The 54,658-nt window shown below is 72.6% G+C and carries 59 protein-coding genes and 4 pseudogenes (1 of these 63 cut by a window edge); 44 read left to right on the forward strand and 19 right to left on the reverse strand.

The annotated features are described in order from the left end of the window. Positions 1-145, forward strand: a pseudogene (locus IF88_RS0128275) (MerR family transcriptional regulator); the annotation flags it as partial. 524 nt (positions 146-669) lie between these two features. After that, positions 670-1,029: a PRC-barrel domain-containing protein gene (locus IF88_RS0128280; protein WP_030718512.1), complete on the forward strand. Its 360-nt coding sequence runs from the start codon at positions 670-672 to the stop codon at positions 1,027-1,029. Positions 1,030-1,106: 77 nt separating this feature from the next. Here the strand turns inward: IF88_RS0128280 and trhA are convergent, their stop codons facing one another. Then, positions 1,107-1,892: a PAQR family membrane homeostasis protein TrhA gene (gene trhA / locus IF88_RS0128285; protein ID WP_078893196.1), complete on the reverse strand. Its 786-nt coding sequence runs from the start codon at positions 1,890-1,892 to the stop codon at positions 1,107-1,109. Positions 1,893-2,152: 260 nt separating this feature from the next. Here trhA and IF88_RS48350 point away from each other — a divergent pair. The 16 genes and pseudogenes from IF88_RS48350 to IF88_RS42390 all read left to right on the forward strand — a co-directional run bounded on the left by IF88_RS48350 (position 2,153) and on the right by IF88_RS42390 (position 16,603). Continuing rightward, positions 2,153-2,360, forward strand: a pseudogene (locus IF88_RS48350) (hypothetical protein). 216 nt (positions 2,361-2,576) lie between these two features. After that, positions 2,577-2,936, forward strand: a complete 360-nt coding sequence (locus tag IF88_RS0128290) for a hypothetical protein (RefSeq protein ID WP_030718515.1) — start codon at positions 2,577-2,579, stop codon at positions 2,934-2,936. 13 nt (positions 2,937-2,949) lie between these two features. Continuing rightward, entirely contained in the window at positions 2,950-4,056 is a 1,107-nt protein-coding gene (gene lxmK / locus IF88_RS0128295) for a class V lanthionine synthetase subunit LxmK (RefSeq protein WP_030718516.1), read from the forward strand. After that, complete coding sequence (locus IF88_RS0128300) at positions 4,053-5,114, forward strand: T3SS effector HopA1 family protein (RefSeq protein ID WP_051837683.1); 1,062 nt, start codon at positions 4,053-4,055, stop codon at positions 5,112-5,114. Before lxmK ends, IF88_RS0128300 begins: the two co-directional genes overlap by 4 nt. 126 nt (positions 5,115-5,240) lie before the next feature. Further along, positions 5,241-5,447 carry an LxmA leader domain family RiPP gene (locus tag IF88_RS0128305; RefSeq protein WP_030718520.1) on the forward strand — a complete coding sequence of 69 codons (207 nt, stop codon included), beginning with the start codon at positions 5,241-5,243 and terminating at the stop codon, positions 5,445-5,447. A gap of 67 nt (positions 5,448-5,514) precedes the next feature. Then, positions 5,515-5,685, forward strand: a complete 171-nt coding sequence (locus tag IF88_RS0128310; protein WP_158717266.1) for an LxmA leader domain family RiPP — start codon at positions 5,515-5,517, stop codon at positions 5,683-5,685. Positions 5,686-5,743: 58 nt separating this feature from the next. Next, a complete protein-coding gene (locus tag IF88_RS46760; RefSeq protein ID WP_158754607.1) occupies positions 5,744-5,914 on the forward strand; it encodes an LxmA leader domain family RiPP in 171 nt (56 codons plus the stop codon). A gap of 168 nt (positions 5,915-6,082) precedes the next feature. After that, on the forward strand, positions 6,083-7,132 hold the full coding sequence (locus IF88_RS0128320; RefSeq protein ID WP_030718526.1) for a methyltransferase: 1,050 nt from the start codon (positions 6,083-6,085) through the stop codon (positions 7,130-7,132). After that, positions 7,125-8,012 carry an ABC transporter ATP-binding protein gene (locus IF88_RS0128325; protein ID WP_030718529.1) on the forward strand — a complete coding sequence of 296 codons (888 nt, stop codon included), beginning with the start codon at positions 7,125-7,127 and terminating at the stop codon, positions 8,010-8,012. The genes IF88_RS0128320 and IF88_RS0128325 overlap by 8 nt, the downstream gene beginning before the upstream one ends. Next, positions 8,009-9,232 (forward strand): ABC transporter permease, encoded by a 1,224-nt coding sequence (locus tag IF88_RS0128330; protein ID WP_030718532.1) that lies wholly within the window; start codon positions 8,009-8,011, stop codon positions 9,230-9,232. The genes IF88_RS0128325 and IF88_RS0128330 overlap by 4 nt, the downstream gene beginning before the upstream one ends. Further along, complete coding sequence (locus tag IF88_RS0128335; protein WP_078893197.1) at positions 9,229-11,097, forward strand: ABC transporter ATP-binding protein; 1,869 nt, start codon at positions 9,229-9,231, stop codon at positions 11,095-11,097. Before IF88_RS0128330 ends, IF88_RS0128335 begins: the two co-directional genes overlap by 4 nt. Further along, positions 11,094-12,056: an LLM class flavin-dependent oxidoreductase gene (locus IF88_RS0128340; protein WP_030718537.1), complete on the forward strand. Its 963-nt coding sequence runs from the start codon at positions 11,094-11,096 to the stop codon at positions 12,054-12,056. The genes IF88_RS0128335 and IF88_RS0128340 overlap by 4 nt, the downstream gene beginning before the upstream one ends. Beyond that, entirely contained in the window at positions 12,053-12,763 is a 711-nt protein-coding gene (locus IF88_RS0128345) for a flavoprotein (protein ID WP_234323730.1), read from the forward strand. Before IF88_RS0128340 ends, IF88_RS0128345 begins: the two co-directional genes overlap by 4 nt. Then, the gene (locus IF88_RS42385; RefSeq protein ID WP_030718544.1) at positions 12,760-13,734 is read left to right on the forward strand and encodes a hypothetical protein; all 975 of its coding nucleotides are present in this window, start codon (positions 12,760-12,762) and stop codon (positions 13,732-13,734) included. Before IF88_RS0128345 ends, IF88_RS42385 begins: the two co-directional genes overlap by 4 nt. After that, on the forward strand, positions 13,734-16,274 hold the full coding sequence (locus IF88_RS47410) for a M16 family metallopeptidase (protein WP_063754851.1): 2,541 nt from the start codon (positions 13,734-13,736) through the stop codon (positions 16,272-16,274). Before IF88_RS42385 ends, IF88_RS47410 begins: the two co-directional genes overlap by 1 nt. Further along, positions 16,271-16,603: a hypothetical protein gene (locus tag IF88_RS42390; RefSeq protein ID WP_051837684.1), complete on the forward strand. Its 333-nt coding sequence runs from the start codon at positions 16,271-16,273 to the stop codon at positions 16,601-16,603. The genes IF88_RS47410 and IF88_RS42390 overlap by 4 nt, the downstream gene beginning before the upstream one ends. Before the next feature lie 42 nt (positions 16,604-16,645). Here IF88_RS42390 and IF88_RS0128370 read toward each other — a convergent pair whose 3' ends face one another. Then, positions 16,646-17,608, reverse strand: a complete 963-nt coding sequence (locus IF88_RS0128370; protein WP_051837686.1) for a response regulator transcription factor — start codon at positions 17,606-17,608, stop codon at positions 16,646-16,648. Positions 17,609-17,982: 374 nt separating this feature from the next. Between IF88_RS0128370 and IF88_RS0128375 the strand changes: the two genes are divergently transcribed. Together IF88_RS0128375 and IF88_RS46765 are read left to right on the forward strand one after the other, a co-directional pair. Beyond that, on the forward strand, positions 17,983-18,183 hold the full coding sequence (locus tag IF88_RS0128375) for a hypothetical protein (RefSeq protein ID WP_051837688.1): 201 nt from the start codon (positions 17,983-17,985) through the stop codon (positions 18,181-18,183). Positions 18,184-18,331: 148 nt separating this feature from the next. After that, complete coding sequence (locus IF88_RS46765; protein WP_158754610.1) at positions 18,332-18,478, forward strand: hypothetical protein; 147 nt, start codon at positions 18,332-18,334, stop codon at positions 18,476-18,478. Here the strand turns inward: IF88_RS46765 and IF88_RS0128385 are convergent. Together IF88_RS0128385 and IF88_RS0128390 are read right to left on the reverse strand one after the other, a co-directional pair. After that, complete coding sequence (locus IF88_RS0128385) at positions 18,475-19,683, reverse strand: NAD(P)/FAD-dependent oxidoreductase (RefSeq protein ID WP_030718556.1); 1,209 nt, start codon at positions 19,681-19,683, stop codon at positions 18,475-18,477. The two genes, IF88_RS46765 and IF88_RS0128385, sit on opposite strands and share 4 nt — an antisense overlap. A 108-nt stretch (positions 19,684-19,791) precedes the next feature. After that, complete coding sequence (locus IF88_RS0128390) at positions 19,792-20,415, reverse strand: TetR/AcrR family transcriptional regulator (protein WP_030718558.1); 624 nt, start codon at positions 20,413-20,415, stop codon at positions 19,792-19,794. A gap of 124 nt (positions 20,416-20,539) precedes the next feature. Here IF88_RS0128390 and IF88_RS0128395 point away from each other — a divergent pair, with 124 nt between their 5' ends. The 3 genes and pseudogenes from IF88_RS0128395 to IF88_RS49675 all read left to right on the forward strand — a co-directional run. Further along, a complete protein-coding gene (locus IF88_RS0128395; RefSeq protein WP_030718560.1) occupies positions 20,540-21,493 on the forward strand; it encodes an alpha/beta fold hydrolase in 954 nt (317 codons plus the stop codon). A 37-nt stretch (positions 21,494-21,530) separates the two neighbouring features. Next, positions 21,531-22,844 (forward strand): serine hydrolase domain-containing protein, encoded by a 1,314-nt coding sequence (locus IF88_RS0128400; protein ID WP_078893198.1) that lies wholly within the window; start codon positions 21,531-21,533, stop codon positions 22,842-22,844. 685 nt (positions 22,845-23,529) lie between these two features. Beyond that, positions 23,530-23,829, forward strand: a pseudogene (locus tag IF88_RS49675) (VOC family protein); the annotation flags it as partial. 44 nt (positions 23,830-23,873) lie between these two features. Here IF88_RS49675 and IF88_RS49155 read toward each other — a convergent pair. From IF88_RS49155 to IF88_RS0128415, 3 genes and pseudogenes are all read right to left on the reverse strand, one after another. Then, positions 23,874-23,999 carry a hypothetical protein gene (locus IF88_RS49155; protein WP_267884535.1) on the reverse strand — a complete coding sequence of 42 codons (126 nt, stop codon included), beginning with the start codon at positions 23,997-23,999 and terminating at the stop codon, positions 23,874-23,876. 80 nt (positions 24,000-24,079) lie between these two features. Next, a pseudogene (locus IF88_RS48360) lies at positions 24,080-24,379 on the reverse strand (hypothetical protein); the annotation flags it as partial. Next, positions 24,303-25,163, reverse strand: a complete 861-nt coding sequence (locus IF88_RS0128415) for a YhjD/YihY/BrkB family envelope integrity protein (protein ID WP_234323731.1) — start codon at positions 25,161-25,163, stop codon at positions 24,303-24,305. The gene IF88_RS0128415 and the pseudogene IF88_RS48360, both read right to left, overlap by 77 nt. Before the next feature lie 197 nt (positions 25,164-25,360). Between IF88_RS0128415 and IF88_RS0128420 the strand changes: the two genes are divergently transcribed. Next, complete coding sequence (locus IF88_RS0128420; protein ID WP_051837690.1) at positions 25,361-26,557, forward strand: DUF2254 family protein; 1,197 nt, start codon at positions 25,361-25,363, stop codon at positions 26,555-26,557. 97 nt (positions 26,558-26,654) lie between these two features. After that, a complete protein-coding gene (locus IF88_RS0128425; RefSeq protein ID WP_051837692.1) occupies positions 26,655-27,212 on the forward strand; it encodes a potassium channel family protein in 558 nt (185 codons plus the stop codon). A 57-nt stretch (positions 27,213-27,269) separates the two neighbouring features. Here the strand turns inward: IF88_RS0128425 and IF88_RS0128430 are convergent, their stop codons facing one another. The 3 genes from IF88_RS0128430 to IF88_RS0128440 all read right to left on the reverse strand — a co-directional run bounded on the left by IF88_RS0128430 (position 27,270) and on the right by IF88_RS0128440 (position 29,561). Continuing rightward, the gene (locus IF88_RS0128430) at positions 27,270-27,695 is read right to left on the reverse strand and encodes a hypothetical protein (RefSeq protein ID WP_051837694.1); all 426 of its coding nucleotides are present in this window, start codon (positions 27,693-27,695) and stop codon (positions 27,270-27,272) included. A gap of 116 nt (positions 27,696-27,811) precedes the next feature. Next, positions 27,812-29,182, reverse strand: a complete 1,371-nt coding sequence (locus tag IF88_RS0128435; protein ID WP_030718583.1) for an FAD-binding oxidoreductase — start codon at positions 29,180-29,182, stop codon at positions 27,812-27,814. Positions 29,183-29,261: 79 nt separating this feature from the next. After that, positions 29,262-29,561, reverse strand: a complete 300-nt coding sequence (locus IF88_RS0128440; RefSeq protein WP_030718585.1) for a hypothetical protein — start codon at positions 29,559-29,561, stop codon at positions 29,262-29,264. A 152-nt stretch (positions 29,562-29,713) separates the two neighbouring features. Between IF88_RS0128440 and IF88_RS0128445 the strand changes: the two genes are divergently transcribed. Then, complete coding sequence (locus IF88_RS0128445) at positions 29,714-30,454, forward strand: PP2C family protein-serine/threonine phosphatase (RefSeq protein WP_030718587.1); 741 nt, start codon at positions 29,714-29,716, stop codon at positions 30,452-30,454. Between the two features lie 21 nt (positions 30,455-30,475). Here the strand turns inward: IF88_RS0128445 and IF88_RS0128450 are convergent, their stop codons facing one another. Together IF88_RS0128450 and IF88_RS0128455 are read right to left on the reverse strand one after the other, a co-directional pair. After that, a complete protein-coding gene (locus tag IF88_RS0128450) occupies positions 30,476-30,964 on the reverse strand; it encodes an SRPBCC family protein (protein WP_063754852.1) in 489 nt (162 codons plus the stop codon). Continuing rightward, positions 30,952-31,482: an RNA polymerase sigma factor gene (locus tag IF88_RS0128455; protein WP_234323732.1), complete on the reverse strand. Its 531-nt coding sequence runs from the start codon at positions 31,480-31,482 to the stop codon at positions 30,952-30,954. Before IF88_RS0128455 ends, IF88_RS0128450 begins: the two co-directional genes overlap by 13 nt. Before the next feature lie 407 nt (positions 31,483-31,889). Here IF88_RS0128455 and IF88_RS0128460 point away from each other — a divergent pair, with 407 nt between their 5' ends. The 4 genes from IF88_RS0128460 to IF88_RS0128475 all read left to right on the forward strand — a co-directional run bounded on the left by IF88_RS0128460 (position 31,890) and on the right by IF88_RS0128475 (position 34,600). Beyond that, positions 31,890-32,093, forward strand: coding sequence for a cold-shock protein (locus tag IF88_RS0128460; protein ID WP_030011983.1), 204 nt, complete (start codon positions 31,890-31,892; stop codon positions 32,091-32,093). A 362-nt stretch (positions 32,094-32,455) separates the two neighbouring features. Next, positions 32,456-33,814 (forward strand): DEAD/DEAH box helicase, encoded by a 1,359-nt coding sequence (locus tag IF88_RS0128465; RefSeq protein ID WP_030718593.1) that lies wholly within the window; start codon positions 32,456-32,458, stop codon positions 33,812-33,814. A gap of 81 nt (positions 33,815-33,895) precedes the next feature. Beyond that, complete coding sequence (locus IF88_RS0128470) at positions 33,896-34,204, forward strand: SCO5918 family protein (RefSeq protein WP_030718596.1); 309 nt, start codon at positions 33,896-33,898, stop codon at positions 34,202-34,204. A gap of 24 nt (positions 34,205-34,228) precedes the next feature. Then, a complete protein-coding gene (locus tag IF88_RS0128475) occupies positions 34,229-34,600 on the forward strand; it encodes a hypothetical protein (RefSeq protein ID WP_030718599.1) in 372 nt (123 codons plus the stop codon). A gap of 69 nt (positions 34,601-34,669) precedes the next feature. Here IF88_RS0128475 and IF88_RS0128480 read toward each other — a convergent pair whose 3' ends face one another. Next, positions 34,670-35,179 (reverse strand): hypothetical protein, encoded by a 510-nt coding sequence (locus IF88_RS0128480; protein WP_107050653.1) that lies wholly within the window; start codon positions 35,177-35,179, stop codon positions 34,670-34,672. Between the two features lie 471 nt (positions 35,180-35,650). On the opposite strand from IF88_RS0128480, the gene IF88_RS0128485 reads away from it, so the two are divergent. Both IF88_RS0128485 and pucL read left to right on the forward strand, forming a co-directional pair. Beyond that, positions 35,651-37,000 (forward strand): aspartate aminotransferase family protein, encoded by a 1,350-nt coding sequence (locus IF88_RS0128485; RefSeq protein ID WP_030718605.1) that lies wholly within the window; start codon positions 35,651-35,653, stop codon positions 36,998-37,000. A gap of 231 nt (positions 37,001-37,231) precedes the next feature. Next, positions 37,232-38,149, forward strand: a complete 918-nt coding sequence (gene pucL / locus IF88_RS0128490; protein WP_030718614.1) for a factor-independent urate hydroxylase — start codon at positions 37,232-37,234, stop codon at positions 38,147-38,149. A 63-nt stretch (positions 38,150-38,212) separates the two neighbouring features. Here pucL and IF88_RS41015 read toward each other — a convergent pair whose 3' ends face one another. Then, positions 38,213-38,674 (reverse strand): histidine phosphatase family protein, encoded by a 462-nt coding sequence (locus IF88_RS41015; RefSeq protein WP_051837696.1) that lies wholly within the window; start codon positions 38,672-38,674, stop codon positions 38,213-38,215. 188 nt (positions 38,675-38,862) lie between these two features. Between IF88_RS41015 and IF88_RS0128500 the strand changes: the two genes are divergently transcribed. The 6 genes from IF88_RS0128500 to IF88_RS0128525 all read left to right on the forward strand — a co-directional run bounded on the left by IF88_RS0128500 (position 38,863) and on the right by IF88_RS0128525 (position 41,782). Continuing rightward, a complete protein-coding gene (locus IF88_RS0128500; RefSeq protein WP_030718619.1) occupies positions 38,863-39,078 on the forward strand; it encodes a CbtB domain-containing protein in 216 nt (71 codons plus the stop codon). Between the two features lie 42 nt (positions 39,079-39,120). Then, the gene (locus IF88_RS0128505) at positions 39,121-39,870 is read left to right on the forward strand and encodes a CbtA family protein (RefSeq protein WP_030718621.1); all 750 of its coding nucleotides are present in this window, start codon (positions 39,121-39,123) and stop codon (positions 39,868-39,870) included. A gap of 21 nt (positions 39,871-39,891) precedes the next feature. Next, the gene (locus IF88_RS0128510) at positions 39,892-40,134 is read left to right on the forward strand and encodes a hypothetical protein (protein WP_030718623.1); all 243 of its coding nucleotides are present in this window, start codon (positions 39,892-39,894) and stop codon (positions 40,132-40,134) included. Between the two features lie 246 nt (positions 40,135-40,380). Continuing rightward, a complete protein-coding gene (locus tag IF88_RS42395; RefSeq protein WP_051837698.1) occupies positions 40,381-40,989 on the forward strand; it encodes a class F sortase in 609 nt (202 codons plus the stop codon). A 153-nt stretch (positions 40,990-41,142) separates the two neighbouring features. Continuing rightward, on the forward strand, positions 41,143-41,502 hold the full coding sequence (locus tag IF88_RS0128520; protein WP_158754612.1) for a hypothetical protein: 360 nt from the start codon (positions 41,143-41,145) through the stop codon (positions 41,500-41,502). A 100-nt stretch (positions 41,503-41,602) separates the two neighbouring features. Next, complete coding sequence (locus IF88_RS0128525) at positions 41,603-41,782, forward strand: hypothetical protein (protein ID WP_030718631.1); 180 nt, start codon at positions 41,603-41,605, stop codon at positions 41,780-41,782. A gap of 83 nt (positions 41,783-41,865) precedes the next feature. Here the strand turns inward: IF88_RS0128525 and IF88_RS0128530 are convergent, their stop codons facing one another. From IF88_RS0128530 to IF88_RS0128540, 3 genes are all read right to left on the reverse strand, one after another. Next, a complete protein-coding gene (locus IF88_RS0128530) occupies positions 41,866-42,273 on the reverse strand; it encodes a hypothetical protein (protein WP_030718633.1) in 408 nt (135 codons plus the stop codon). 66 nt (positions 42,274-42,339) lie between these two features. Beyond that, positions 42,340-42,738 (reverse strand): RidA family protein, encoded by a 399-nt coding sequence (locus IF88_RS0128535; RefSeq protein ID WP_030718636.1) that lies wholly within the window; start codon positions 42,736-42,738, stop codon positions 42,340-42,342. Between the two features lie 89 nt (positions 42,739-42,827). After that, a complete protein-coding gene (locus tag IF88_RS0128540; RefSeq protein ID WP_030718639.1) occupies positions 42,828-43,301 on the reverse strand; it encodes an RrF2 family transcriptional regulator in 474 nt (157 codons plus the stop codon). A gap of 124 nt (positions 43,302-43,425) precedes the next feature. Here IF88_RS0128540 and IF88_RS0128545 point away from each other — a divergent pair, with 124 nt between their 5' ends. From IF88_RS0128545 to IF88_RS0128560, 4 genes are all read left to right on the forward strand, one after another. Continuing rightward, entirely contained in the window at positions 43,426-44,253 is an 828-nt protein-coding gene (locus tag IF88_RS0128545) for a hypothetical protein (RefSeq protein WP_030718641.1), read from the forward strand. A gap of 80 nt (positions 44,254-44,333) precedes the next feature. Further along, positions 44,334-46,328, forward strand: coding sequence for an FUSC family protein (locus IF88_RS0128550; protein ID WP_078893200.1), 1,995 nt, complete (start codon positions 44,334-44,336; stop codon positions 46,326-46,328). Positions 46,329-46,392: 64 nt separating this feature from the next. Next, entirely contained in the window at positions 46,393-47,094 is a 702-nt protein-coding gene (locus IF88_RS0128555; protein ID WP_030718647.1) for a hypothetical protein, read from the forward strand. Then, positions 47,082-48,350 (forward strand): sensor histidine kinase, encoded by a 1,269-nt coding sequence (locus IF88_RS0128560; RefSeq protein WP_037807337.1) that lies wholly within the window; start codon positions 47,082-47,084, stop codon positions 48,348-48,350. Before IF88_RS0128555 ends, IF88_RS0128560 begins: the two co-directional genes overlap by 13 nt. Before the next feature lie 63 nt (positions 48,351-48,413). On the opposite strand, the gene IF88_RS0128565 is transcribed toward IF88_RS0128560, so the two are convergent. Further along, on the reverse strand, positions 48,414-50,501 hold the full coding sequence (locus IF88_RS0128565) for a PhoX family protein (protein WP_030718652.1): 2,088 nt from the start codon (positions 50,499-50,501) through the stop codon (positions 48,414-48,416). Positions 50,502-50,912: 411 nt separating this feature from the next. Between IF88_RS0128565 and IF88_RS42900 the strand changes: the two genes are divergently transcribed. Then, the gene (locus tag IF88_RS42900) at positions 50,913-52,517 is read left to right on the forward strand and encodes a VWA domain-containing protein (protein ID WP_078893201.1); all 1,605 of its coding nucleotides are present in this window, start codon (positions 50,913-50,915) and stop codon (positions 52,515-52,517) included. Between the two features lie 111 nt (positions 52,518-52,628). Here the strand turns inward: IF88_RS42900 and aspS are convergent, their stop codons facing one another. Continuing rightward, the gene (gene aspS / locus IF88_RS0128575; protein ID WP_030718658.1) at positions 52,629-54,452 is read right to left on the reverse strand and encodes an aspartate--tRNA ligase; all 1,824 of its coding nucleotides are present in this window, start codon (positions 54,450-54,452) and stop codon (positions 52,629-52,631) included. 158 nt (positions 54,453-54,610) lie between these two features. Here aspS and IF88_RS0128580 point away from each other — a divergent pair, with 158 nt between their 5' ends. After that, a protein-coding gene (locus IF88_RS0128580; protein WP_030718661.1) for a SpoIIE family protein phosphatase crosses the window boundary here: on the forward strand, positions 54,611-54,658 show its 5' portion. The gene runs 2,211 nt beyond the window's last position; only the first 48 of its 2,259 coding nucleotides appear in the window; it begins with the start codon at positions 54,611-54,613; its stop codon lies beyond the right edge, outside the window.

A 54,658-nucleotide genomic window follows, 5' to 3' on the forward strand; every position in this document is an offset into this window, starting at 1 on the left:
CGCCCGGGAACTCGTCGACCAGGGCACCCCCATCGAGGCCGCCTGCCGCATCATCATCCTCGAAGACCAGCTCGAAGAAGCCCAGCGCATCAACGCCGAGTACCGGCGCGCCGCCGAATCATCCGCGCCGCCGCCCTCGGCCTGACCCCGTGGGTGCCCGTCGGAACAGGCGGGCCTCGGTCGTCGAAAAGAGTGCTGTTCGGGCGCGGACGCCTGCGCCAGGTCCGCCCCCGCGTCAGCGCTGCGTGTGAGCTCGTGGGTACCGGGCCAGTCCAGGCACATGGCCCGTCGCGGCGTCCTGGAGACGGCCGCCGTGGGCGCGGCAGAATCGCGGCGACCAGAGCGGGGGAGGCCGCGCGGGGGGTGGAGATCGCCCGTGCGCCTATCGGGGAGGGCAGATCGACCTCCACGGCGCGGCGCTCAATCATGCCGTCGGGGAGCATCACGAGGCGGCCACCCGCTTGCCCGCCCAGCCGCCTGACTGGTTCACCCGAGCGGCAGGCATCGGCCCTACTCGGGGACGCCGCCCGGCCACCGGCATAGCGCGCACGCCCGGAATCCTCCGAGGAGCCGGTTGCGAGCCAAGCACCGGGGCATGGGGATGGACGAGTCAAGCCGGCGGTGTGGCTGTGGCCGCCGCCTCCGAGCCGAGAATGAGGAGACGGGGTTGTGAGCGGTGTGTGGGCGTACGCACAGGACAGTGGCTACACGTCCCGGCAGTCGCTGGTGGGCTTCACGGTTGAGGCGGCTGACGGAACCATCGGGCACGTGGACCGCCAGCAGGACCAGCCCGGCATGCAACACCTGGTCGTCGACACCGGCGTGTGGGTGTTCGGCAAGAGCATTCTGATCCCGGCCGGCGCCGTCGCCGGCATCGACACCGAAACACGGACGGTAAAGGTGACAGGGACCCGGGAACAGATCAAAGCCGCTCCCCGGTTCACCACCGACAGCGAAACGGCTGACCACCGCTACCTGTCCGCCGTCGGCAACTACTACCTCTCCCTCCGCCGCCCCCTCGCACCCTGACCCGAAGCCAGCCGGCCAGCCGGCCACTCTCGCCCGCCCCAGGGCGACAGCAGCCCCCGGGGAGAACATTGCCGTGCTCAGTAGACGGCGAAGGAGATGGCGATGTAGTGCGCGGTGAAGGCTGCCACGGTCAGGGCGTGGAAGACCTCGTGGAAGCCGAACCAGCGGGGCGAGGGGTCGGGGCGCTGAAGGGCGTAGACCACCGCGCCCGCACTGTAGAGAAGCCCGCCCGTCACGATCAAGGCGAGTACGGCCACCCCGCCACTGTCCAGGAAGTCGGGCAGGTAACGCACCGGTGCCCAGCCCAGGGCCAGGTAGCAGGGGGTGTACAGCCAGCGGGGAGCTCCGACCCACAGGACACGGAAGGCGATGCCGGCCAGAGCGCCCGTCCACACGATCCACAGCAGGACGGACCGCTGGTCAGGGGGGAGAAGGAGCACGGCAAGCGGGGTACAGGTACCGGCGATGATCAGGAAGATGTTGGCGTGGTCGAGGCGACGCAGAACGGCCTCACCGAGTGGTCCCCACGTGCCGAGGTGGTAGACGGCGCTCGTCCCGAACAGCATCCAGGCGGTGACGGAGTACACGGTGCAGGCCAGGGCGGCGTGCGGTGTCCCCGCCAGGCAGATGAGGACGATGCCCGCGGCCAGCGATGCGGGGACCATTCCGGCGTGAAGCCAGCCTCGTAGCTTCGGCTTGAGCGGCTCCACCAGATCGGCCGCTCGCTCGACCAGGTCGGCGACCGGGTGGGAGTCCTCGGCGGCCTTGTCACGGTGCGATCCGGAGGGAGGACCACTTGCCTCGCATCCTCCGACCGTCGGTGCGGAAGACCCACCGGCGGTTTCGACGTCGTCGCGGGACACTGCTTCCCTTCCTGGCTCGGACTGCTGGGCTGGGCGCCACTGGCAACCACGCGCTCATGTTAGGAGCCTGGCCGCAGGAGGATTGCCCGAGGCCTGCCTCGAACCACCGGGCCGGCACCACCGGACATGGTCTGTTCAGCCGCCCCGTGATCCCGGTCCTGGCGGCCTGCCGCCCACTGGGGCCGTGGAAGTCGTGTAAGGACCGCCGATGCTTCCCGAGTTCCGCTCCCAGACATGCGCCCCCCCTTTCCCAGGAGTTCCTGCACGTTCCGGCGCGACTCTCGATCGTCGCGCTCCTGTGCCCGGCCGCTGGGTGGAGTTCGGCTTCGTCCGGGACGCGGTGGGCACCAGCGACTCGGCCCTGTCCAAGCAGGTCTCCGCGTCACCCCGCACGGGCGTCGGGCGTTCCAGCGGCACGCCTCGGCGCTGGAGAGGATCGTGGCGGCCGCGCGCACACCTCTCGGATAGGGCGCCCCCGCGCGGTCGATCCCGCTCCCCCAAGAAGGCCCAGGTCAGCGACCTGGGCCTGTTTCGTTTCCCGGGCCTCGTCAGCGGTACCGGAGGGGGTGCAGGAAGCTGAACCGCTCATACAGGAAGCTGAACGGTTCTTTCCCTCTCAGGGGCCTTCCGGCGCGGCAGAGTTGTCCACGTCGAGAAGGAAACGACACCACGAGGGGAAACGAAATGACGAAGTCGGCCACCGCCAAGGAACGTTCGAAGAAGCGCTCGGTCTACGTATTCACCGTACTGGGACTGGTCGCCGGAATCGCCGTCGCGACCCTGACCAATTCGGGTGACTCGGAGGACCGTTCCGCCGCCCCGGCCGGCATTCACCAGGTCACCACGAGCGCCGCCACGGTGGCCGACGAGACGCCCACCGAGCCGACGCAGCCGCAGGTCACGGCCGTTTCCATCCCGGGCTGGCAGAACCCGGGCCAGAAGGGCCCGAACCAGAAGGGCCCCGGCCAGCAGGGCCCGAGCCAGCAGATCCCCGGCTGGCAGAGCCCGCCCGCGGGCACCGGTCCCGCGACGCAGAGCATCTGAGGCCGGCCACCCGATGTCGACCACATTCGCTCCCGTCGATCTCGACGGAGTTCCGGCGGTGGAAGCCTTTCTCGACCGCATGGGATTCGGCCACTTCGACAGGAATTCGGTCTCCGCACCGATAGGCCGCAACGAGATATGGGCCGGCAGCACGGAAAGCGGCCGGGAGGTCTTCGTCAAACGGCTCGTCGGAACCGGCGATGACGTCCGCGACCGGATGCGGCGCCTGCTCGCCTTCGAGCGGTTCGCCGTCACCCTCCCGCCCCACGCACTGCGCGGCCCGGTCTTCCTGGGCAACGACACCCCCGAACGGCTGGTCGCCTTCACCTACCTCGACGGGGCCCGCAGCGGTGCCGAGCTGATGGTGGACGAGAGCTTCGACGACGAGCTGGCCGGCCAGGTCGGCCGCGCCATCGGCCTCCTGCACAGTGCGCGGCACCCCGACCCCGAGGAACTGGACACCACCCCGCCGGCGCTGCCCTCCCTGGCCTTCCTCCAGGGCCTGCCCCCGGGCATGTTCGACAACCTGGGCTTCGCCGAACTCCAGGCCTGGCGCCTGATGCAGAGCGACGCACAACTGGTCGAGGCACTGACGCGGCTGCGCGCCGCCGAAGCCGCCGCACCCAAGGTCCCCTCCCACTGCGACTTCCGCGTCGACCAGCTCCTGCTCACCGACGAGGGCCTGTACGTGGCGGACTGGGAAGAGTTCCGGCTCGCCGACCCCGCCCGCGACGTGGGCAGCTTCGCCGGCGAGTGGCTCTACCGCTCCATCCTCGACGTGGTCACCACCCGTGGCGACGAAGAGGGCAGCGGGCCCGAGGAGTACGAGCTCACCCACGAGGCGATCCTCAGCCGCGGCGTGGCCAAGATCGAACGCCTGCGGCCCAAGATCCGGCACTTCTGGCGGGAGTACGCCGCCGTACGCCCCGACATGGACCCCGGACTGCCCGAGCGCGCCACCGGCTTCGCCGGCTGGCACATGCTCGACCGCCTGATCGCCGGCAGCACGCAGCGGATGCGCCTGTCCGGCATCGAGCGGGCGGCCGCCGGAATCGGCCGCAACATCCTTCTCCACCCCCAGAAGTTCGTCACCGCACTCGGATTGGAGGTCACCCCGTGAGCACGGACACGAGAACAAGAACAAGAACGAGAACGAGTACGGCCACCAGCACGACCCAAGCGCCGCCCGCCGCGCTGCTCCACGCCCTGGACGGCGTCCGCATCGCCGACGACCGCCTCTCCGCGACCGTCGCCGGCCGCGAACTGACCGCGGACAGCCCCGGCGAGCTCAAGACCCTGCTGGGCACCGCCCTGTACGAGACCCTGCACTCCGGCCAGGACGAGTCGGCCTCCAAGCTGCCGCGGATCCTGCGCGACACCGACTTCGAGCGCCGCCTCGGCGAGGCCGTCCCGCACCGCAGCGTCACCGCCGAGGCCGTGGTGCTGCCCCAGCCGCCCGGCACCCCCGCCGACGCCGCCGACGTGCTCGTCCTGCGGGACGGCATCCGGACCTGGGTCCCCCGGCGGACCATGAGCGTCACCGACCCGGCCCCCGGCACCCCCGTGGAACTCGGTGTACCGGCCGCGCGGCCCGCGCTCTCCCCCGGCTTCTTCGTCGTCACCAGCCCGGTCAACCGGGGCGCGCCCGCCGAACTGCTGCGCGTCTACCTGAACCTGACCGACTCCCAGGCCGCTCCGCAGGCCTGGCAGGCCGTCCTGACCCGGCTCAACGAGCTGGAGATCGCGTACCAGGCCAAGGTCCTCTCCTGCCTGCCGCTCTACCCGCGGCGCGACGCCCTCGTCGTCTACCTCCAGCCCGACGCCTGGCACGCCGTTCCAGTCCTCGCCGAACTGGCTCCGTCCCTGCCCGGACTGGGCTCCGAGACCTCGCACTTCGTCCACCGCGTCGCCCCCGGCGTCGGCGTGGCCTTCGAGCCCGCGGACCACCGGCCGGCCATGCGCGGCCTCAGCTTCGGACAGCACCGCGCCGGCGCCGCCGCCGAAGCCCTGCTCGACCGGGCCCGGCACGGCACCCCGCTGGCCGAGGCGCTCACCGCCCGCTTCACCCAGGCAGGCATCGACCCGCACCGCCCGGCGCGCAACCTCACCTCGCCGGAACTCCCCGCACCCGCCACACCGGGCGCGACCGGCACCGCCTCGACGGCTGCCGCGGCCTGAGGGGGCTGCAGGGCGTGAGTGCCCGCGCACCTGCTCCCTGCTTCCACCTCAGTACGTACCGCACGTGCACCACGTACGGCACACCTCTCGGTGCCCACCGGGCACCCATCCACAAGGAGAAGAACCATGGACAACGCTTCGATGATGGACCTGGTCGCCGGCTACAACACCTACGCCGAGGCCTCTGAGCTGGGCATCCAGGCCGTCGCCGACGCCCCGGCCACCACCCCGGTCTGCGCCGCGACCATCGCCGCGTCCGCCGTGTCCTCCGGCTGGTGCGCCTCGGCCGCCGCCTCCGCCGCCGGTGGCGCCACCTACAAGCTCGGCTGCTGATCCCCCGCGGGATTCCCGCAGTCGCCGTCCCCCGTACGCAACCAGGCGACGAAGGGAGGTGAACAACATGTCCCACGACCAGAACACCCTCGAGGAGCTGGTGACGGGCTACGAGTCCTACGCCGACGCCGACGAGATCGAGGTCGACGCGGTGACCGGCGCCCCGGCCACCACCCCGTTCTGCGGTGCCGCCGCGAGCTTCATGCTCAGCTACGTCACCACCAACGGACCCGGCTAAGCCGGAGCCTCACCCCAACCCACCGTCCACACACACCCTTTGAAGGGAGACGAACACCATGACCAACGACCAGAGCACGCTCGAAGACCTGGTGACCGGCTACGAGTCCTACGCCGACGCCGACGAGATCGAGGTCGACGCGGTGACCGGCGCCCCGGCCACCACCCCGTTCTGCGGCGCCGTCGCGAGCTTCGCGCTCAGCTACGTCACCACCAACGGGCCGGGCTAAAACGCCCGCGGCGGGTGCCCGACACCGGGCACCCGCCGCCCCCCGGGGCCTCACCGCCCCGTCCCCGGGCCCCGCGCCCGCACCTGACTTTCCGGGCACCGTGCCCGCCCCACTTCCGGGCCCCGTGCCCATAGACCCCCTCACCTCCACAACGGGAAGCCCAGGCGAATGACCGACAACAGCGCACACACCCAGACCCTCCTCGACATGTCCGACCTCCTCAAGCCCAACGCCGTCCGCGTGGCCGCCACCCTCGGCATCGCCGACCTGGTGGCCGAAGGAGGCGGCACCGCCGCGACGCTGGCCGAACGGGCCGGCGCGCACCCCGAGGTGTTCGCCAAACTCCTGCGCTACCTCGTGGAGCTGGGGCTGTTCACGGTCGACGCCGACGGCGTCCACGCCCTCACCGACCTGTCCCGCCCCCTGCTGCGCACCAATGAGCCGAGCCTGGCCCAGTACCTCAGCATGGAGGGCCTGTTCGGCCGGGTCTCCCTCGGACTGGTGGGCCTGCTACACACCGTGCGCACCGGCGAGGCCTCCCACGCCGCCGTGTTCGGCCGCGACTACTGGGACGAGATCAACACCGACCCGGTCTACGTCAGAGCCCTGGAGGCCGAGGGGCCGACGGAGGCCGGCTGGGACGCCGACGCCGTCATCCGGGCGTACGACTGGTCCGCGGTCCGCAGCGTCGCCGACGTCGGCGGCAACAACGGCACCCTGCTCATCGAGCTGCTGCGGGCCCACCCGCACCTGCGGGGCACCGTCATCGACCTGCCCAACGTCGCGGGGATCGCCGCCCGCCGCATCGAGGAGGCGGGCCTGGCCGACCGCGGCACCGCCGTCGCCGCCAGCTTCTTCGAGGAACTGCCCAAGGGCCACGACGTCTACCTGCTGTCGGGGATCCTCGCCGACTGGAGCGACGAGAAGTCCGTGGCCATCCTGCGCCGCGTCGCCGAGGCCGCCGGCCCCGACGGGCGGGTGCTCCTCGCCGAGATCAACCTGCCCGAGATGGGCACGGGCCTGGCCGCCGCCGACACCGCGCTGCGCGTCGCCGCCACCGTCCCGGTCCCCGCCCGCACCGTCGAGGCCGTCAAGGACCTGGCCGATCGGGCCGGTCTCACCCCGACCTGGCAGGGTCCGGTCACCCCGGTCCGGTCCGTCGTCGAGTTCGCCCCGGCCGTCGCCGGGGACCGCGTCCCGGAGGTGGCCGGTGCTTGAGTTCGACGCTCTCACCAAGGCGTTCGGCGACAAGAAGGTCCTGCGCGGACTGTCGTTCCAGGTCCGTCCCGGTGAGCTGTACGGGTTCTGCGGCGCCAACGGCGCAGGCAAGACCACCGCCATGCGCATCGCGCTCGGCATGCTGGCCGCCGACACCGGCGAGGTCCGCTTCGAGGGCCGCCCGGTCGACAGCGCCAGCCGCCGCCTCATCGGCTACATGCCCGAGGAGCGGGGCCTGTACGGCAAGATGCGCCCCCGCGACCAGCTGGTCTACTTCGCCCGTCTCAGCGGCATGGGGGCCCGCGAGGCCAAGGCCCACGCCGACGAGTGGATCGAGCGCCTCGGGGTCAAGATGGGCCCCAAGGACGTGCTGGACAAGCTGTCGCTGGGCAACCAGCAGAAGGTCCAGCTGATCGCCGCGCTGATCCACCGACCCGGTGTGCTGATCCTGGACGAGCCGTTCTCCGGCCTCGACCCGGTCGCCTCCGACGCGATGGCCCAGGCACTCACGGAGTTCACCCGCGACGGCGTCCCCGTCGTCTTCTCCAGCCACCAGCTCGACCTGGTGGAGCGGCTGTGCGACCGGGTGGGCATCGTCCGCGACGGCGCCCTGGTCGCCGAGGGGACGGTGGAGGAACTGCGCGGCAGCACCACCCGTCGCCTGGAGATCGCCTTGGAGGGCGCTCCGGCCGGGTGGGCGTCGGCCGTTGCGGGCGCCCGCGTCGTCGAGACGCGGCACGACCGCTACACGCTGGAGGTCGACGAGCAGGTCCCCGTGCGGGAGATCCTCTCGGCCGCCCAGGCCCACGGCGACATCGTCCACTTCGCCTGGCGCGAGTCGTCCCTGACCGAAATCTTCCGCGAGGCGGTGGCAGCATGAACCGGAACACCCCGCACGGGCCGCTCACCCTCGTCGGGCTCGTCGCCTGGCGCGAGATCGTCACGCAGTTCCAGCGCAAGGAACTGTGGGCCTCCCTGGTCATGATGATCCTGGTGTTCTGCGGTGCCCTCGGGCTGCAGAAGGTGTTCAGCGGCGCGGCGGACCGTCCGGTCCTCGCCGTCGTCGGCGAGCACCGGGACCTGACCGAAGCGCTGCGCGCGCAGACCGCCGGGGCATCCGGCGACGGTGGCGCGGGCGGCGTGGAGGTCGTCTCCTACGAGGACGAGGCGGCCGCGGAGGCCGCCGTACGGAAGGAGAAGGCCGACGCCGCACTGGTCGGCGACGGCCGGGTCCTGGTCCGCGAGAAGCTGCCGGAGCCGCTGGCCGGCCCGCTGTACGAGGCCCACCGCACGGCGCAGACCACCGACCGGCTGCGGGAGGGCGGACTGTCCGACCCGGCCATCGCGCGGGCCCTGGCCGTACAGCCGCTGACCGTGTCCGCGCTCGACCCGGACGCGGACCGCACGACCCAGCGGACCATGACCGCCGCGATCGGCGTGATGGCCCTGTTCTTCCTGACCTTCATGTTCGGCCAGGGCATCGCCCAGGGCGTCCTGGAGGAGAAGTCCAGCCGCATCGTGGAGGTGCTGCTGGCCAAGGTGCACGCCTGGCAGCTGCTGGCGGGCAAGGTGCTCGGCATCGGGCTCGTGGCGTTCGTGCAGATCAGTGCCATGGCGGCGGGCGGCGTCACCGTCGCCATCGCCGCCGACCTGGTGGACGCGCCGTCCGACGCGATCGCGACCAGCGTGTCCGTGGTGCTCTGGTTCATCCCCGGCTTCCTGGGCTTCGCCGCCCTGTGGGCCGTCGCGGGGGCCCTGGCCTCCCGGGCCGAGGACCTCCAGCACGCGGCCGGCCCGGTCAGCATGCTCCAGACCCTGAGCCTGATGGCCGCGCTGGCACCCTTCACCGGGATCAGCGACACCCTCACCCGGGTGTTCTCCCTGGTGCCGGGTCTGTCCTCGGCCGTGATGCCGGTCCGGATGGCGAGCGAGAACGTGCCGTGGTGGGAGATCGCCCTGGCCGCCGTCCTGTTGCTCGGTTCGATCGCCGCGCTGCTGCGCGTCGGCGGCCGGATCTACATCGGCGGCCTGCTCCAGCACGGCGGCATCGTCAAGGCGCGGGCCGCCCTGCGCAACGCCCGACTGGGGGGAATGTCATGACCGTCACCACCGAAACCAGGGCGGCCGAGGCGCAGGCCCAGGCCGCCGCCGACCGCGCGGCCGAACGCGCCGCCGACTCCTGGGACGGCGAACTGCGCATCCTGCGCGAGCTGTTCCGACCCGGCAACCGGCTCCAGATGGCCGTGATCGCCCTGCTCGCGGCGGTCTCCGCCGCCGCCACCCTCGCGCTGCCACTGGTCGTCGCCGAGCTGGTCCAGCAGGTGCAGCAGGGCCAGGGCCTCACCCGGGCCGCCCTGCTGATGATCGGCACGGGCCTGGGCTCCGCCCTGGCGGGTGCGCTCGCCGCGTTCCTGCTGTCCCGCCTCGGCGAGCAGCTCGTCCGCCGGCTGCGCATCACCACGATGCGGCGCGGCCTGGCCATGCGGCTGTCCGACGCCAAGGCGGTGGGCAGCGGCGACCTCGCCACCCGGCTGACCGCCGACGCCATGCAGCTCAAGGGCGCCATCAACATCGGGCCGATCCAGCTCCCGATGGCCGCGATCACCCTGCTCGGCACCATCGTCATCATGGGTGTCCTGGACTGGGTGCTGCTGCTGATCACCCTGGCCGGGTTCCTGTGCGCGCTGGCCATCGTCGCCGTCGTGATCCGCGGCCTGCGGCGCACGTACCAGAACATGCAGGACGACATCGGCACCCTGACCCACCAGTTCATCACCGCGCTCGACGCCCTCGTCATCATCAAGGCGTACCGGGCGGAGGAGCGGGTCGGCCGGACCCTGGACGGTCACGCACGACGGCTGGAGAAGCTCGGCGTCGACGCGGCGCGCATGGAGTCGCTGGTCGTCCCCGTGATCAACCTGGGCCAGCAGATCGCCCTGCTGACCGTACTGCTCGGCGGCGGCGCCCGGCTCGTCTCCGGTGACCTCGCCCTCCCCGACTTCGTCGCCTTCCTCCTCTACCTGCTCCAGCTGACCGCTCCCCTGATCATGGCGGCCTCCGGTGCCGCGCAGATCCAGGCCGGGCTCACCTCCCGGCAGCGGTTCAACGACGTCTTCGCCCTGCCGGTGGAGGACCTGGCGCCCGGCACGGCGGAGCCGACGCCGACGGCGGGCGGCCGGAACACCCCCGGTCCGGCCCCCGCCGTCCGCTTCGAGGACGTGACCTTCGGCTACGGCGACGAACCCGTCCTGCGTGGCGTGGACTTCGAGGTGCCCGCCCAGGGCCTGACGGCCGTCGTCGGTCTCTCCGGCGCCGGCAAGTCCACCGCGCTGGCCCTCATCGAACGTTTCATGGAGCCGCAGTCGGGCCGTGTGCACCTGTTCGGCGAGCAGGCCGCGAGCCTGCCGCTGAACGAGCTGCGCGGCCGGATCGCCTTCGTCGACCAGGCGTTCACCCTGCTCGGCGACACCGTACGGGCCAACCTGAGCCTGGGCCTGGCCGCCGTGCCGACCGACGAGGAGCTGTACGCGGCACTGGCCGCGGTCGGCCTCGACGCCCCCGTCCGGGCCCTGCCCGACGGCCTGGACACCGTCCTCGGCGGCGCCCACGACCTCTCCGGCGGTCAGCGCCAGCGGGTCGCCCTGGCCCGCGCGGTGCTGGCCGACAGCAACCTGGTCCTCCTCGACGAGCCGTCCTCGCAGCTCGACAGCGTCAACGAGCAGCGGCTGCGGCAGATCGTCGACACCCTCGCCGAGGACCGCGCCGTCCTGGTGGTCGCCCACCGACTGTCCACCGTCCGGCACGCCGCCAAGGTCGTCGTCATGGACCGCGGCCGGGTCATCGCCGAGGGCACGCACGACGAACTGCTCGACTCCAGCCCCGCCTACATCGAACTGGTCAGCGCCCAGTTGCTCAGCGGCGTCGCCGCCCCGGCTGCCCGGTCCACGAAGGAAGTCACGGCATGACCAAGTACTCGATCATGATGCCGTTCATGCCGACCCGGCACGAGCAGGCGCTCCCGCTGGCCGCGCTGGTCGCCTCCGGCGCCGCGGACCGGCTGTGGCAGGGCCAGGCTCTGATGTCCGAGCCGTACCAGACCTTCACGTACGCGGCGGCCTCCGGATTCCGGATCCCGGTGGGCACGGCGGTCACGCTGATGCCCTTCCGGCACCCGATCGAGGCCGCGCTCCAGGCCAAGTCCCTCGCGGTGACCACCGGTCACCCGGTGGTGGCCGGCATCGGACCGGGCGCGGCGATCCTCCAGAAGAACGTGCTGGGCGCGCCCTACCGCAGTCAGCTCGGCGCGGTCCGCGAGTACTTCACCATCATGGGCGGCCTGCTGGCCGACCGCGAGGTCGAGCTGCGGGGCGAGTACTTCGACTGCCGCATCGGGCTGCCGTCCCTGCCGGGGCCGCGCGTCGAGCTCGGCGCCGGGGTGCTGCGGCCGAAGATGGCCCGGCTGGCCGGCGAGGTCGCGGACGTGGCCATCACGTGGCTGACCCCGCCGAAGTACCTGCGGGACGTCATCGTCCCCGAGCTCCGGGCCGGGGCGGAGGCCGCGGGCCGGCCGATGCCGCGTCTGGTGGCGATGGTGCCGGTGGCGCTGACCGCGCCCGACCGGGACCCGGCGAAGCTGGTCCTGGCGGGCAACACCGGGCACCTGTCGATGCCGCACTACCAGGACATGCTGCGCCGCTCGGGCATCGACATCGACCAGCCCGACCCCCTGTCCGTCGCGAAGGCCGTGATCGAGGGCGGCGCGTTCGTCCACGGTGACATCAGCGAGGTGCGGGACCGGCTCGTGGAGTACGCGGCGGTGGGCGTCGACGAGATCGCGCTGAACCTGACCGGTGTGTGCCAGGTGGAGGGTCTGCCCTCCGCGCTGGCCGACCTGCGGGCGATGCTGCCGGAGCTGACCCGGTGAGCGCCGGTACGCAGGCCGTCGCGACCCCGGTCGCGCCGGCCCCGGCGGCCGTTGCGGCGGCGGTCGCCGCCCCCGGTTCCGTGGCCGCCGTACCGGCGCCCGCGCTGGGGGTCTCGCGGCTGCTGCTCGTGGTGACCGGGGCCGTCGCCGCCGCCGAACTGCCGTACTGGCTCGGCTGGCTGCGCAGCACCTATCCGGCCCTGGAGCTGCGGATCGGGGTGACCGCGAGCGCCGAACGGTTCGTCAGCCGGGTCACGCTCGCCGGGCACAGCGGCGCCGAGGTACTGCCGGACCGGTGGGCCGAGGACGAGGTGCACGCGCGGCACGTGCTGTGGACCGAGTGGGCCGAGGCCGTCGTCGTCGCCCCCGCGACCCTGCACTTCATGGCGCGCCTGGCCCTCGGGCTGGCCGACAGCCCCGCGCTGCTGGCCGCGCAGTGCACCACCGCCCCGGTGGTGCTGCTGCCCGCGCTGCCGCCGGGCGGCCTGCACAGCGCCGCCTACCGGGCCCACCACGCGGCGCTGGCCGCCCGGCCCAACGTGGCCGTGCTGCCGCCGCGTCCCGGGCTCTCCATGACCACGGGCCGTGAGGACGCCTGGGCGCCGGCGCCGCTGCCGGACGCGCTCGCGATGGTCGAGCAGCGCCGCGTGGAACTGGCGGCCGCGGCCCTGTCCGTGCCCCTCCCGCCGCCGGCGAGCACGCTGTGACCGCCGCCGCCGTCGAGGGCGCCGCCGCCGTCGAGGGCGCCGTCGACGGCGTCGCCGAGGACGTCGGCGCCGGTCCCGTCCGCTTCGGGACCGGGCTGCTGCGCACGACCGTCCACGGCGGCCTGTGGATCCGGGAGCCCGGACCGCTCGCACCCGCCGGCTTCCACCCGCTCCCGGCCGCCCTCCCCGAGACCCCCCGGACCCCGGGCGTGCGCCTGGTCTACGGGGAGGAGCTGCCCGGCGGCGCGCGCGCCTACCGGGGCCTGTCCGGGGACGAGTCCGTGGCGGGCCACCTGCTGCGGCACGGCCCGCACCCCGGGCTGCGCCCGGCCCTGCACGCCCTCGGCCGCGCCCTCGCCGCACTGCACACCGCCCCGGTCCCGAGCCCGGCCCCGGCCGGCGCGCCGGCCCCGCCCGCCGCCTCGCGCGGCTGGCACCGGCTCGACGCGTGGCTCGCCGGCCGCGCGCCGGAGGTCTGGGCCGCGCAGGCCGCGTCCGTACTGCGCGAGCGGCTCGGCACCCAGCGCTGGCACCGGCTGCGCGACTGGACCGCCGAACTCGCCGCCGACCAGGCCCTCGTCGTCTCCCACGGCGCGCCCGGCCTCGGCTCGCTCGTCGCGAACCCCGTATCCGACCCCGCCGACGGCCCCGTGGAGCTGCTGGCCGGCGAGGACCTGTGCCTCGCCCCCTGGTACTCCGACGTCGGCTGGGCCGTCGGCGAACTCACCGAGCTCGCCTGGCAGCTCGGCGGCGACAGCGCGGCCTGGCAGCGGCTCGTCGACGCCGTCGAGGAGGGGTACGGGCGCCCCCTCGGCCCGCTGCGGCCGCGGCTGGCGGCCCTGCGCATCGCCCTGCACCTGCACGACTACACCGCCTACGTCGGCTGGCAGCCGGAGACCGTCGAACGCTTCGCCGGCTTCCTCGGCTACCTCACCGGTTTCGGCGGTCCCACCGCACCAGGAGACCACTGATGCACCGGTTCACCCTGCCCAACGGGCTCCGGGTGCTGCTCGCCCCCTCCCACCGCCACCCCCGGGTGGCGGTGGCGGTGCACTACGGGGTCGGGTTCCGGTCCGAACCCCCCGGCCGCGAGGGCTTCGCGCACCTCTTCGAGCACCTCATGTTCCAGGGCAGCGAGCAGCTGACCGGCGGCGAGTTCTACGACCGGATCCACCGGCTCGGCGGCTCCGCGAACGGCACCACGCACCAGGACTACACGGACTACTACCAGGCCGTGCCCGCCTCCGCCCTCGACGGGGCGCTGTTCGCCGAAGCCGACCGGATGCGGGCGCCGCTGTTCACCGAGGAGGCTCTAGCGGAGCAGCTGGAGGGCGTCGCCCTGGAGATCCACGGGACGACGGTGGAGCGCCCGTACGGCGGCTTCCCCTGGCCGCTGCTGCCCGCCGTGCTCTACCGCTCGTACGCCAACGCGCACGACGGGTACGGGGACGCCGAGCGGCTGCGCGCGGCGACCGTGGCCGACTGCCGGGCCTTCTTCGCCGAGCACTACGCGCCCGGCAACGCCGTGCTGACGCTCGCCGGCGGGTTCGACGCGGCCGAGGCCCGCGCGCTGGTCGAGCGGCACTTCGGGGACATCCCGGGGCGGCCCGTGCCCGCCCGCCCGGACCTGCGCGAGGAGGCACCGGAGGCCGACCGGTGGGCGTACGGCACCGAACCGGGCGTGCCCGCGACCGCCGTGGCGCTCGGCTACCGGCTGCCGGACCCCGCCGACGACCTGGCCGGGTACCTCGCGCACACCGTGCTGGCCCGGCTGCTGCGCGCCACCGGCGCGCAGGGCGGCGGCGGTCCCGTCGAGACGAGCTGCGGCTTCTTCGGGCCGCTCGACGCCCTGGCCCCCGAGACCCTGGTGGTCACCGGGCTGCTGCCGCCGGACACCGCGCCCGAGCGGTTCGTGGAACGGGTCGACGCGGGGCTGGCCCACTGGGCGGAGCCGGGCGCGCCGGGCCACGGCGAGGCCGTCCGCACGGCCGTCCGCGACCTGGCGCTGGACCACGTGCGCCGGCACGACGACCTCCAGACCCGGGCCCGCGCGCTGGGCCGGCTGGAGCTGTTGTTCGGCCGCCCCGGACTCCTCGCCGAGCTGCCCGACCTGCTGGCCGGGGTCGGCGCCGCCGAAGTGGCCGCGGCCGCCCGGGCGTTGCGCGGGACCGCGCGGGCCGTGCTGGTGCTCACGCCGGGGCCGGAGCGTACGCGCCCGGCGCCGTACGAGGCCCCGGCCGCCCCGGTCCGGTCCGCCCGCGCCGCCGGCGAGCCGGTCGTGCCCGCGTGGGCCGAGACCCTCACCCCGGCCGGCACCCGCGTGGTCTGCTACCGGGACGAGCGGACCCCGCTGGCCGAGCTGCGGATCAAGGCGCCGCTCGGTCCGGGCGGCTGGCGGGCCCCCGGCCGGGTCCGGCGGCTGGCGTACGACGCCCAGCTGCGGGCGGGCGCGGCCTGGCGGGCCACGGGCCACTTCGGCACGGTCCAGGTGACCACGGACGACCAGTGGCTGGAAGTGAGCGGTCACGCGCCGGCCGAGCGGGCCGGGGACTGGCTGCGGACGGTCGTCGGGACGGTCCTGGCCGCCGGTACGGGCGGATCGGGCGCATCGGGTGTCCCGAACGGGTCCGCGCAGGCACCGGCCTTGCCCGCCCCGCCCGCGACCGCGCTCCAGCGGACCGCCGACGCCGCGCTGCGCCTGCGGCTGCTCCCGGCGGCCGGCGGCGCCGCCGCACTGCCCGGACCCGCGGGCGCCGTGGTCGTCGTGACCGGTCCCGGTGACCCGGACGCCACGGCCGCCCTGGTGACCCGTACCCTCGCCGGGTGGAGCGCCGCCGACGCCGCCACGCCCGAGAGGGCGGCGCCGGGGCCCGGAACCGCGTACGGGGAGGACACCGTGCTGACCCTGCACCGGCCGGGTGCCGCCGAGGCGCACGTGACCCTCTGCGCGCCCGCGTCGATGAGCACCGCGACCGAGGCCGCGGACTACCTGGCCACGGCCGCGCTGGGCGGCTGGTTCGGCTCCCGGCTGGCCGTCGACCGCACCCCCGGCCTGACCGTGATCACCGGCCGCGACACGGCCGCGGCGGGCCACCGCGCCTACCTGCGGGCCTGGTACGAGGGACCGCACCGGCCGCAGACGGTACGGGAGTTGCGCGAGCGGGTGCGCCGGATGGCGTGCGAGCCGTTCACTGCGGCCGAGGCGGACGCCACGCGGGTCTTCTGCGCGGGCCAGGTGCTGAGCGTGTTCGACACGCAGGAGGCCCTTGCGGACATGCTCTGTCAGACCGCCGCCTACGGGCACGACGCGACCTGGCTCATGCGCCTGCCCCGGGCGCTGCGCGAGGCGCCGCTCGCCGACGTCTCGCGTGCCGCCGTACGGATGTTCGCGGAGCGGCCGCTGACGGCCCTGGCCGTGCAGACGGACGCGGTGGACGCGGGCGCGGTACGGACGGACGCGGTGGACGCGGACAAGGCGGCGCGGGACCTGCCGGGCGGGCGGGCGGCATGACCGACGGCCCTCACGAGCCCGCACCGCGGGACACCGGCGCGCTGACGTTCCTGCGCGTCCTGGTGATGCCGTCCCCGGCGGCGGCGTCCGCGCCGGCCCACGAGCGGCCCTGGGCGCCGGAGACCACGGCGGTGCGGGTGTCGTCCCTGCTGCCGCCGGGATGGCGCGGAACAGTGCAGTTCTTCGCCGTGGGCTTCTCGCTGGCGGTCGTCCTGCCGGAGGCGACGGCCGCCGGGGCGGTCATCGAGGAGCTGCGGAGGCTCTGGCAGGACCCGGGGCTGGTGGGGTGGGAGTGGCTACTCGACCCCGAGGACACCCCGGGCCGCTGACGCGGCCCGGAGTGCCCCCGGTCTGACGGGATCCGGCCCTCGTCAGATCCAGCCGCGGTCGCGGGCCAGCAGCGCCGCCTGGAAGCGGTTGGCCGCCTCCAGTCGGCCCATGAGCGCGGCCACGTACTTGCGGTAGGTGCGGACGGAGACGCCGACCTCGCGCGCCCCGATCTCGTCCTTGTCGACCATCTGCATGGTGGCCAGGATCTGCCGTTCCAGCTCGGACAGTCCGCCCTCGGGGCCCTCGCCCTCCGCGGGGCTGCCGACGACCTCGTCCAGCTCGCGGCTCTCGGCCCAGATCCGGTCGAAGAGCGAGATCATGCCGCCGACGAGGCCCGGCTCGCGGACGGCCACCGCGCCCAGCGTCGAGTCGTTCGGGTCGATGGGTGCCAGCGCGGTCTGCCGGTCGAAGATCAGCAGCCGTTCGGCGGCCCGTTCCACGACCCGGATCCTTACCCCCTTGGTGGTGAGTTCCTGCAGGTAGGCGGCGGTGGCCAGATCGGCGACGGCGCCGCTCTCCACGATGGTGCGCATGGCGACCCCGCGCCGCAGCAGCTGCTCGGTGAGCGGCCGGGCGGCGGCGATGTTGTCCTTCGTCATCGGTCCGCCCGGCTGGGTGGAGAGCAGTTCCGTCCGGCAGAAGAACGACAACTCGTCGAGTTTCTCCCGGACTTTGACCAGACCTTCGAGCCGCTCGATGAGCGGCGCGTCGGTCTGGGACTCGGCGTACAAGCCCTCGTTCTCGAATTGCTGCTCACGCAGCAGGGATTCGAGCAGGTCCCGGGTCTCCGAGACATGCCGCATTTCCTCGTGGAGGGCCTTGAGCCGCCGCTCGACGAGCCGGGCCACGACCGTGCTCGGGGCGACCGGCCGGTAGACCTCCGTCCCGTCGGCGGTGGCCATGCCCATGGCCACGAGCGTGTTCAACACGGCTTCCACGGCCTCGGCGTCGTCACAGCCGAGGTGGACCGCCAGGGTGTGGGGCGTGGCCCGTGTACAGCGCAACAGGCCTCTGTATGCCTGCTCTTGCTTTTCTTCTACTCCGAGCCGACCCAAATGGTGATGCATGTGATTCCCCCGCATCGCTTTCACCTGGGCTTCTGGTCAAGCCCAAGCAAAATCGGATGATAGTGCGGTGATCGTTCCACGGCCATGCTTTCAACTTTCGGACAGCATTTTCGCGCCATGAGTCCGCCGGTCCGGTGTCCGCCCGTGGTCTGATGCCGGGCGCCGCCCCGGCGAAGGCCCGCGTTCCCCGATCCGGACGAACCGCCCTGTTCAAGGGTCACCGCGGGGGCGAAATGGTGCAGGCCGGCGCGGCGCGTGTCAGCGTGGTTCGAGAGCAAGCCGTACCCCGCGCAGCAAGAGGAGTCGCCGTCATGGGCGGTAGGCAGGACAAGCACCAGGAGCCGGGCAAGGACCACGAGGCGCAAGAGCACCGGCGTCCCGGCGACCCCGCGCAGCCCCAGCCGGGCAGGCAGTCCCGCGAGAAGGGACAGAAGTCCGGCCAGAAGGAGACCTCGCGCCGCCGCGAGGACGACCTGCTGCGCGAAGAGGACCTGCACGACGAGGGGCTCTGACCAGCCGACCACTCGCCCGCGCCCGCGGGCCTCGTCCCCCGGGCGGGCTCCAGGGCGCCGCGTGAACGCGACCCGCTCGCTCCCGTCCCGCCGTCAGCGCCAAAGGACCTGGTCAGAAGCGGGTTCCCGGACCTCGAACCGGAGTACCGTGAAGAGACCGGGCCTCACCGCGGACACCGCGACACCCGCCGGCCCCGTCCGCTCCTGGCCGGCCGCCGGCAGGACCCCCGCCGGGAGCGGCGCCCACTCCGACGAGATCCGAGAGGCCGGCCCCCACCGCAAGGTGCCCGGCTAGGCGGTCCGTTCGGGGGTGGGCGTCGGGGCTTCGGCGCGCTTGGCGGCCAGGCGCTGTTGGCGGCCGGGGCCGCCCGAGATGCGGTGCAGGCCGTAGCCGCCGGGCTTGTGCGCCTCTTCGGCCAGGTGCTTGACGATGCCCTTGCACACCGCCTCCTTGACCTTCGCGCCGAGGCGGCCGTCGACGTGGAGCCACACCGCGACGTCGGACCGGTTGGCGAACTGGAAGATGCCGCTCCGCCGGCCGAGGCTGATGCACTGGGCGCCGAAGGACTGGTTGAGGGTCTCGGGCCGCTCACCGGCGATCCGGCTGAGCACCGTGTCCGCGGCGCGCGCGCCCATCGGCATCGCGGCCTGGCAGCTCATCCGCAGCGGCAGGTCCGACGGCGCGGCCGAGTCGCCGGCCGCGATGATGCGTACGTCGTCCACGCTGGTCAGCGTCTCGTCCGTGAGCAGTCGCCCCTGGGCGTCGGTGCTCAGTCCGCTGCGCACGGCCAGGTCCGGCACCGCGAAGCCGGCGGTCCAGACGGTCACCTCGCTCGACAGGGTCCGGCCGTCGGCGAGCCGTACGGCGTCGCGCGTCACGGCCGTCACCTTCGTGCCGGGGCCGTCGAGCACGGTCACCCCGAGCCCGGCCAGCCGCGCGGCCACCGAGCGCCGGCCCCGGGCGTGCAGGTACGGCCCGAGGACCCCGCCGCAGACGAGGGTCACCGCCCGCCCCTGCTCGGCCAGTTCGGCAGCCGTCTCGATGCCGGTCGGACCCGCTCCGACCACCGTCACCGCGGCCGACAGGGGAGCGCGGTCGAGCACCGGCCGCAGCCGCTGCGCCTCCTCCAGCGTGCCGAGCGGGTAGGCGAACTCCGCGGCCCCGGGCACGTCCGGGTCGGCGCTGCCGCTGCCCACCGCGTAGACCAGGTAGTCGTAGCCCACCGCACCACCCGAAGCCAGCGCCACACTGCGCCCGGCGGCGTCGATCCGCGCCACGGTGTCGACCACCAGCCGCACCCCGTCGGCCAGGACCTCGCGGTAGTCGACGACCGCGCTGTCGGTCCCGCCGACCAGCTGGTGCAGGCGGACCCGGTGGACGAAGGTGGCACGCGGGTTGACCAGCGTCACGCGCACGTCGCCGCGCCGCGTCAGCCGGTTGGCCGCCATCACGCCCGCGTACCCGCCGCCGATCACGACGACATCGAAGTTCTCAGCCATGGTGTCCTCCGCTCCTTGGGGTTACGCCTTCTGGACAACGGCGGACCGCCCGCTGTGACAGCGTGTGAGGCAGATCACTTCACCGACGCAGCCCCGCGGCTCCCCGGTTCACGGGGCCGCCGGGCGCGCGGCAGGCGTGAAGATCCGGTCCAGGTGGTGGTGGAGCACCGCGAGGGCCGACTCCGGGCCGCGCTGGCCCACGAGGATGCTCGTGCCCATGGTCGCCGTCATCGCGAGCAGGCTGATCGCCTCCGTGCGCGCGTCGATGCCGGGGTCGGCCAGGCCGGACGCCTTGGCCCGTTCGAGCAGGCCGGTCAGGGCGTTCTCGGCGGCGTCGGGGTTGTCGATGAAGGGCTGGGCCGCCAGCGCCTCGTCGGTCACGGACAGGATCGAGTAGGAGCTGTAGACGAGGTGGAAGGTGCGGCTCTCCTCGTCGGTCGGCAGGGAGGCCAGCAGCAGCGCCTCGATCGTCGCGCGCGGGCCCGGGTCCGGCCCGGCGGCGGCCAGGCGGGCGCCCACCCGCGCGGTGAAGCGGTCGGTGAGGTGCTGGAGTCCGTAGAAGAGCAGCTTCTCCTTGGTCTCGAAGTAGTACTGCACGAGGCGCAGGGACACGCCGGCCTCCGCGGCCACGTCCCGCATGCCGACCGCGTGCAGCCCGCGCCGCCCCGCGACCTGGATGAGCGCCTCGGCGATCTGGGCGCGCCGTTCCTCGTGATCCACGCGCTTCGGCATCCGCCGTCGTCTCCGCCCTCGGTCGAGTCCGTGGTCCGGGCTCCCCGGACGCGTTCATGGTACCGCCGTACCATGATCATGGTACGGTCGTACCACTAAGAAGGCTTCTTCCTGGAGGTGCCCCGTGCCCGAGAACACGACCCGCGCGCGCCGTGACATCGGCCGCTACGTCAACGACGAGCTGCGCGACCGCTACTTCGCCGCCTGCGACGTCCTCTACGCGAAGGGAGCGCCCGCCCGCTCCGAGACGGACGTCGAGACGAGCTTCGGCACCACCCACGTCTACCGGTACGGCCCCGCCGACCCGGCAGCCGAGTCACGCACGCCCGTAGTCCTGATCCACGGCTCCGGCGGCTGCTCCGCCCAGTGGTACCCCAACACCCCCGCGCTCAGCGCCGAACGCCCCGTCTACGCCCTCGACACCCCCGGCGACCCCGGCCGCAGCGTCCAGCGCGAGCCCATGTGGCAGCCCGAGCGCGCCGCCCAGTGGCTCGACGAGGCACTCGACGCGCTCGGCCTCGACCGGGTCCACCTCGTCGGCTCCTCCTACGGAGGCTGGCTGGTCATCAACCAGGTGCACCTGCGTCCCGGCCGCCTCGCCTCCGTCACCGCCCTCGACCCGGGCGGCCTGGAGAAGGTCGGCCTGCGCTTCTTCGTCTGGATCTTCGCGAGCCTCTTCGCCACGTTCGCCCCCAAGGCGCTGCGCCCGCGCCTCGCCGCCTGGCTGGAGCAGCCGGTGATCGTCGTTCCCGAGCTCCGCGCATGGATCCATGCGGGCGTCCGCGCCTTCCGGATCCGCCGCCCCTCCCCGCTGCCGCTGTCGGACGCCGAACTGGGCTCCATCCGGACGCCGTTCTACCTGATCATGGGCAAGCGGAGCCTGCTCGTGCACCCGAAGCGGCAGCTGGAGCGGGTGCCGCGGCTGATACCGGGGGCTCGCGCCGAGATCGTCGCCGCGACCGGGCACGGCCCGCAGATCGACCACCCCGACCTGGTCAACGCCCGGATGCTGAGCTTCATGGAGGACGTCGACTCCCTCGGTGCGCACGGCGCCCCGACGGTAAAATACGACCTGTAGTCCGTTTCATCCCTTCGCCCCTGGCTGTGATGCCGGCATGAGGAACGCGCGCACCACCCGCCGTACGACCGTGCCGGCATCGTGCGCGGCCCTGCTGATCGCGGGCTGCGTCCTCCCCCCGGGAGCGAGTGCGGCGGCGGTCCCCGATCCGCCGACCCCGCCCACGCCCGCCGCGACGGCGAGCGCCTCCGCCGCCCCCACCCCCTCGGCGCTGAAGCCCATCGATCCGGCCGCGCTGCAGTCCTCCGTGGAGCGCGCGGCCGAGAAGCTCATGGTTCCGGGCGCGGTGGTCCTGCTCCGCACCCCGCAGGGAACCTTCCGGGCCCTGGTCGGCACGAGCGAGCGGGGTACGGCCACACCGCCCACCACGGCCGACCACTTCCGGATCGCGTCCAACACCAAGACCATGACCGCGGCGCTGATCAACCTCCTCGCCCAGGACGGCAGACTCCGGCTGGACGACCCGGTGTCCCACTACGTCGCCGGAGTGCCGAACGGCGACCACATCACCCTCGCCCACCTGCTGAAGATGCGCAGCGGGCTCTACAACCACACCAACGCGCCCGAACTCTCGGCCGCCCTGGACGCCGACCCGGGCAAGGCCCGGACACCGCGGGAGATGCTGGACATCGCGTTCGGGCGCCCGCCGAACTTCGCGCCCGACGCGTCCTACGAGTACAGCAACACCAACTACGTGCTGCTGGGCCTCGTCGCCGAGAAGGCCGGCGGCCGCCCCCTCGCCGAGCAGTTCCGCACCCGGCTGTTCGCCCCGCTCGGCCTGAAGGGCACCTCACTGCCCGCCCTCGGCGACACCTCCCTGCCGAGCCCGTACGCGCACGGCTACATGTACGGCGCAACGGCGTACGCCCTGGTCGACCAGCCCTACCCCGCCGACGTCCGGGCGGCGGCACGGTCGGGAAGGCTCCGACCCGTCGACTACACCCACCAGAACCCCTCCTACGCCCTCGCCGCGGGCGGCGCCGTCTCCACCGCCGACGACCTGGCCACCTGGATCCGGGCCCTGGTGACGGGCAAGGTGCTGAACGCCGCGTTCCAGCGGCAGTGGCGCGACAGCCCACAGGCCGAGGACCCGGCCGCGCCCGACGGCCAGAAGTACGGGTACGGCATCGCCTACCAGCGGTTCGGCCCGAACGCGTCGATGTACTACCACGGCGGTGAACTCCCCGGCTTCAACTCCTTCATCGGCCACGACCCGGACAACGACGTCACGCTCGTCATCTGGACGAACCTGACCCTGTCGCCCGACGGCCGCACCACCGCCCAGGCCATGCTGCCCACCCTGCTCAACCAGATCTACGCCGGCCTCGCCCTCCCCTCCGGCATCGACTAGTGCTGTGGCCGGAAAGGTTTGCCTCCTCCCGGTTCCCCGTCCGCGCTGCGCCGCCCGGGTGCCCGTACGCCGTGTCGTCCCGGGGCCGCCGGGCGACGGTACGAGGATGTGCCCGACGGAACGGGGCTCCCGGGGGCGCACCAGCGGATGGGGTGGACAGACGTGTCGACATCGAGTCACGAGACGTTCGGCGCACCCTGCTGGGTCAGCCTGATGGCCCGCGACCCCGGCGCCTCGCAGGCGTTCTACGGCGCGGTCCTCGGCTGGCAGTTCGGCGCGGCCCGGCTCGGGGAGGGCTTCACCGTCGGCTTCAGCGACGGGGTACCGGTGGCCGGGATCGGCGCCCTGCCTCCGGCGGTCACGGTCCCCGCCGCCTGGACCCCGTACTTCGCCGTGGACGACGCCGACGTCACGGCGGCGCGCATCCGCGAACGCAGCGGAACCGTCGCCGTCGGCCCCTTGGCCTTCGGCACCGGCCGGGCGGCGCTCGCCTCCGACCGCGACGGGGCGGTGTTCGGGATCTGGCAGGGGGACGCCATCCCCGACTGGGGCATGGGCGGGGAAGCCGCCCCCGCCTGGCTCGAACTGCGCACCCGGGACGCCTTCGACGCCGCCATCTTCTACGGCGAGGTCCTGGAGTGGGCCTGCGGGCAGACCGGCTGCTGCGAGGTCGCCTACGTGGAGGAGAACAACCGCATCCAGCTGCGCCACGCGGGCCGGACGGTGGCCCGCCTGCACGGCGGAAGCCTCGCGGCGACCCCCGATCCGGCCCTGCGGCCGCGCTGGCCGCGTCCACTTCCGCGTGCCCGACGTGGAGACCGCGGTGAAGGCGGCCACCGCCCTGGGCGGCAGCACCGTCTCCGTGACCCGTCCCGTGACCGGCCCCGCGGCCGACTCCGGTCTCTTCCCGCACGAGGTCACCCTGCGCGACCCCGACGGCGCCCTGTTCGGCATCGTCGGCCCGGCCGGCCGCGGCCGCTCCTGACCGGCCGGCAACCGGGCGGCAACCGGCCGGATCGGCCGGCCTGATCAGCCGGCCGGCGTGAACTGCTCCGTGCCGACGACCCGGAGGAGGGCGAGGCGGTCGGCCGTGTCCGTGCCGGGCGGGGGCGTGAACAGGACGATCCGCTGCTCGCCCTCCGGGGCGAGGAGCACCTGGCAGTCGAGGTCGACGGGGCGACGACCGGGTGGATCACGCGCATCCTGCTGTGGCGGCGGACGGCGACCTCGTGCAGTTCCCACAGCGCGGTGAACTCCTCGCTGGCCTCCCGCAGGCGCTCCACCAGCCGGGTGGCGGCCGGGTCCGAGGCCCGCCGGCCGACGGCCGCCCGCAGGTCCGCGACGTGCACCCGGCTGTACCGCTCGTGTTCCTCGGCCGGGTACGCGTCCCGCGCGGCCGGGTCGGCGATGTCGCGTTCTTCGAGAAGGAGGACGAGTTCGTGCGGCTGGTCAGCGAGTTCACCCTCGCTCCGTGATGCCCTCTCCCCGGGTGGTACCGAGCCGGCGGGCCGGCAGGGGCTCGCGGGCCACCACATACCCGACGGCGATGGAGAGCGTGAGGACGACGAAGAGCACGATCAGCCAGGACATCAGGGCGAAGACCGACCCGAGGCTGCCGAACTGCCGCATGCTGCGCTCCACGGCGTGCGGCATGTAGAGCTTCGACACCACCGACAGCAGCTGCTCCCCCGTCCCGGCCAGCACCGCGCCGGGCAGCAGCGGCAGCCAAGGGATCCGGGCGCCGAGCAGCAGGTGCTGGGTCCACCACCAGAGCAGCGTGCCGCTGACCACGGCGAGCAGGAAGCCGACGACCGGGCCGGCGCCGAAGGCGCTCTGGACCGGCCCCTGGAAGAGCAGTGCGCTCAGCCAGACCAGGAGCCAGGCCATCCACCGCCAGGCCGCGAGCCGGGCCTTGGCCTTGGGCAGGTGCCAGGAGCGCTCGCAGGTCATCTGCAGGGCGCGGCTGCAGGCGGTGGCCGAGATCAGCGTCACCACGACGCCCACCGCGCCGGTGCTCGCGGTGGCGGTGGAATCGGTGGCCGAGTACACCTGCCGCACCTGGTCCAAGGCGGCCTTCTGAAGCCCGAGCGTGGCCCGGATGGACGAGACCAGCTCCTGCTGGAGCCAGTCGGGTGCGAGGGCGCCGATGACGAAGAGGGCCGGCACCGCTCCGAGGAAGGCCTGCGCGGCCAGCCTGAACGCGCAGTCCAGGACCTTGACGCTGGCGAGCTGTTCGAGGATCCGGGTCAGCAGCGGCGTGTGCTTGCGCACCCACGGGGGCAGGCGGAGCCGGCGTGCGGTGGCCTGCGGACCGGACACGGTGCACTCCTCACGGGGACGGTTGCCGACGTCGGTGACCACCCTTCCACGGAAACAGAGAACGTCGCATATCCGGCATTTCACCGCCCGGTCCCGTCACTCCCGTGATTGCATCCCTCCCGTAACCCGTAACCCGTAACCCGCAACACGTGACCCGACCCGTGACCGTGACCGTGACCGTGAGGGGGCTTGGCCGCATGTTCCAACGGCCGACGCGCGCGATGCGCCGGGACCTGACCCAGCTGATCTGCGCGCTCGGCGGGCTGGTGCTGGGTCTGCTGGCCCCCATGGCCGACGTGGGACCGCAGGTGGAAGCCGGGCGTGTGACGACCATGCTGTTCTCGGTCGGGTTCGGCGTCATCAGCCTGGTGAGCATCATCTACTCGATGCTGTTCCTGGTCGTGCAGTTCTCCGCCAGCACGTTCACCCCGCGCCTCGCTTTCTTCCGCGACGAACCGATCGTCTGGCGCGCCTTCGCCTTCGCCGTCGGGGTCTTCGTCTTCTGCGTCGTCGCCGGTCTCGGCATCGGCACCCGCGACCGGGTCGCGGCCCTCCTCCCCTGCACCGCCATGGCCCTCACGCTGATCGCCCTCGCCCAGATGAGGACGCTGCAGACGAAGGCGTTCGACTCGATCCAGCTCGCCCACTCGCTCACCGCGATCGCCACCCGCGCCCACCGGTCGTACGACACGCTGCACCTGCGGCCGTACGTTCCCGGCCGTACGGACCCGGCACCGCCGCCTCCGGGGAGCGGCGCCACCTCCGTCGTGCGCTGGTCCGGGCCGGCGACCGTGGTCCAGCAGATCGACGTACACGCCCTGGTGGCGGTGGCCCAGCGGCACGACTGCGCGATCGACTTCCGGGTCACCCCCGGCCGGACCCTCTCGCGGGGCATGACCCTGGCCGAGGTGACGGGCGCCGAACTGACCGAGGAGGTCCTGCGCGAGGCCGTGGTCACCGGCGTGGAGCGCACCTTCGACCAGGATCCCGAGCTTCCGTTCAGGCTCCTGGTCGACATCGCGCTGCGCGCGCTCTCCCCCGCCGTCAACGATCCGGCGACGGCGGTGGAGACCGTGGACCGGCTGGAGGACCTGCTCACCCGGCTCGCCGACCGGGAGCTGGACTTCGGCCGGTTCACCGACGGGGCGGGGCGGGTGCGGGTGACGGTCCCCGTCCCCGACTGGGAGCAGTACGTCCGGACGGCCTTCGACGACCTCCTCTTCGCCGCCGCGCACTCCCCGATGGCCCTGCGCCGCGTACGCGACCTCCTCGGCCGGCTGGCGGAAGAGAGCCCCGAGAGCCGACGGGGCGTCGTACGGGAGCGGCTCGAATGGGCCGAACGCACCGGGAGCGCCGCGTATCCGCTCATCTGGACGCCTGTGGCACTGCCTTGACACGGGCGGCTCCGCCATCCGCATGCGGAGATGCGCGGCGCAGCGCCGGGTGCTGCAATGGCCGGGGGGCTCCGCCCGCCTGCGCGAGGAGTGGTCCATGGACGGCACCACCACCGCAACACCCCGGGAGCGCCGGCGCGTCCTGTGGGGCTGCCTGCTCCGCTCGGCGGCCTCGGTCGTCCTGATCACGGCGCTGTACTACCTGGCGCCCCTGGACGGCGAGATCGTCCTGCGCACCCTCGTGTCGCTCGTGCTGGGCCTGGGTCTCTTCAGCTGGCTGGTGGTCAGGCAGGTGAGCGCCGTCGCCCGCGCGCCGTTCCCCCGGCTGCGCGCCATGGAGGCGCTGGCCACCGCCGTACCGCTGTTCCTGGTGATCTTCTCCGTGACGTACTTCCTGCTCGCCAAGGAGGTGCCGGGGACGTTCTCGGAACCACTGGACCGGACGGACGCCCTGTACTTCACGGTCACGGTGTTCGCGACCGTGGGCTTCGGGGACATCGCCCCCGTCACGGAGACCGGCCGTGTGCTGACCACCCTGCAGATGGTCGCCGACCTGCTCCTGGTGGGCGTGATCGCGAAGGCGCTCTTCGGCGCGGTCGAGATCGGGATCCGCCGACGCGGTGAGGGCGCCGCCGCGCCGGACGACGACGCGTGAACGTACGCGGCGGGACCCCGGCCGGGGAGCCGGCCGGGGTCCCGCTCGCTCACCCCGTCAGCACCGGAGGCCTGTCGACGCATCCGTCGTGGCCTCGTCCAGCTTCTGGATCTGCGGTTGGAGCTGGGTGAGGGCGTCCTTGCCGGTGGTGTCGCCCGGCAGGTCCTCGTAGCCCTTCTTGAGGTTCTCGGCGGCCGACTTCACCGCCTCCCGCTCCGCGTCCTTCAGCTTGCTCAGGTTCTCCTTGACCCCGTCCCAGTCGTCCTGGACAGCGTCGTAGGCCTCCTTGACCTGGTCCTTGGTCGCGGTGGCGGGGTTCAGGGCCTTCAGCTTGGCGTTGTCGGCCTTCAGCGCGGTCAGGTCGGTGCAGAGGTCGGCCGCCGCCTTGGTGGCCTCCTCCTCGGGCGAACTGTCGTCGGAGCAGGCGGAGAGACCGAAAGCCACGCTGACGCAGAGCAGACCGATTACCGGGAAACGCTTCATGGGGGCCTTCCTCAGTCAGAGAAACCGGACGTACGGGATCTTCCGGCACACCCGACAAAATATGCAGATCCCATGACATCCCGCATCCGCATGACTCCGGACGGCAGCGCCCCCCGCTACGGCTTGATGTTCTGGTTCAGGTGGAACAGGTTCCCCGGGTCGTACGTCCGCTTGACCTCGACCAGCCGTTCGTAGTTCCCCTTGTAGTTGGCCCGGATGCGGCCCTGGTCGTCATCGGCCATGAAGTTGATGTAGCCGCCCTCCTCGGAGTGCGGGGCGGTGGCCTCGTAGTAGTCGCGGACCCAGGCGGTGTTGGCCTCGTTGTCGGCGGGATCCGGCCACATGCCGGCGATGACGGTGGCGAACGAGGCGTCGCGGTAGGCGTAGGCCGTCGCGTCCGGGGCGACCCGGTGGCAGGCGCCGTTGACCGGATAGATGTGGACCGTCGAGTTCACGGCGGGCAGCCGCGGGGCGTGCTCCAGGTGCGCCGCGATCGCCTCGTCGGTCAGCTCGGTGACGAAGTTCGCCTTCCAGTAGTGCTGGAGGCCGGGCGGCACCAGGGCGTCGAAGGCACTGTTGAGCGCGGGGTACGGCATGGGACCCACGTGCTCGGCGACCACCGGCGCGAAGTCGTGGAAGGCCTCCAGGGCCCGCGGCCCCTCGTCGACCGGCCCGGCCCAGCAGGCCACGATCAGCGCGAACGGCTCACCGTGCCGCTCCTCCGGGATGAAGGGCAGCGGCGGGGCGATCTGGAAGGCCGGGAACCCGCCCAGCTCCTCCGGGGCGTCGGCGATGTAGTCCGCGAAGGAACGCAGGACCGTGGCGGCGTCCTCCAGCTCGAACAGCATCGGCCCGCCGTAGATGTCCTTGACCGGGCCGAGCCGGTACTCGAAGGAGGTCACCGCGCCGAAGTTGCCGCTGCCGCCGCGCAGCGCCCAGAAGAGGTCGGCGTTCTCCTCCTCGCTCGCCACGAGCAGCCGGCCGTCCGCGGTCACCACATCGGCCGAGACCAGGTTGTCGCAGCTCAGACCCATTCCGCGGCTCAGGTAGCCGATGCCACCGCCGAGGGTGAGCCCGCCGATCCCGGTGGTCGAGATGATCCCGCCGGTGGTGGCCAGCCCGAAGGCGTGCGTCGCCGCGTTGAAGTCTCCCCAGGTCGCGCCGCCCTGGGCGCGCGCGGTCCGGCGCGCCGCGTCCACGCGGACCCCGCGCATCCCCGACAGGTCGGCGACGACGCCGTCGTCGCAGGTGCCGAAGCCGGGCACGCTGTGCCCGCCGCCACGCACCGCCAGATCGAGCCCGTTCTCACGGGCGAACTCGACGGTGGCCATGACGTCGCCCGCGTTGGCGCAGCGCACGACGGCGGCCGGCCTCCGGTCGATCATGGCGTTGTTGACCTTGCGGGCCTCGTCGTAGGCCGCGTCGTCGGGCGTGACGACGGCCCCGCGGACCCGTTCGCGCAACTGGTCGATCGAGAGCTTGCCCATGGCCATCGCTCCTCGTACCTGGTGCTCTGGAAGCTGGTCCCGTAGCCGGCCCCCGTGCCGGTCCGCGTGCCGGTCCGCGCTACGGCTGGAGGTGGCTGAAGCCCACCTCGAAGTGTTCGACGGAGACGATCCGCTGGCCCTCCCGCTGCGCCGTCTCCTCGCGGATGCGGGCGGCCTGCTCCTCGCTGTCGTCCATGGCCCGCTCGTCCTCCCACAAGGTCAGCGACTTGGCCTCCCCCGTGGCCCGGTCGACGAGGTAATAGACGCCCCGGAAGCCGGGAACGTCCTGGACCTGCCTGACGACCGCCTCCGAACTCGCGGTCAGGTCTCCCCCCGCGGGGACCGGTGATCCCTGGTAGGTGCTCAGCCTGGCGAACATCTCCAGTCCTTCCTGGCCGGGCCGCCGGTCGGCGAACAGGCGGCTCCACGACCAGGGTGCTCCGGCAGACCGCGCCCCGCATGCCGGGACGGCGCGACAATGGGGTGAGGTACGCGTCTGCCGTTGCCGTTGCCGAAAGGCGGGTCATCGACGTGCCCTACATAGCTGTAACCGCCCTGAGTCATGTCGGGCTGGTGCGCGAACGCAACGAGGACAGCCTCGTCGTCGGCCCGTGGACCCTGTGCGGGACCGTGACCCAGAACCCCCAGACCCTGCTCTTCCCCTTCGGCAGGCCCCTCGTCGTCGCCGTCGCCGACGGGCTCGGCGGGCAGCCCGCCGGCGAGGTGGCCAGCGAGCTGGTCGTACGCCACCTCGCCTCGCTCGGCGCCGAACTGGACGGCGAGGACGCCCTCGGTGACGCACTGCGCCGCTGCAACCACGCCGTGCACTCGGCCACCGACGGCCGGCCGGACCTGGCCGCCATGGGCACCACGATCGCCGGGGCACTCGTCCTGCCGGAGTCGCTGGTGGTGTTCAACGTCGGCGACAGCAAGGTGTTCCGCGCGGCGCCGGACGGCCTGCACCAGGTCAGCGTCGACGACAGCCCGCCGCCCGCCCCCGGGCACCGCACCACGTCGGCCGTCACCCAGACCCTCGGCGGCAGCCGCGGCTACCACACGATCGTGCCCCACATCGCGGCCTTCGAGCTGACCGAGGGCGACCGCTACCTGGTGTGCAGCGACGGGCTGACCGACCCCGTGCCCGACGAGGAGATCGAGGACCTGCTGCGCGTGCACGACGACGGCAGGGCCGCCTTCGAGCTGTGGCGGGCCGCCATCGACGCCGGCGGCCCCGACAACATCACGCTCGCGCTGGTCCGCGTCAGCGCCTAGGACGGCCCCTCGCCGTACGTGTCACCCGGCGCCCGGGCGGGCCAGCCGGTCCGTGAACCGCCGCAGCGCCCTGGCGGCCAGCGCGGACATCAGCGGGTCCAGCGCACGCCCGGCCGGCCCGGTGCCCGGCAGGCGCAGGGCGCCGAAGAAGGCGAACCGGGTGCCGTCCCTCTCCGCCACCGCGGCCATGCCGCCCAGCACGAACCGGCTCTGCATGAGGCACCAGCCCGGCCGCATCACGACGTCGAAGCGCGTCCGCAGGCCCAGCGGGCTGCGGGCCCGGGCCTCCAGGTGCTCGCCGACCGCCGAGGTCACCGTGAAGGAGCGGATGTCGGTGATCATCACGGGCAGCTGGTTCTCCAGGTCGGAGGCGAGCGCCCAGACCTGGTCGAGGGGAGCGTCGATCAGCTGCTCCGCGAAGCCGGCGCCCGGTGTGCTGCGTGCGATGACGCGCAGCCTGCGGACGGCGTCGAGCTCGGCGACCGGCCAGTAGTCCTTCAACGTCCCCACGCCTTCCGGAAGTTGCGGCGGGCCCGGAAGAGCCGGGTCCGCACGGTGGGTTCGGGCACGCCGAGGAGCGCGCTGACGGAGTGTTCGTCCAGCCCCTCCAGGTCCCGCAGGACCAGGACGGCGCGGTGCGCGGGGGTGAGCCGCTCCAGTACGTCGCGCACGTCGGCGGCGAGCTGCGGATCGTCGCGCGCGGGCACGTCCTCCAGCGGGTCCGGGACCACCCGGGCCGCCGCCCGGGCGATGCGGACGGCCTCCCGTACGGCGATCACGCGCGCCCAGCCGAACAGTGCCTCCGGTTCCCGGAGCCGGCCGATGTTGCGGAAGATCACGATCAGCGCCTCCTGCGTGGCGTCGGGCCCGTCCTGGAGGGCGATGGGGCCGCACAGCCGCCCGACGTAAGGGGTCAGCAGGTCCAGCAGCGCCTGGACGGCCATCCGGTCCCCGCGCTGGGCGGCGCGGACGAGCGCGGCCGGCTCGGCCGGCTCGGCGGCCGTCACCGTTCCCCGGGTCCGGTCCACGGGATCCTCATCGCTTCCTCCTCCTCGAGGCGTCTCGGAAGGGAAGAGTGCGCCGACGGGCCGGACATTCCGCATGACCTACGTCACATCACGGAGGCCTGCGGGCAAGGGGCACACGCGTTTATATGATTTTCACGCGTGGATTTCCGTCCCCGCAGGTGCGTAATTGCGCCGGACCTGCTACAGAGCAAAATTTACGCCCACCGAGCCGACTCCCGTGCTACTGTGAAGTCAGTTGCAGTTGTGGTTCCCAAAAACTTACAAGTGCTCTCACCTGATTTTCGGTGGGCGCACTTTTTATTTCCGGCGCATGCAGTGACATTTGCACATTCCGGTCGGGGCAATCATCGCGGCGACGCCGGGCTCGCACAGTGCGGTCCCGGGCACTGCCCCAAAGGAGAATTCATATGGCATCTGGCACCGTGAAGTGGTTCAACGCGGAAAAGGGCTTCGGCTTCATCGAGCAGGAGGGCGGCGGCGCTGACGTCTTCGCTCACTACTCGAACATCGCCTCCTCTGGCTTCCGTGAGCTTCAGGAAGGCCAGAAGGTTACCTTCGACGTCACGCAGGGCCAGAAGGGCCCGCAGGCCGAGAACATCGTTCCCGCCTGACGCTGACGCGTAGACGCAGCTGAGGCCCGCACCTTGGGGTGCGGGCCTCAGCGCGTTGCTTTTTCCCCGCTCACGCCCTGTCGGCCTCCGACGGCCCGCGTGAGCGGCGGGTGACGGCGCTCGGCGCCGGCCCGCCTCTACGTCCGGCCGGACGGCAGTGTCTCCCCCGACGCGCCGCCCCGCCCGCACACCGTCCGCCGCACCCCGGCTCTCCGACGCGCAGCGCGGCACCCTCTCCACGACGGACCGGCCCGCCCTACGGCACGGCACGGCCCCGTCCCGGCTTTACTTCGGCTCGTTCTCGCGAATCCCCCTGCCCAGGGGGAATTCCTCGATACGCGCCGCATCGAGGAAGGTTCTGCATGAACCGCACCACTCGCACGAACGACCGCACCTCCCGCACCCCCCGCACGGGCGGCTCCGCGGGCTTCGGCGGCTCCGGCGGCTCCGGCCGCGGCAGCCGTTTCGGCTCCTCGGCCCCCAGCCGTTCCGGCGGCTCCGGCGGTTCGGGTTACGGCGGCTCCGGCCGTTCCGGCGGCTACGGCGGCGGCCGCCGCCCCGCCGCCCTCCAGGGCGAGTTCGCCCTCCCCGAGACGATCACCCCGGCGCTCCCCGCCGCCGAGTCCTTCGCCGACCTCGACATGCCCGAGCAGCTGCTGTCCGCGCTCGGCTCCGAGGGCGTCACCATGCCGTTCCCGATCCAGGCCGCGACCCTGCCGAACTCCCTCGCGGGCCGTGACGTCCTCGGCCGCGGGCGCACCGGCTCCGGCAAGACCCTCGCCTTCGGCCTCGCGCTGCTGGCCCGTACCGCCGGACAGCGCGCCGAGGCCCGGCAGCCGCTGGCCCTGGTCCTCGTCCCCACCCGCGAGCTCGCCCAGCAGGTCACGGACGCCCTCGCCCCGTACGCCCGCGCCGTGAAGCTGCGTACGGCCACCGTCGTGGGCGGCATGCCCATCGGGCGGCAGGCGAGCGCGCTGCGCGGCGGCGCCGAGGTCGTCGTCGCGACGCCCGGACGGCTCAAGGACCTCATCGACCGGGGCGACTGCCGGCTGAACCAGGTCGCGATCACCGTCCTCGACGAAGCCGACCAGATGGCCGACATGGGCTTCATGCCGCAGGTCACCGCCCTGCTCGACCAGGTGCGCCCCGAGGGCCAGCGGATGCTCTTCTCCGCCACCCTCGACCGCAACGTCGACCTGCTGGTGCGCCGCTACCTGACCGACCCCGTCGTGCACTCCGTCGATCCCTCGGCCGGCGCCGTCACCACGATGGAGCACCACGTGCTGCACGTCCACGGCACCGACAAGCACGCGACCACCACCGAGATCGCGGCGCGCGACGGCCGGGTCATCATGTTCCTGGACACCAAGCACGCCGTCGACCAGCTCACCAGCCACCTGCTGAACAGCGGCGTACGGGCGGCGGCGCTGCACGGCGGGAAGTCCCAGCCCCAGCGCACCCGGACCCTGGCGCAGTTCAAGACCGGGCACGTGACCGTGCTGGTGGCCACCAACGTCGCGGCGCGCGGGATCCACGTCGACAACCTCGACCTCGTCGTGAACGTGGACCCGCCCACCGACCCCAAGGACTACCTGCACCGCGGCGGCCGCACCGCCACCGCGCCGCAGCAGGAGCGGTCCGGGCGCAGCGCGCGTTCCTCCCGCGGCCGGCGCAGCCGCCCCGCCCAGGAGCGCCGCCGCTCCCTGGGCATGGCCGCCTGACCCGCGCCCCCGCGACGCCCCCCGCACCGCCCCGCCCCGTCCCGCTCCGCCCCGCCCCCTCCGTCACGTCTGTGAGGCATCATGCGCTTCGTCATCGCCCGGTACCCCTTCGACCTCGAGAAGAGCGAGGTGGAGGAGAAGATGAAGGGCGTCAAGGCCGAGCCCGTCACGGGAGCGTCGGTGATCATCAGCCGCCGCACCTACCCCGTCAAGCAGGTCGGTGAGGTCATCACCCGGCAGGACCGGCGCGACTTCACGGCGGGCGAGGTGACCCGGGCGCTGACCCGCCTCGGCTTCACCTGCCGCGACCTTTCGGCACCGGTGCCGGCGCCCGCGCTGACTCCGCTCCAGGAGGCCTCGGCACTGCTCGGAAGCCCGGCCGATGCCTGACCGCGCTTGCTAGAGTCGCTGACCATGTCGATCCCTGACGACCTGCTCCTCGATCTCGCCGCCATGGTCGAGTCGGAGCAGACCAATCAGATGTCCCTGACCGTCGTGGTCCACGGTGCCGTCATCACGGGCCGGCTCGCCCCCGAGAGCGTCTGGCGTCAGCGGGTGGCCGAGGTCCTGCGGGACTCCGACCAACTGGGCCCGTTCGCCGAGATCTTCAGCTCCGCCGGCCGCGGTGACAGACAGGCCGCCGCGGCACCCTCGCACCTGCACTTCCACGTGGCGCGCATCCTCCAGGGCACTCTGGGCATCCCCGAGACGGGCGGCATGTACCGGATCGCGGTGAAGGACGTCAGCGCGTGGACCGTCGGGGATTTCAGCTACTCCGACAAGTAGGCCCCCGCGGCGAAACGCGGAAGAAGGCCCCCGCATTTCTTCTGCGGGGGCCTTCTCGCGGTGTACCGGTTACTTGCAGGGCGGCACGAGGCGCACGCGGTCGATGATCGCGATGTTGTTGCTCTTCATGATCGCGGTGACCTCCCCGCAGACGTCATTCACGCGCACCGGACCGGCGTACTGGCTGAAGTTCCCCTCGTCCGTCTGGCACGGACGCGGCGTGCCCGCGGGGCGCGGCTTGGAGGTCTCGCAGATCTTCAGCTTCATGTACTTCGCCGTGCCGAGGTTGTTGTCGAAGACGGCACAGGACCCCACACCCTCCTTGCGGTAGGTGAAGAGGGTTCCGAAACGGCGGGAGTCCGGAAGCTGCTCGGCGAAGGTCAGCTCGTAGCCGGCGCCGCACAGGTTGGCCGTCGCGGCGGCCGCCACCGGCTGCGCCTTGACGACGGCGCGCGTGGTGGCGTCCGCCGCGGCGGAGATCTGCACGCCGCCGGGAGCCGGTACGGCCTCCACCGCGGAGGCCTGCGGGGCCGTCAGGGCGAAGGACGCCATGGCGACCGCGGCGACGGTCACGCGCATGGCGGATTTCTTGGAAACGAAAGACATGTTCTCCCCCGGATACTCATTCCGCGATCCCCGATTGCACTGCCGGAGTCGCGCGGACTAAAGTGTCGCTAAAGCGCCTGCACTCCGCCCTGATTGGTCGTGCCAGGCCGAAGCGACACCCAGTAGATCATCACCAACTGCCGCCATTTCGGGCCTATCCGGCAATCACGGATAACGAAATGGCAATATCGGCGGGGCAAGTCGCCTGCGGGCCGCGCACGCCCTGCGGGCCCTGGTGTCCCGGCTGCGGACCCTGCGCGTCGGCGTGGACGTGGAATCGCAACCGCCGTCCTGCGCGGGGAGGTCCCGGCCGACTCCCGACGGGCCCGCCCCCAGCCTGACCGGTCCGGCACCGGCCCCTGCCCGGCCTGTGCCGAGCGCCACGCGGTGGACGCGTTGGGCCACCCCCGCCGTGTCCACATCGTGGACAACTACGCTCGGTTCATGAACGCAGAAGCCGACGCCCTCGCCACCGTGAAAGACGCTGACCGGAAGCACGTTTTCCACTCCTGGTCGGCGCAGGAGCTCATCGACCCGCTCGCCGTCGCCGGCGCCGAGGGGTCGTACTTCTGGGACTACCAGGGCAACCGCTACCTCGACTTCTCCAGCGCCCTCGTCTACACCAACATCGGCTACCAGCACCCCAAGGTCACCGCGGCCATCCAGGAGCAGGCGGCCAGGCTGTGCACCGTCGCGCCCGGCTTCGCCGTCGACGTGCGCTCCGAGGCGGCCCGGCTGATCGCCGAGCGGACTCCGGGCGACCTCGACAAGATCTTCTTCACCAACGCCGGGGCCGAGGCCGTGGAGAACGCCGTCCGCATGGCCCGGCTGCACACCGGCCGGCCCAAGGTGCTGTCCGCGTACCGCTCGTACCACGGCGCCACCTCCACCGCGATCAACCTGACCGGTGACGCCCGCCGCTTCGGCAACGACTCCGCGACCGCCGGCGTCGTGCACTTCTGGGGGCCCTTCGCCTACCGCTCGCCCTTCTACGCGGCCACGGAGGCCGAGGAGTGCGAGCGGGCCCTGCGGCACCTGGAGGACACCATCGTCTTCGAGGGCCCGCAGTCCATCGCCGCGATCATCCTGGAGACCGTCGGCGGCGCCCCGGGCGTCCTCGTGCACCCCGACGGCTACCTGGCCGGCGTGCGCGAACTCTGCGACCGCTTCGGCATCGTCTTCATCCTCGACGAGATCATGGTCGGCTTCGGGCGCACCGGCCGCTGGTTCGCCTCCGAGCACTGGGACGTCACCCCCGACCTGATCTGCTTCGCCAAGGGCGTGACCAGCGGCTACGTACCGCTCGGCGGCGTCGCGATCTCGGCCGCCATCGCCGAGACCTTCGCCCGCCGGCCCTACCCGGGCGGGCTGACCTACTCCGGCCACGTGCTGGCCTGCGCCGCCGCCGTCGCGACGATCAACGTCATGGAGGAGGAGGGCACCGTCGAGCAGTCCGCCCGCACCGGCGCGGAGCTGCTCGGCCCCGGCCTGCGCGCGCTGGCCGAACGGCACCCGTCGGTCGGCGAGGTCCGCGGCCTCGGCACCTTCTGGGCCCTGGAGCTCGTACGCAGCAGGGAGACGCGCGAGCCGCTGGTCCCGTACAACGCGGCCGGGGCGGACAACGCGCCGATGGCCGAGTTCGCCGCCGCCTGCAAGAAGGGCGGGCTCTGGCCGCTCGTCGCCGGCAACCGCATCCACCTCGCGCCGGCCTGCAACATCGCGCCGCAGGACGTGGCCAAGGGACTGGAGATCCTCGACCAGGCCCTCTCGGTGGCCGACGCGCACACGGGCTGACCTGCCGAACCATACGGTCGCCCAATCCGTGGGTGCCTGTCTTGGATGTTCCGCGCGATTACGAACACCACGTGAACGTGCTGAAATCCGAACAGAGCACCTACGGACCGGGATGCACGTCAGTCCCGGGGCGGTCCTCCGTGACCGAACGGCGGGGAGCGGGCCTTCCGCTGGACGCCGGGCGTACGGGATCCAGTCAGCCGGACTCCGTGTACCCGAAGGAAGACAGCCATGAGCAAGCACGTCCTGGCACAGAACCAGTACGGCAAGGCCGAGAACCGCATCGTCAAGGTCACGCGCAAGGGCGGCGACGGTTCCTGGCACGAGATCCGCGACCTCAACGTCTCGGTCGCGCTCCGCGGCGAGTTCCGCGACGTCCACCTCACCGGCAACAACGCCAACTGCCTGCCGACCGACACCACCAAGAACACGGTGTACGCCTTCGGCAAGGAGCACGGCATCGACTCCCCCGAGGCCTTCGGCATCCTGCTCGCCAAGCACTTCGTCTCCTCGCAGCAGCCGATCCGCGAGGCGCAGATCCGCATCGAGGAGTACGTGTGGGACCGCATCCCGGTCCCGACGCGCAAGGAGCAGCACTCCTTCGTCCGCAAGGGCCAGGAGGTGCGCACCGCGCAGATCACCTACAGCGAGACGACGGGCCTGCAGGTCATCTCGGGTCTGAAGGACCTGACGGTGATGAACTCGACCAACTCCGAGTTCCACGGCTACATCAAGGACAAGTACACGACCCTCCAGGAGGCGTACGACCGTATCCTGGCGACCAAGGTCACCGCGCGCTGGGCGCACTCGGCGCTGGCCGCCGACGACGCCTCGTACGACTGGGACCAGTCGTACAAGAAGGTCCGCAAGAACATGCTGGAAGCCTTCGCGGAGACGTACTCGTACTCGCTGCAGCAGACCCTGAACCAGATGGCCGAGCGCGTGCTCGACAACTGCCCCAAGGTCAACGAGGTGCGCCTCAACCTCCCCAACAAGCACCACTTCCTCGTCGACCTGGAGCCCTTCGGCCTCAAGAACGACAACGAGGTCTACTTCGCGGCGGACCGGATGTACGGCCTGATCGAGGGCACCGTGCACCGCGACGGCGTGCAGCCGGTGATCGCCACGTCCGACTGGATCGTCGCGTAGCGCTCGACGAGAAGGCCTGACCTTCGGCCCGGACCGCGTCGCGGGGTCCGGGCCGAAGCCGCGTCAGCCCTGATCCGCGTCCTGCGGCCCGCCCACGAGGAGGTTCCAGCGCCCCGCCCGCCCGGTGAGGGTGGTCACCGACTCCGGCCGTACGTCCAGCCGCCAGAAGACCGGCGCGGGCAGCTCCAGGGCGTACACCACGGCCGCCCGTACGACGGCCTGCTCGACCGCCATCCGGTGGGTGCCCGCGGGCAGTGCGGCCAGCTCCGCCCCGACGCGCGCGATCAGCGCGTCCACGGACTCCCCGCCCGGGGGCGCGTACCCGGGGTCCGTCATCCAGGCCTGGAGGGCCGCCGGGTCACCGGCCGCCACCTCGTCCAGGGTGCGCCCCGCCCACTCCCCCGCGTCCAGGCCGCGCAGCCCCTCGTACCCGGGACAGGGCCGCGCGTGACCGAAGCGGCCCTGGCGGGCGGCCGTGTCCAGTGGGAGCCTCGAAAGACGGACACGTATCAACGGGGTCTTCATAAGGGGAGCGTAAGCGCGGTACGGTCCAGACGACACAACTGCATGACGACGGTACGACGGAAGCACCGGTGAGAATCCGGCACGGTCGCGCCACTGTGAAACCTCCCGGAGGGGGAGGCGAGTCAGACCCGTCACCGTCGTCGAGAGCACCACTGACCGGGACGCGTGTTCCCTCTGGAGGTTCTGCCATGGCCCACTCCGCCGTGCCCACGACGAACGCCCCCGCCATCGCCCCCATCTCGCTCTCCGCACTGGCCCCCTGGGCCGTGTTCGTCGGGATCCTGATGCTGGTCCTGCTCTACTTCGTCGGCGCCGAGCAGGGCGCCACCGCGGTCTTCCAGGGAGAGACGATCCACGAGTGGTTCCACGACGGACGCCACCTCCTCGGCTTCCCCTGCCACTGATTCCCCTGCCACTGACCTTCGTCTCCGCAAGGGAACCGACCCATGAACGTTTCCCCCCGCACGCTGCTCGTCAGGGGCATGCTCGCCGGTCTGCTGGCCGGCGCCGCCGCTTTCCTCGTCGCGTACCTCCTCGGTGAGTCCAAGGTGGACGCGGCGATCGCCATCGAGGAGGCCGCCGCGGCCGGACACGACCACGGCGAGGAGGCACCGGTCAGCCGGGCCCTCCAGGCCACGGCCGGCCTCGGCACCGGCGTCCTGATGTACGCGGTCGCGCTCGGCGGCATCGCCGCGCTCGTCTACTGCTACGCGCTGGGCCGCATCGGCCGCTTCGGCCCGCGGGCCACGGCCGCGCTGGTCACCGCGGCCCTGTTCGTCACCGTCACCCTGGTGCCGTTCCTCAAGTACCCCGCCAATCCCCCCGCCGTCGGCGACCCGGAGACCGCCGGGCGGCGGACCGCCCTCTACCTCCTGATGATCGCCCTGAGCGCGCTGCTGGCTGCGGGCGCGCTGATCCTCGGCCGGCGGCTCGCGCCGAGACTCGGCAACTGGAACGCGTCGATCGCCGCCGGTGCGGCCTTCGTCCTCGCCATCGGCGTCTCGTACGGCCTCCTGCCCGGCGTCAACGAGGTCCCGGCGGCCTTCCCGGCCGCGCTGATCTGGGACTTCCGCCTCACGTCCCTGGCCATCCAGACCACACTGTGGACGACTTTCGGCCTGGCCTTCGGCTATCTAGCCGAACGGGCCCTTGCGCCCGCCTCTGCCCCCAAGGAGGCTGTGCAGCCGACGAGTTGACGACGAGGGGGCCGGTAGCACATGCCGACGGCGATCAGGGAATGGCGAGGCTGGACGGGCGCCGCCCCGTTCTGGCTGAACTCGTTCCTGCTGCTCCTGGCCCCCTGCTGCGCCGTCACGCTGTTCGGCCAGATCGGCGTCATCGCCGCCCTGGCCGCCCTCGGCGGCCTGGTCCGTCACCTCTGGTACGGCGACTACGGCCACCCGGCCGTGCACCTCGCCGCCGTCGTGATGGGCGCGGGCACGGCCGCCGTCGTCATGTGAGACACCGGCGCCACCCTCCCGATGTGAGACACCGGCGCCACCTTCCCGTCACCCTTTCGGGCGCATCGCCCACGGGCTCGGGAAGGGGCCCGGGCATACGGTGCGAGCTGGGGAAACGCGGGGACCCGGGGACGACACGCCAGTGACGGTCCGTCAGTCCCCGGTGTTTCACCGGGTGCCGATGGGCACAGGAGGTGTCCACTGCTCACATGACCCGGCCGCCCGTGCCGGACAGGAGGGATTCCCATGCCCCGCGCCCAGTGGGTCGTCGCCTCGCTGACGGTGGCTCTGTTGTCCACCGGCATCGTGGTGTTGCAACGGACCGAGGGCGCCAAGCCCGCCGCCGTGACCACCGACGACGCACTGCCCTCGCGGGCGCTGGGGCTGTCCGGGCACCGCCGGCTCGTGCGGGAGCTGGAACAGTCCGGGGAGTCCGGGCCGCACACCCCCGGCCGCGGAGAGCGGTCGCCGAGGACCGCAGCGGGGCCGCTGCGAACGGTCACGGGACCCCTGCGGGCCGCGCGGCCGCTGCGGTTGCGCATCCCCAGCCTGGGCGTCGACGTGCCGCTCACCGGCGACCGCGACGAGGTCGTCTGGGACACCGACGGTCCCGCACCCGGGGCGGCCGGGACGGCCGTGGTCACCGCGGAGGGGCTGCGCCTCGGCGAGCTGCGGCGGGGCCGGACCATCGAGATCCCGCGCGCGGACAGCCGTACGGCCGTGTTCACCGTCGTACGGGTCTCCCCCGGCGGGGCCACCGCCCGGGAGGATCCGGTCGGGCGGCCCCAACTGCGGCTGCTCAGTGGCGAGACCGCCGTGCTGGCCCGGCTGACCGGGCAGCGCCGCACCCACTGACCTGACCCCGCGATCCGGCGGTCCGGCGCGGCCGCACCCCCAACCCGCCCCCCACGGCCGTCCGTCAGCCGTGGGGGGTGTCTTCGTCCCCCGGTCGGGGGCTTCTTGGGACCTGTCGGGGAGTCGCCCGGCGTGGCGGGGCACACCCCTCGCATGAGCGGGAGGCGACGCGCACGTACGGCACTGACCCGGGCCCTGACCGCGGCCTGTGTCGTGCTGCTGTGCGTGTTCGGCGCCGGCCCGGCCGGGGCCGCGGCCGCCGAGTCCCGCCCCGCCTCCGTGGCGCCCTCCGAGCCCGGCGAACCGGGCGAGGGCCAGTCCGATCCGGCCGCTGACCCGGAGGCACGGGCGGCCGTACGGACCATCGCGCGCGGGCTGCCCGGCGTACGGCGGGTCACCCTTGCGGTGTTTCACGTGAAACACCCGGACGCGCCGCCGTGCGGGCCGGCCGCGGAGACGGCCGAACCGGCCCTGTCCCTGCGGACGGTGCGGAGTGTGGTCCTGCGCTGCTGAGCGGGCCGAGGAGGTGTCAGCCCCCTCCGGCAGGACATCCCCCGGGACACCCCCGGTCGCAGCGCAGCCCCCACCCCCCTGAGCACCGTGAGGTTCCGCCATGCCCCTCGACCCGTACACCGCCCTGAACGCCATGCTCCGCGCCGAGGTCACGCGATTCACCCCACCGGTCCGCAAGGCCGAGCCGACCGAGCCACCGAAGGCCCAGGCCGTGGCCGTCGCCGTCGAATCCGAGAGTGAACCGCAGCAGACGGCCACGGCCGCCGACTCGGCCGCGTAAGGGCGACCCGAGGCGCCCGCAGGACCGGTGCGGTCCTGCGGGCGCCTCGGTCCGGGCGCTGCTCCGCGTCTCGGGTCCAGGCGTCAGTTCTCGCGCTGGTAGTAGCGGTAGTAGGCTGCCAGGCCGACGCCTAGGCCGACGAAGAGGCCGATGACGGTGGAGCGGAGCACGGACTCGTTGGTGAGGCTGTGCAGGTAGCCCGCGGCGATGCCGAGAAAGACGCCGTACGAGGCGGCGTGGACCTCGCGCCTGAGGCGGGGGCCGATCCGGGCCAGGGCGAACAAGATCCCGGCGAACAGCACGCCGCACAGGATCCCGTAGAAGACGTTGCCCGCGTCCACCGGACCCGTCTGGCGCTGGATGAAGGCGGCCCATACGCCGTACACGAGTCCGGCGAGCAGGGGTCGCGCGTAGGCGCTCCTGCTCAGGTGGGCCATGTCCGCCGACTGCCAGGGCTGCCGCCCGGGGGCGGTGGGTGCCGCATGTGCCATGACGGGCTCCTCTCTCCCATCCTCCAGGGCACACCCGCCACCCCGGACCGGCAAGTGGATCAACGGTCAGGGCGTGCGCACCGCGACGGCGTCGATCTCGAAGAGCATGCCGGGCAGGGCCAGTGCGGCCACCCCGATCAGGGTCTGGGCGGGCAGCTCGGTGCCCCAGGTGGCGTGGAGCTGCTTCAGGAGGACCTCCAGCTTCCGCTGGTCGTGGTCGACGACGTAGGTGCCGATGCGGACGACGTCGGCGGGGCCGAGGCCGACGGCCTCAAGGGCGGTCCGGAGGTTGGCGAAGGCCCGCTCGACCTGGTCGGCGAAGTCCTCGGAGACGACGTGGCCGCTCGCGTCGGAGCCGTACTGGCCGGCTATGAAGACCTGCTCGCCGGGGGCGGAGACGATGTGGCTGTAGCCGTAGTCGGTCGGGGTGTGGAGTCCTGCCGGGTTGATGATGCTGCGCGTCATGCCGAGCTCCCTGGTTCCGTTTCCGTTTCCGAACGTGCGGGGCGGTGCGGTGGTGCGGTGGCTGCGGTGGTGCGGTGGCTGCGGTGTCGCTACGGCGCGGCGAGCCAGGCGCGGAGCCGGGCCGGGGCCCCGGGGGCCTGCCGCTCGGCCTGCTGCCGGATCTCGTCGAGGTTCTGGGCGGCGAGGGCCTTGCGCCAGGCCAGTTCGGCCCGGGCCATAGCGTGCGCGATGGCGCAGTCGGCGGCATCGGCCGCCGGGGCGCCGGCACCGGGACCCTGCTGCCGGATCTCCGCGCACCGGAAGGCCTCCTCGGGCCCCTCGACGGCGGCGACCACGTCCATGAGCGAGACGGCGGCGAGCGGGCGGGCCAGCTTGAAGCCGCCCCGGGGGCCGGGGGCGGAGGTGACGATGCCCGCCCGGGCGAGCGCCTGCAGCTGCTTGTTGAGGTAGGCGGCGGGCAGGTCGTGCCACGCGGCCAGCCGCGCTGCCGAAACAGCCCGGTCCGGGCCGCTCCAGGCCAGGTTGACGCAGCTGTGCAGCGCCCACTCGACGCCCTCGCTCATCTTCATAATCTGGATATTAGATATCCAGGATCTCGAAGGCAAGGATGCCGTGCCGCCGGACGGCCGACCCCCAACCGCAGCAACACCGCTCGCGCCCGGGCCCGCACCCGCTTTCCCTGATGACGTGCGCACCATCCTGTCGGCGGTACTGATCGCGCTCGTGGCCCTCCTGGTGCCCGCGAGCGCCGTCGCGTACTGGGCGGACCACGAGCTCGGCAACGCCGACCGCTACACCGCCGCCATGTCCCCGCTCGCCGCGAACCCCGCCGTCCAGGAAGTCGTCGTCACCCAGGTCACCCGCGCCCTCGCCGGGCAGATCGACGCGGGTCCCTTCCAGATGGGCGTGGACGCGCTGCTGAGCGAGGCCCTGCATTCCTTCGCGGGCACCCCCGCCTACCAGACGGCCTGGGACGCGGCCAACCGCGCCGCCCACGCCGCCTTCCTCGACGCTCTCACCACCGGCCACGGCGACGCCGTCACCATCGACCTCGCGCCCGTCATAGCCCAGGTCAAGGGCGAACTCGTCGAGGGCGGCGTGCCCTTCGCCGACCGCATCCCGGTGACGCATCTGTCCGTGAAGGTCATGGAGTACGACGACCTCGGCGCCCTCCGGGAGGGTTTCCACATGCTGCAGTTCGCCGGCGTCTGGCTGCCCGTGCTGACCCTGGTCCTGGCCGCGGCCGCCATCGCGGTCGCCGTCCACCGCAGGCGCGCCCTGATGGCAACCGGACTCGGGCTCGCGGTCGGGGCGGGTCTGCTGTGGCTCACGGTGGAGGTGTGCCGCCGGCTCACCCTGGACGACCTGCCCGCCGACATCGACCGGCCCGCCGCCGGAGCCGTGTACGACGCCCTCACCGCGTTCCTGCGCACCACCGCCTGGGTGGTGCTGGTGATCGGGCTCACCGCCGCACTGGCCGCATGGGTGATGGGCCGGCTGCGCCGCACCCCATAAGCTCGGAAGGTACCAACACACGCAGAACGACGCAGAAGAGCCCAGAAGAACCGATTCGCGAGCGGCGGCACGGAAGCGGGATGAGCACCGAACGCACCGAACACATATCGTCCCGGCGAGCCCGGCACCATCCGCTCGCTCCCCCCGCGTGGCTGCTCAACGGGCTGAAGCCCAGTTCCGCCCCGATCCCCTGGGCCGCCGTGGCGCGCGCCGCGGTCGCCCTGGCCACCCCGCTCGCCGTGGGCTTCGCCCTGGACGAGCCCGAATACGGGGCGCTCGCCTCCATGGGCGCCCTGGCCGGAGTCATCGGCGACACCGCCGACGCCTACCGGATGCGGGTCCTGAACATCGCCGTCCCGCAGCTCTTCGGCGCCGTCGGCGTGGCCCTGGGCACCCTGGTCTACGGGCACGGCTGGCTGGCCGTCGGCGCCCTCACCCTGATCGCCCTGGTCTCCGGGATGATCTCCTCCATCGGCACGGTCGCCTCCGTGTCCGGGCTGCTCCTCCTGCTCAACGCCGTCATCGGCGCCGGACTCCCGCTCCCCCAGCCCTGGTGGACGGCCCCGCTGCTGCTGGGCGCGGGCGGACTGTTCGTGCTCGCGCTGACCCTGCTGGGCTGGCCGCTGCGCGGCCGGCAGCCGGAGCGCACCGCCGTGGCCGACACCTACCGGGCACTGGCCACCGCCCTGGAGGCCGCCGGCGGGCCCGGCGCCCTCTACGACGAACGCCGCCAGCAGGTCACCCACGCCATCAACCACGCCTACGACCTCGTGCTCGGCCGCCGGGCCCGGGTGCACGGCCGCAGCCCCTCGCTCGTGCGGATGCTGGCCCACCTCAACGTCGTGATCCCGCTGGTGGAGGCCGCTCCCGCCGCACACCTGCGCGGCAGGCCGCTGCCGCCCGAGATCCCGGCGGCCGTACGGGACCTGGCCGACGCCATCGAGGAGGGCCGCACCGGAACCCCGGTCCTGGAACTGCCCGCCGCGCACACCCCGGCCGAGCGGGCCGTCGACGCGGCCCTGCGCCATGCCGCGAAGATCGTGTACCTCGCCGAACCCGACCTGCACAACGTGGACGACCGCCTCGGCCGGCCCGCCGCCCTGCGCGTGCGGGCCCGGCGGGCGGTGCGCGACATGATGTTCTCCGAGGCCTCCTGGCGGTACGGGCTACGGCTCGCGCTGTGCATCGGGCTCGCGCAGTCACTCGTCTCGGTGATCGAGGTCGAGCGCTCCTACTGGGTCGCGCTGACCGTCACCTTCGTCCTCAAGCCCGACTTCGGCTCGGTGTTCTCCCGGGCCGTGCTGCGCGCGGTCGGCACCGCCGGCGGCCTCGTCATCGCGGCCGCCGTGCTCGCCGAGGTACCGCGCGGCTGGTGGGACGTACCGGTGCTCATGGTGCTCGCCGCCCTGATCCCCGCCTTCTCCGTCAAGGGGTACGCCTTCCAGACCGCCGCGATCACGCCGGTGATCCTGCTGCTCTCCGACCTCCTCAACCACCAGGGCTTCGACCTGATCCGCCCCCGGCTGCTGGACAGCCTGATCGGCTGCGCCATCACCCTCGTCGCGGGATACCTGCTGTGGCCCGAGAGCTGGCACACGCGGATCGGGGACCGGCTCGCCGACACCGTGGACGACGCCGCGCGCTACGTGGAACGGGCCTTCGCCCCGCTCCCGGACGAGGCCGCGCACGCGGCGGCGCGCACCGCCCGCCTCCAGGCCCGGCGGCGCATCTACCGCGACCTGTCGGGTGTGCGCAACGAGTTCCAGCGGGCGCTGACCGAGCCGCCGCCGACGGGGGCGCGGGCCGCCGCCTGGTGGCCGCTGGTCGTCGCCGTCGAGCGGATCGTGGACGCGACCACCGCCGCGCGCGTCCGCGTCAACCACGGCGCGGCGCCGCCCGACCCGGACGAAGTGCAGGAGATCGCCTCCCGGCTGCGCGACCTGGCCGAGCGGGTCCGCAGCAGCACCCTCCCGGAACGCGTCGAGGCGGAGCCCCCGGGCGGGACGTCGAGCGTCCTGGCCCCCGTCCACCAGGAGGTCGCGGCGGCCCGCGCCATCGCCCGGCCGGAGGCCTGACCCCCGGTCCCCCGGATGGGCCTGAGTCCGGGCCGGGAACCGCCCGGCGGGAGAGCATCGGAACATGCACCGCGCCCCGGCCGTGATCGTCCTCGCCGTCCTCCTGACGGGGTGCGCCGATGTGGAGGGACTGAAGAACGAGGGCGACCTCGGCACGGTGCACGCACCGCTGAGCCTGTGGAAGGACATCCGCCCCGACCCGCCGGCGCCGGACCAGAAACCGGGCACAGCCGCCGTGGTGCCCGGTCTCCCCAAGGTGGCGGGCCTGAGCATGCGCGGGGTGAACGCGCTGGACGTCGTACGCGCCGACATCACCTCCGCCACCGAACAGGACGGCGGGACCGGCCGGCTCGTCGACCCCCGGGCCGTCCAGCGGCTCGCGCTCTGCACACAGGCTGTGGACGGCGGGCCCGACTGCCCGGTGCGCCCCGCGGTCCTGCACGACCTGACGGGCAACGGCCGGGAGGAACTGATCACCGCACTGGACATCGACGGCCGGCTCAGCGAACTGCGCGTCTACACCGTCCAGGACGACGGGAGGATCGCCCGGATCCTGTCCCGGCCGGCGGTGCTGGAGGGCGTGGAGGTGGCCGCCGAACACCTCGCGGTCCGCGAACCGACGTCGAACCCCACGTACGTCGCCGTCTCCGATTACGTGTGGGACCCGAAGGCCGGGATCATGAACCTCTCCCAGCTCACGCTCGACGACTGCCCGTCCCTGACCGGTGTCCCGCTCAGCCCGGACGGGCAGCGATGCACGCGCTGAGCAGCCTCCGCTGGAAGATCGCCCTGACCACCACGATGGTGTGCTGCATGGTCGCCGCCGTGCTGGGGATCCTGGTGCACAACGTGGTCGCCGAGCAGATCGTCGGCGCGGTCCGCAAGGACGCGGACACGGCCCTGGAGCACGCCCTCAGCCACTACGAGTACGGCACCACGCACGGCGACGTGAACGCCGTCCTCGACCCGCCCCAGCTCCCCGCGCTGCTGCGAGAACTCGTCGCCCGCGGCGCCACCGGCAGCATGGTCGGCTCGTACGACGGCAAGCCCGTCATGTGGGCCGCCGCCCCTGCCGACGAACAGGCACTCGCCGTCTGGATCCCGTTCCAGAACACCCGCAGCCGACTGCGGGACATCGACACCGCGATCCTCGCCTCCGCCGCGCTCGCCGCCGGTGTGGTGGCGCTGGCCGGCCTCTTCCTCGCCGACCGGATCAGCCGGCGGCTCGCGACCACCGCCGCCGTGGCCCGCAGGATCAGCGCCGGGGACCTGGACGCCCGGGTGGGCTTCCCCTCCCGCGCGGACGACCGACGGCAGGGCCGCCGCTCCCGGGACCGGGACGAGGTGCGGGACGTGGCGCAGGCGCTGGACTCGATGGCCGGCTCGCTCCAGGACCGGCTGGAGGCGGAGAAGCGCTTCACGGCCGACGTCGCGCACGAGCTGCGGACCCCGCTCACCGGCTCGCTGGCCGCGGCGGCGCTGCTGCCGGAGGGCCGCCCCAAGGAGATGATCAACGACCGGCTGAAGGCCCTGCACCTGCTGACCGAGGACCTGCTGGAGATCTCCCGGCTGGACTCGGGCGTGGAACGGGCCGATCTGGCCCGCGTGGAACTCGGCCGGGCCGTGGAGCGGGCCGTCGCCGGGGCCGGGCCCACCGCCTCGGTGCGGATCGTCCGGGACGCCGTGGTCCTCACCGACCGGCGGAGGCTGGACCGGATCCTGGCCAATCTGCTCGCCAACGCCCACAAGCACGGCCGGCCGCCGGTCGAGGTGACCGTGGAGGGGCCGGTGGTGACGGTTCGCGACCACGGGCCCGGCTACCCGCCCGAGCTGATCGAGCAGGGCCCGCAGAGGTTCCGGACCGGAGACCCGGGCCGCGGACGCGGCCACGGGCTGGGGCTCACGATCGTGGCCGGACAGGCGGCGGTCCTGGAGATCACGCTGAGCTTCGCCAACGCGCCCGACGGGGGCGCGCTGACGACGCTCGCGCTCCCGGTCGGGCGGCTGCCGAACGGCAGTTGACCGGGCCGGGCGGATGTTTCACGTGAAACACGCCTCACGCGGACCATCCGCCCAACCACCGGATCAGACGCCGATGTTCTTGCCGTCCTTGCGCCAGACCGAGACGACGGCCGGACGGACGATCTTGCCGGGGCCGTCGGGCCACACCGACTGCGGCTTCTCGACGGACGCGCCGTCGATCTCGCCCGGGTGCTGGACGGACACCAGGACACGCTTGTCCTGGATGAGCGGGCCGCAGGTCTCGGCGCCGCGCGGGACGGTCAGGAACTGCTTCAGCTCACCGCGGCGGTCACCGGCCGTCGCGACGCCGAACAGGCCGTCGTGGGAGCCGAGCTGGTTGCCGTCCGTGGAGATCCACAGGTTGCCGTGCGGGTCGAAGGCCACGTTGTCCGGGCAGGAGATCGGGCTGACCTTGTCCTTCGGGAAGCCCGCGAAGTACGTCGCCGGGTCGTTGGGGTCACCCGCGACCAGGAAGAGCCGCCAGGCGAAGCCGTCACCGGCCGGGTCGTCGAAGTTCTCGGCGAGCTCCAGGATCTGGCCGTGCTTGTTCAGGTTGCGCGGGTTCGGCTCGGTCGCGCCTTCCTTGCCCGGCTTGCCCCGGTCGGTGTTGTTGGTGAGCGCGATGTAGACGCGGCCGGTGCGCGGGGAGGGCTCGACGTCCTCGGGGCGGTCCATCTTGGTGGCGCCCACCTTGTCGGCGGCCTGGCGCGTGAAGACGTACACCTCCTCGGCGGTCATGCCCTCGACGTGCGAGACGTTGCCGGTGGCCAGCTTGATCCAGACGCCGGAGCCGTCGAACTCGCCGTCGGAGGGGTGCTTGCCGGTGCCGTCGACCTCGGCGGCCGGGGAGTCGCCGGTGAGCTTGGCGACGTAGAGGGTGCCCTCGTCGAGCAGCGTGAGGTTGTGCTCCTTCGCCGCGCGCGAGGTGCCCTTCTTCATCTGCTTCGACGAGACGAACTTGTAGAAGTAGTCGAAGCGCTCGTCGTCGCCCATGTAGACGACCGGGCGGCCGTCCTCGGTCAGGCGGGGCTGCGCGGCCTCGTGCTTGAAGCGGCCCAGCGCGGTGCGCTTGCGCGGGACGGAGTGCGGGTCGTAGGGGTCCAGCTCGACGACCCAGCCGAAGCGGTGCGACTCGTTGGGCTCCTGCGCCACGTCGAAGCGCTTGTCGAAGAGCTCCCACTTGCGCTCGGTGGCGCCGGCGGTCACGCCGTAGCGCTTCAGGCGGGCGGCGGCGGTCGGGTCGGTGACCTGGCCGGCGTTGCCGAAGTACTGGTTGAAGTTCTCCTCGCCGTGGAGGGTGGTGCCCCACGGGGTGGTGCCGCCGGCGCAGTTGTTGAGGGTGCCGAGCACCTTGGTGCCGGTGGCGTCGACGGAGGTCTTCAGCAGGGCGCTGCCCGCGGCCGGACCGGTCAGCTTGAACTCGCTGGTGGCCGTCAGGCGGCGGTTGAGCTGGTGGCGGGTGACCGCGGTCAGCTTGCCGCTGCGGTGGTCCTCCTGGACGACGACCACGGACAGACCGTGTGCGGCCCAGGCGATCTCGACCTGCTCGCGGGTCGGCTTGGCCGGGTCGTAGCCCTTGAACATGAGGATCTCGTCCGTGTACTCGTGGTTGGCCACGAGCAGCTGCTGGCGCTCGTAGTCGCCACCGAGCGGGAGGAGGCTCAGGAAGTCGTTGTTGTAACCGAACTGACCGGCCTGCGCGGCGGCGGTCTGCTTGTCGGGGTTGAAGCCCGGAGCGCCCTTGAGGATCGGTTCGCCCCAGCGGATGACCACGTTCTGCTCGTGGCCCTCGGGGATGGTGACCTTGTCGTCGGTGTTGGGCGCGACGGCCTTGAAGCGCAGGCCGCGGGCGGCCTCGCCGCCCTTGCCGGCGCCGGCGGCCGCGGCCTCACCGGACGGGCTGGCGTTGGCGGTCTGCCCCGGGCCGCTGAGGGCCACGGCGGAGCCGGCGGCGGTGGCGACCGTCACGACGGCGGCGGAACGCAGCATCGAGCGGCGGGAGTACGCACGGGCTATGACGTCGCCTGCGTACTCGTTGTCGCTGGTGTTCGGCACCTCGTGGAAGCAGGCGTCGCCACAGCGGTAGCGACAGGTGAGAGCGGACCGGCCGCTCCCATGCGGGTTGCCGATGAGCGGCAGAAGCTTGCGCACGAGTGTCCTCCGAGTAGCTGCGTGGGCACCGACAACGTGTCGGAACAATCCAGCCGTGACGCTAGGCCCGGGTTGCGCCGAAGTGGCGGCGCGGGGATGAACGGTCGGTGAACCCGGCACGTCGGAGCGGCAGTTCGAGCCCGGTGTGGGCGTGTTTGGAAGCCGGACGCCACGAAAGGCGACCCTGCCGAAGATCCAGCCGGGCGGCCGATAACCTTACGTGTCCACTCTGGGCAGGGATCAACCGCGCAGCACGGACAAATGACGCACGCACTCATGCGAAAGGCCTGGCCCATGGGTATTCGGAGCTTGTTGCGCAAGGTGTTCGGACGGACTGAAGAACCCGTTCCGGAGACTACGGACGCCCCTTCGGCCGCTGTCCCCAACCAGGCGGAACGTACGCCCCTGGACGTGGCCGCCGATCTGGTGGCGGCGTCCTTCGACAACCCCACTGTTCCTCCTCAGTCCGCTCCGCGGGACCGCGAGCCCGGGACCGTCCTCACGGCCCCCGCCCCGCCCGCGGACCCCACGGTCCCGGAAGCCCGCCGAGCACCCTCGCCTGCGGCGACGCCCGGCCCGGAATCCACCGGTTCGCCTGCGGCGACGCCCGGCCCGGAGACCACCCCGCATGCCGCGGAGGCCGACGCAACCGCACCGGAGGCGGACGCCCCCGCGACCGCGGAGCCCGAGCCGGCGGCAGCCGAGGCCGCCGCCGCGCAGCCGGAGGCAGAAGCAGAGGCCGCACCGGCGGCCGAGCCGGAGCCGCAGATCGCCGAGGCCGCTGAGCCGGAGCCGGACGCCCCCGCGGCTGCGGAGCAGCCCGAGGCCGAGCCCGAGGCGGCTGCCGCCGAGGCCGACGACGCCGCCGCCGAGCAGCCCGCGGCTGACAGCGAGCCCGAGGCGGAGCAGGCGGCAGCCGAAGCCACCGCCCCGGAGGCGGAGCCGCTGGCCGCCGAGGCCGACGTACCCGCGCCCGAGGCGCAGGACGAGCCGCCGGCCGCGGAGACCACCACGCCGGAGGCGGACGCCCCCGCCGCTGCGGAGCAGCCCGAGGCCGAGGTGGCCGCCGCCGAGGCCGGCGTAGCCGCGCCGGAGGCGGAGCCCCTGGACGCAGCGGTCGCGGCGGAGCCCGACACCGCGCCGCAGGCGCAGGACGAGCCTGCGGCAGCCGAGGCCACCGCGCCGGAGGCGGAGCAGCCCGTGGCTGACACCGCGCCCGAGGCGGAGGCCGAGGCGGAGGCCGAGGCGGAGGCCGAGCCGGTGGCCGAGGCGGAGGCCGAGCCGGTGGCCGCCGAGGCCGGCGCAGCCGAGCCGCAGGGGGACGAGGTCGAGGGGGCCACCCCGGAGGCCGCCCAGACGGCCGCGCACGCGCCGGCCGCCGTACGGCGTCGGGCGCCCGGGATCGCCGGCCCCTACAAGGCCGCCGGCCAGGTGCTCCGCGGCCAGGGCAAGGCCGGCGCGCGGGCCAAGGTGTACCTCGTCCTGGACCGGTCCGGGTCGATGCGCGGCTTCTACAAGGACGGCAGCGCGCAGTACCTCGCCGACCACGCCCTCGCCCTCGCCGCGCACCTCGACGACGAGGCGACCGTGCACACCGTGTTCTTCTCCACGGAGGTGGACGGCACCGCCGACCTGGCCCTCGACTCCCACGACGCGGGCTGGGTCGAGGCCCGCCACGCCGAGCTCGGCCGGATGGGCCGCACCAGCTACCACGTGGCCGTCGAGGCCGTCGTCGAGCGCTACCAGAAGGACGGCGGCGAGGGCCCGGCCCTGGTCGTCTTCCAGACCGACGGCGCGCCCGACAACCGCCAGCCCGCCCGGCAGGCGATCACGGACGCCGCCGCCACCGCGCCCGGCATCCACTGGCAGTTCGTCGCGTTCGGCGAGCACGACAACAAGGCCTTCGACTTCCTGCGCAAGCTGGACGCCGAGAACGCCGGCTTCTTCCACGCCGGCCCGGCCCCCGCGGAGCTGACCTCCGCCGCCCTGCTCAAGGGCATCCTCGACCGGTTCTAGTACCCGGCCGTACGCAGCCAAGGCTGTACGCAGGCAAGTCCCGTACGCAGGCAAAAGGCGGCGCCCCCTCCCGCGAGGAGAGGGGGCGCCGCCTTCGGAGTACCAGCGGGTTCAGCCCCGCGGGGACCCGGCGTCCGGGACGACCGCGTCCGAGACCGGCCGCTCCGCCGCCTTCGTCTCGACCGGCTTGCGCAGCGCGATGTTCAGCTCGCGCAGACGGGCCTCCTCCAGGACCGTCGGCGCGCCCATCATCAGGTCCTGCGCGTTGCCGTTCAGCGGGAAGGCGATCGTCTCGCGGATGTTCGGCTCGTCGGCCAGCAGCATCACGATGCGGTCGACGCCCGGGGCGATGCCACCGTGCGGCGGGGCGCCGAGGCGGAACGCGCGCAGCATGCCGGCGAACTCGCGCTCGACGGTCTCCGCCTCGTAGCCGGCGATCTCGAAGGCCTTCAGCATGACCTCGGGCTCGTGGTTGCGGATGGCGCCGGAGGACAGCTCGATGCCGTTGCAGACGATGTCGTACTGCCACGCCAGGATGTCGAGCGGGTCCTTCTCCTCCAGGTCCTTCATGCCGCCCTGGGGCATGGAGAAGGGGTTGTGCGAGAAGTCGATCTTGCCGGTCTCCTCGTCCTTCTCGTACATCGGGAAGTCGACGATCCAGCAGAAGCGGAAGACGTTCTCCTCGAACTGGCCCGCGCGCTTGGCCGCCTCGACCCGAACGCCGGACATGATCTTGGAGACCTCGTCGAAGTCGCCCGCGCCGAAGAACACCGCGTGGCCGGGGGCCAGGCCCAGGCGCTCGGTGAGGACCTTGACGTTCTCCTCGGTGAGGAACTTGGCGATCGGGCCGGTCAGGGCGCCGTCCTCGCCGACGCGGACCCAGGCGAGGCCCTTGGCGCCCAGCGAGATCGCGTACTCGCCGAGGCCGTCGAAGAACTTGCGCGGCTGCGCGGCGGTGTCCGGGACGGCCAGCGCGCGCACGTGCTTGCCGGCGAACGCCTTGAACTCCGAGCCCTCGAACACGTCGGTGATGTCGACGAGCTCCAGCTTGGCGCGCAGGTCGGGCTTGTCGTTGCCGTACTTCAGCATCGACTCGCGGAACGGGATCCGCGGGAACGGCGAGGTGACCTCGCGGCCGTTGCCGAACTCGGTGAAGAGCTCGGTCATCAGGCGCTCGATCGGCTGGAAGACGTCCTCCTGCTCGACGAAGGACATCTCCACGTCGAGCTGGTAGAACTCGCCCGGCGAGCGGTCGGCGCGGGCGTCCTCGTCGCGGAAGCAGGGCGCGATCTGGAAGTAGCGGTCGAAGCCGGAGATCATCAGCAGCTGCTTGAACTGCTGCGGAGCCTGCGGCAGGGCGTAGAACTTGCCCGGGTTCAGGCGGGACGGCACGACGAAGTCACGGGCGCCCTCGGGGGAGGTCGCGGTGAGGATCGGCGTCGCCATCTCGTTGAAGCCGAGGGCCACCATCTTGGAGCGGATGGAGGCGATGACCGCCGAGCGCAGCATGATGTTGCGGTGCATGCGCTCGCGGCGCAGGTCGAGGAAGCGGTACTCCAGGCGCCGCTCCTCGTTCACACCGTCGTCGGTGTTGATCGTGAACGGCAGCGGGGCGGCCGCGCCGAGCACCTCGACCTCGGCGACCTCGATCTCGATCTCGCCGGTCGGCAGCTCGGGGTTGACGTTGTCCGCGCCGCGGGAGACGACCTTGCCGTCGATGCGGACGACGGTCTCCTTGGAGACGCTGCTGAGCGCCTCGTTCGCGGCGGTGCCGGGCCGGGCGACGAGCTGCGTGATGCCGTAGTGGTCCCGCAGATCGATGAAGAGGATGCCGCCCAGGTCTCGACGGTTGTGCAGCCAGCCGCTCAGCCGGACGTCGGCGGCGACGTCAGAAGCGCGGAGCTCGCCGCAGGTGTGGGACCTGTACCGATGCATCAGTCATCCAGTTCTACGCGATACCAGGGTGGATTCAACCGTCCCAAGGTTACCGTCCGGGAGGGTGACGGGTCGGGCACTCCCTCCAGCCTGCGCAAATGCGTCCGGCCGTCCCTCCTGACAGGCACTTGACGGAGATGACCTGTAAAGATGGCCGGGTGCGCACCGAGGACGTCCTGGCCGCCATCGCGACGGGCCTGTGGCGG

Source organism: Streptomyces sp. NRRL F-2580 (genome assembly GCF_000720115.1).
In the GTDB taxonomy this organism is placed as follows: domain Bacteria; phylum Actinomycetota; class Actinomycetes; order Streptomycetales; family Streptomycetaceae; genus Streptomyces.

Excerpts from the sequence above, each read along its gene's own strand:
- IF88_RS0128290 (WP_030718515.1), top strand. The coding sequence starts at position 2,577 with ATGACGAAGTCGGCCACCGCCAAGGAACGTTCGAAGAAGCGCTCGGTC.
- lxmK (WP_030718516.1), top strand. The coding sequence starts at position 2,950 with ATGTCGACCACATTCGCTCCCGTCGATCTCGACGGAGTTCCGGCGGTG.
- IF88_RS0128305 (WP_030718520.1), top strand. The coding sequence starts at position 5,241 with ATGGACAACGCTTCGATGATGGACCTGGTCGCCGGCTACAACACCTAC.
- IF88_RS0128310 (WP_158717266.1), top strand. The coding sequence starts at position 5,515 with ATGTCCCACGACCAGAACACCCTCGAGGAGCTGGTGACGGGCTACGAG.
- IF88_RS46760 (WP_158754607.1), top strand. The coding sequence starts at position 5,744 with ATGACCAACGACCAGAGCACGCTCGAAGACCTGGTGACCGGCTACGAG.
- IF88_RS0128320 (WP_030718526.1), top strand. The coding sequence starts at position 6,083 with ATGACCGACAACAGCGCACACACCCAGACCCTCCTCGACATGTCCGAC.
- IF88_RS0128330 (WP_030718532.1), top strand. The coding sequence starts at position 8,009 with ATGAACCGGAACACCCCGCACGGGCCGCTCACCCTCGTCGGGCTCGTC.
- IF88_RS0128335 (WP_078893197.1), top strand. The coding sequence starts at position 9,229 with ATGACCGTCACCACCGAAACCAGGGCGGCCGAGGCGCAGGCCCAGGCC.
- IF88_RS0128340 (WP_030718537.1), top strand. The coding sequence starts at position 11,094 with ATGACCAAGTACTCGATCATGATGCCGTTCATGCCGACCCGGCACGAG.
- IF88_RS47410 (WP_063754851.1), top strand. The coding sequence starts at position 13,734 with ATGCACCGGTTCACCCTGCCCAACGGGCTCCGGGTGCTGCTCGCCCCC.
- IF88_RS42390 (WP_051837684.1), top strand. The coding sequence starts at position 16,271 with ATGACCGACGGCCCTCACGAGCCCGCACCGCGGGACACCGGCGCGCTG.
- IF88_RS0128375 (WP_051837688.1), top strand. The coding sequence starts at position 17,983 with ATGGGCGGTAGGCAGGACAAGCACCAGGAGCCGGGCAAGGACCACGAG.
- IF88_RS0128385 (WP_030718556.1), bottom strand. The coding sequence starts at position 19,683 with ATGGCTGAGAACTTCGATGTCGTCGTGATCGGCGGCGGGTACGCGGGC.
- IF88_RS0128390 (WP_030718558.1), bottom strand. The coding sequence starts at position 20,415 with ATGCCGAAGCGCGTGGATCACGAGGAACGGCGCGCCCAGATCGCCGAG.
- IF88_RS0128400 (WP_078893198.1), top strand. The coding sequence starts at position 21,531 with ATGAGGAACGCGCGCACCACCCGCCGTACGACCGTGCCGGCATCGTGC.
- IF88_RS0128420 (WP_051837690.1), top strand. The coding sequence starts at position 25,361 with ATGTTCCAACGGCCGACGCGCGCGATGCGCCGGGACCTGACCCAGCTG.
- IF88_RS0128425 (WP_051837692.1), top strand. The coding sequence starts at position 26,655 with ATGGACGGCACCACCACCGCAACACCCCGGGAGCGCCGGCGCGTCCTG.
- IF88_RS0128430 (WP_051837694.1), bottom strand. The coding sequence starts at position 27,695 with ATGAAGCGTTTCCCGGTAATCGGTCTGCTCTGCGTCAGCGTGGCTTTC.
- IF88_RS0128435 (WP_030718583.1), bottom strand. The coding sequence starts at position 29,182 with ATGGGCAAGCTCTCGATCGACCAGTTGCGCGAACGGGTCCGCGGGGCC.
- IF88_RS0128440 (WP_030718585.1), bottom strand. The coding sequence starts at position 29,561 with ATGTTCGCCAGGCTGAGCACCTACCAGGGATCACCGGTCCCCGCGGGG.
- IF88_RS0128460 (WP_030011983.1), top strand. The coding sequence starts at position 31,890 with ATGGCATCTGGCACCGTGAAGTGGTTCAACGCGGAAAAGGGCTTCGGC.
- IF88_RS0128465 (WP_030718593.1), top strand. The coding sequence starts at position 32,456 with ATGAACCGCACCACTCGCACGAACGACCGCACCTCCCGCACCCCCCGC.
- IF88_RS0128470 (WP_030718596.1), top strand. The coding sequence starts at position 33,896 with ATGCGCTTCGTCATCGCCCGGTACCCCTTCGACCTCGAGAAGAGCGAG.
- IF88_RS0128475 (WP_030718599.1), top strand. The coding sequence starts at position 34,229 with ATGTCGATCCCTGACGACCTGCTCCTCGATCTCGCCGCCATGGTCGAG.
- IF88_RS0128480 (WP_107050653.1), bottom strand. The coding sequence starts at position 35,179 with ATGCGCGTGACCGTCGCCGCGGTCGCCATGGCGTCCTTCGCCCTGACG.
- IF88_RS0128485 (WP_030718605.1), top strand. The coding sequence starts at position 35,651 with ATGAACGCAGAAGCCGACGCCCTCGCCACCGTGAAAGACGCTGACCGG.
- pucL (WP_030718614.1), top strand. The coding sequence starts at position 37,232 with ATGAGCAAGCACGTCCTGGCACAGAACCAGTACGGCAAGGCCGAGAAC.
- IF88_RS41015 (WP_051837696.1), bottom strand. The coding sequence starts at position 38,674 with ATGAAGACCCCGTTGATACGTGTCCGTCTTTCGAGGCTCCCACTGGAC.
- IF88_RS0128500 (WP_030718619.1), top strand. The coding sequence starts at position 38,863 with ATGGCCCACTCCGCCGTGCCCACGACGAACGCCCCCGCCATCGCCCCC.
- IF88_RS0128505 (WP_030718621.1), top strand. The coding sequence starts at position 39,121 with ATGAACGTTTCCCCCCGCACGCTGCTCGTCAGGGGCATGCTCGCCGGT.
- IF88_RS0128510 (WP_030718623.1), top strand. The coding sequence starts at position 39,892 with ATGCCGACGGCGATCAGGGAATGGCGAGGCTGGACGGGCGCCGCCCCG.
- IF88_RS42395 (WP_051837698.1), top strand. The coding sequence starts at position 40,381 with ATGCCCCGCGCCCAGTGGGTCGTCGCCTCGCTGACGGTGGCTCTGTTG.
- IF88_RS0128520 (WP_158754612.1), top strand. The coding sequence starts at position 41,143 with ATGAGCGGGAGGCGACGCGCACGTACGGCACTGACCCGGGCCCTGACC.
- IF88_RS0128525 (WP_030718631.1), top strand. The coding sequence starts at position 41,603 with ATGCCCCTCGACCCGTACACCGCCCTGAACGCCATGCTCCGCGCCGAG.
- IF88_RS0128530 (WP_030718633.1), bottom strand. The coding sequence starts at position 42,273 with ATGGCACATGCGGCACCCACCGCCCCCGGGCGGCAGCCCTGGCAGTCG.
- IF88_RS0128535 (WP_030718636.1), bottom strand. The coding sequence starts at position 42,738 with ATGACGCGCAGCATCATCAACCCGGCAGGACTCCACACCCCGACCGAC.
- IF88_RS0128540 (WP_030718639.1), bottom strand. The coding sequence starts at position 43,301 with ATGAGCGAGGGCGTCGAGTGGGCGCTGCACAGCTGCGTCAACCTGGCC.
- IF88_RS0128550 (WP_078893200.1), top strand. The coding sequence starts at position 44,334 with ATGAGCACCGAACGCACCGAACACATATCGTCCCGGCGAGCCCGGCAC.
- IF88_RS0128555 (WP_030718647.1), top strand. The coding sequence starts at position 46,393 with ATGCACCGCGCCCCGGCCGTGATCGTCCTCGCCGTCCTCCTGACGGGG.
- IF88_RS0128560 (WP_037807337.1), top strand. The coding sequence starts at position 47,082 with ATGCACGCGCTGAGCAGCCTCCGCTGGAAGATCGCCCTGACCACCACG.
- aspS (WP_030718658.1), bottom strand. The coding sequence starts at position 54,452 with ATGCATCGGTACAGGTCCCACACCTGCGGCGAGCTCCGCGCTTCTGAC.